This is a genomic window from Streptococcus sp. HMSC065C01 (assembly GCF_001813525.1).
GTDB lineage: Bacteria > Bacillota > Bacilli > Lactobacillales > Streptococcaceae > Streptococcus > Streptococcus parasanguinis_V.
In genome coordinates, this window is record NZ_KV812837.1 from 51563 (window position 1) to 102933 (window position 51371).

The following is a 51371-nucleotide window of genomic DNA, read 5'->3' on the forward strand; positions in this document are numbered from 1 at the left end:
AATTGAGAGGCTAAGACTTTTGTCCCAGCCTCGGATCAAACAACGGCTCTCTTCTTATAGGGATATGGTATAATATAGCTAGTTTAATAAAGGAAAGAGGCAGTATATGTCAAAATTTAAACGCATGCACTTAGTTGTGCTGGATTCAGTTGGGATCGGTGCTGCACCAGATGCCAATAACTTTGTCAATGCAGGTGTTCCAGATGGAGCATCTGATACATTGGGCCACATCTCTAAAACCGTCGGTTTGAATGTACCAAACATGGCTAAAATCGGTCTTGGAAATATTCCTCGTGAAGTACCATTGAAGACTGTGCCAGCTGAAAGCAATCCAACTGGCTATGCGACAAAATTGCAAGAAGTCTCTCTTGGAAAAGACACCATGACTGGTCACTGGGAAATCATGGGGCTCAACATTACAGAACCGTTTGATACCTTCTGGAATGGTTTCCCTGAAGAAATTATTACAAAGATTGAAGAATTCTCAGGACGTAAGGTCATCCGTGAAGCTAACAAACCTTATTCTGGTACAGCGGTCATCGATGACTTTGGACCACGTCAAATGGAAACTGGTGAGTTGATCATCTATACGTCAGCAGACCCTGTGCTTCAAATCGCAGCTCACGAAGACATCATTCCTTTGGATGAGTTGTACCGTATCTGTGAATACGCTCGTTCCATCACTTTGGAACGTCCAGCTCTTCTTGGTCGAATCATTGCTCGTCCTTATGTTGGGGAACCAGGCAACTTCACACGTACAGCCAACCGTCGTGACTTAGCTGTTTCACCATTTGCGCCTACTGTTTTGGACAAGTTGAACGAAGCAGGTATTGATACCTATGCAGTTGGTAAGATCAACGATATCTTTAACGGAGCTGGTATCAACCACGATATGGGCCACAACAAATCAAATAGCCACGGTATGGATACCTTGATTAAGACCATGGGACTTCCTGAGTTCCAAGAAGGGTTCTCATTTACCAACTTGGTAGACTTTGATGCTCTTTACGGTCACCGTCGCAATGCTCATGGTTATCGCGATTGCTTGCATGAGTTTGACGAACGCTTGCCAGAAATCATCGCTGCGATGCGTGAAGATGACCTCTTGATGATCACTGCAGACCACGGAAATGACCCAACCTACGCTGGTACAGACCATACGCGTGAATACATCCCATTCTTGGCTTATAGCCCATCCTTCAAGGGCAATGGTGTGATTCCAGTCGGACATTTCTCTGATATCTCTGCAACAATTGCAGAGAACTTTGGTGTTGAAAAAGCCATGATCGGTGAAAGCTTCTTAGACAAATTGAACTAAGATGACACGCTTCGCTCTCCTCGTAAGAGGGATCAATGTTGGCGGGAAAAACAAGGTCATGATGGCAGAGCTTCGAGAGGAGCTTCAAATGATCGGGCTGGATGGGGTAGAGACCTACATCAATAGTGGCAATATCTTCTTTGAATCTGCTGGTTCTAAAGAAGAATTGGTAGATTTGCTGGGACATTTCTTTCGTGAACACTATCCCTTTATCCAGTCTTTTTCTCTCTTTTCAGCTGAGGACTATGCGCAAGATCTCGCTGCTCTACCAGCCTGGTGGCAGGAGGGTCTGGCCCGCAAGGATGTTCTCTTTTACACAGAAGGCCTTGATCAGGATGCTGTCTGGGAGCTGGTCTCCTCTTTTTCGCTCAGTGATGAAATCATCCATCGTGGAAGCCTTGGGATTTACTGGGGTAAATATTCAGAAGAGACCTATACAAAGACAGCTTACCACAGACAAGTCCTCAAGATGCCGGATTACCGTCTGTTGACCATTCGCAATGCCAATACATTTGACAAAATCGGTCAATTTTTCAAACATAAATAAGGAGATATGCAATGACATTATTAGCAAAAATCAATGAAACAGCTGCTTTTTTGAAAGGTAAAGGAATTGAAGCGCCTGAGTTTGGCTTAATCCTTGGATCAGGTCTTGGAGAACTAGCTGAAGAAATCCAGAATCCAGTCGTTGTAGACTACGCTGAAATTCCTAACTGGGGACGTTCAACGGTTGTAGGTCATGCTGGTAAATTGGTTTACGGTGAGCTTGCTGGACGTAAAGTTTTAGCCCTTCAAGGTCGTTTCCATTTCTACGAAGGAAATCCATTAGAAGTGGTGACTTTCCCAGTTCGTGTCATGAAAGTTTTGGGCTGTGAAGGGGTTCTTGTTACCAATGCTGCTGGTGGTATTGGCTTTGGTCCTGGTACTTTGATGGCCATCACAGACCACATCAACATGACTGGTCAAAACCCATTGATCGGTGAAAACTTGGATGACTTTGGTCCACGTTTCCCTGATATGTCGAAAGCCTACACACCAGAATACCGTGAGACTGCTCATCAAGTAGCGGACAAATTGGGTATCAAGTTGGATGATGGGGTTTATATCGGTGTGACAGGTCCTACCTATGAAACTCCAGCTGAAATCCGTGCATATAAGACACTTGGCGCAGATGCTGTTGGGATGTCTACAGTTCCTGAGGTTATCGTTGCAGCTCACTCTGGTTTGAAAGTTCTTGGTATTTCATGTATTACCAACTTTGCGGCTGGTTTCCAAGAAGAGCTCAACCACGAAGAAGTAGTAGAAGTGACAGAGCGTGTCAAAGGCGACTTCAAAGGATTGTTAAAAGCGATTCTTGCTGAACTCTAATCCAATGAAAGTACGACTCCAAAGGCTATCCTACGGACTGAGGTTACTTCTAGCTACTTTATCCTTGGGAATAGGGACGGGTCTGGTCGGAATTGCCTGTCATTATCTACTAGAAGGGGTGCAAGAGCTGGCCTTTGGCCAAGCTAGTTCGGATTTGCTCCAGCAATTTCAAGAAGCTGGAGGTCTCCGTAGATTTCTGGTTTTGTGTGTGACTGGGTGCTTGGCAGCTGGCTTCTGGTATGTTCTGCAAAGACATTATAAGATCCTGTCAATTCGCCAGCAAATTGACTTAGCTGGAGACAGGGAACCAGCGCCCTTAGCCCACCTCCTTCATGCAGGGATGCAGGTTGCGATTGTCGGAGCAGGTGCATCGGTCGGAAAAGAAGGAGCCCCACGTGAGGTCGGGGCTCTTCTAGCTGGTCGTTTGGCGAAGGGGTTCTCACTAGCTCTCAAAGAGCGAAAAGTCTTGATCGCCTGTGGGGCTGGAGCTGGTTTGGCTGCGGTCTATCAGGTCCCCTTTGCCAGTAGCTTGTTCGTCTTTGAGACCTTAGGACTCGCCTACAGTTGGCAGAATCTTCTACTGGTTTTGACCAGTACTTATCTGGCCACCTGGGTCGCTCAGCCCATCGTTGGTCAGGAGGCTGTTTATCACCTGTCCGCAGTCTCATGGTCGGCTAGCAGTTTTTTACAGGCTATTGTGATTGTTTTCTTAGTCACTCCCTTGGCTCTGGTCTTTGCTTTCCTCGCCAAGCGAGCTAGTCACAAACGGCTGAAGGATGGATCGATTCTTTGGGCTCTTCCTCTAGCCTTTCTAGTGCTGGGGAGCCTAGTAGCCTTGTTCCCCATCTTTATGGGAAATGGCCAGGTACTAGCGCAAGCCCTCTTGTCTAGCCAGTCGATTCCTTATCTTCCACTGGCTCTTGCAGTGAAGGGACTTCTGGTTTATCTCCTCTTGCGCAATGGTGCCTATGGGGGAACCTTGACACCATCCTTTGCCCTTGGGATTGGATCTGGCTATCTAGTGACCTTGCTTTTGACAGTTCTTGGGATTCATCTAGATCCAGCTATAGGGATGTTACTTGGAGCGACCGTCTTTTTAGGAACGACCTTAGATGCTCCTCTGACAGCTATTGCCCTGAGTCTTGGATTTACTGGCCAAGCTTGGAGTTTGACAATCCCGCTTGTACTTGTAGCTGGTCTATCTTATGTGATTCGAAAGAGATGGGAGAAGAAATGATGAAGGTACATTTTGTACTGCATGAAACTTTTGAAGTGCCGGGTGCTTATCTAAAATGGGCACAGGAGCGTGGCCATCAGGTGACCACGACCAAAGTCTATGAGAACGAAGCCCTACCAGAGACAGTGGATGAGATTGACTTTTTGATCGTCATGGGAGGACCTCAATCGCCAGATGAAGATCGAGAAGCTTTTCCATACTACGATCCTCAGGCAGAGATTGAACTGATTCAAAAAGCCATGAAGGCTGATCGTTATATTGTTGGGGTCTGTCTGGGGGCCCAGCTCCTGTCTGTTGCCTATGGAGCAAAGTATGAACACAGTCCTGAGCGTGAGATTGGGGTTTATCCTGTGACCTTGACGCCTGAAGGACTCACAGATCCACATGTCGGTGAGTTTGGAGAAACGTTTGAAACCGGCCACTGGCATGGCGATATGCCCGGATTGTCAGAAGATGCTGTTGTTCTTGCTACTAGTCAAGGGTGTCCACGTCAGATGATCCGCTTTAGTCCGAAACACTATGCCTTCCAAGCTCACTTAGAATTTGATCCAGAAGCAGTTGATCTCTTGATTGCTGCTGACGGTGAAACTGTTTTGGAAGAACAAAGCCAAAACCTGACCTTTGTTCAAAAACCTGAAGACATTCGTGCTTACGATTATCGAGAAATGAATGCCAAACTCTACGCATTTTTGGATTCATTAACAAAATAAATTAAAAAGAAAGGTAGAGCATGTGTTCTGATTTGAACACGAGCGGAAAGCTCGGAAAATAGATAATCTGACTGAGAAATCAGGAGTTCTCGTCAGATTCCTAATTTTCAGTCGCTTTCTGGTCGCTCTTTGTATCATAAACTATGTCTATCCATATTGCTGCTAAGCAGGGTGAAATTGCTGATAAAATTCTTCTTCCTGGGGATCCTCTTCGTGCGAGATTTATTGCTGAGAATTTCCTTGAAGACGCTGTTTGCTTCAACGAAGTCCGTAACATGTTTGGTTACACGGGTACTTATAAAGGTCACCGTGTTTCTGTCATGGGTACTGGAATGGGGATGCCATCGATCTCTATTTATGCGCGTGAGTTGATTGTCGACTACGGCGTGAAGAAATTGATCCGTGTGGGAACGGCTGGTTCTTTGAATGAGGATGTGCATGTTCGTGAATTGGTCTTGGCACAAGCTGCTGCAACCAACTCAAACATCATCCGTAACGACTGGCCTCAATACGATTTCCCACAAATCGCTAGCTTTGATCTTTTAGACAAGGCCTACCACATTGCCAAAGACCTTGGCATGACGACTCACGTCGGCAATGTCTTGTCATCAGATGTTTTCTATTCAAACTATGGTGAAAAGAATATCGAGCTTGGTAAATGGGGTGTCAAAGCTGTAGAAATGGAAGCAGCAGCTCTTTATTATCTTGCTGCTCAACACCATGTCGATGCGCTTGCGATCATGACTATTTCAGACAGTTTGGTCAATCCAGATGAGGACACAACTGCTGAAGAACGTCAAAATACTTTCACAGACATGATGAAAGTCGGTCTTGAGACCTTGATTGCAGACTAATGGCAAAATTCCTTCATGATGAATGGCTCTACGATCTCCAAAATTATCACTACAGCCGGGCTCTGCGCTCTATCAAGCAGCAGGAAGAAGTACCGGATTTGTTGGTGAGCTTACTGCAGTTAATGGCGGAGCGTCGAGAGCTCAATATCCAACCCGTCATGAATCAAAAGTTGAGAACCGAGTTGCTAGAAGCGACTGGTTTTCAGCTTTTTTGGCATGAAAATCCAGAAAATGAACAGTTGGCCAACTACCTTTATGATCTCGAAGCGAAGTTGAGAAATGAACAGATTATCGACTTTGTTCGTGCCGTTAGCCCAGCCATCTACCGGATTTTTATGCGATTGATTCAGTTGAAAATTCCTGATATTACAAACTATATTCATAACTCCAAAGAGTCCAGTTATGACCGTTGGAAGTTTGAGAGCCTGCATGCGTCCGACAATCCTATCCTGCAGCAATTCCACAGCGAAAGTGTGGTCAATTCGTCCAGTTTGACGGAGTTGATTGTGCAGTTGGATTTGCCAGATAGCGTCAAAGTTGCGGCCCAACAATTGCGGGAGTTAGAAAAATCAGTTCGCAACCCCCTGGCTCACTTGATCAAGCCCTTTGATGAAGAAGAGCTCCATCGGACGACGGGTTTCTCTTCTCAGGATTTTATGAAGAATTTGATTGACCTTGCAAGCTACACAGGAATTCATTATGATCAAGCTAACTTTTATTTTGATCAGGCCAATGCTGTGATGGAAGAGCTACTAAAGGAGAAGTAGATGGATAAGATTGCTCAATTACAGGAGATGATTGACCAGAGTCAACGGATCGTTTTTTTCGGTGGTGCAGGAGTTTCCACGGAGTCAAATATTCCAGATTTTCGAAGCTCAGACGGTGTCTATAGCGTTCAGGTAGGGCGGCATTTGACAGCTGAGCAATTGGTCTCCCATACCATGTTTGAGCGCTATCCAGAGGACTTTTTCGACTTTTACAAGAAATACCTACTCTACCCAGATGCCAAGCCCAATGCTGCCCATCAGTATCTGGCTCGGCTTGAAGAGACCGGTAAGCTCAAGGCAGTGGTGACACAAAATATCGATAGTCTCCATGAAATGGCTGGTTCTAAAAAAGTTTTGAAGCTTCATGGCAGTGCCGACCGCAATTACTGTACGGGTTGCCAGCGATTTTATGATTTGGAGGCCTTTCTAGCTTTGGAAGGCCCGGTTCCACACTGTCTGGACTGCGGCAAGGTTGTCAAACCTGATGTGACCCTCTACGAGGAGCCTCTCGATATGGAGGTCTTTAGCCAAGCAGCCCAAGCCATCCAAGAGGCTGATCTCCTGATTATCGGCGGAACCTCTCTCGTGGTCTACCCAGCAGCTAGCTTGATCCAGTATTTCCAAGGGAAGAAGCTGGTTGTCATCAATAAGACCAGTATCCCTCAAGACAAGCAAGCAGACCTAGTTATCGAAGGAAAGATTGGAGAAGTATTTTCACAATTAAGACAATAAAAAGAGAGTGGGACAGAAATCGGTAATTCGTTAGAATTCGATTTCGTCGTCCCACCTCCGCACAGTTGAGTAGGGCTGTAAAAGCTGATGAAATCAGCGTAGTAGAGCCCACTCAACCACTGCGTCTTGCTCGACAATCCAAAAATAATTGAGAGGCTAGGACTTTTGTCCCAGCCTCCTTTTTTATTTATCAAACTTCACTTCCTCAAGCAAGTACTCGATGAATTTTTCTCCCATTTTTGAGAGTGCTGTTTTTTCATGTTTGATGTAGACCAGCTCGATCGGGTCTTCGATATCAAGGGGAATGGAGACGATGTTATTTCCGTTGAGATTGCTGTTGAGAATCCCGGTCGCAATGGTGTAGCCATCCAGACCGATCAAGAGATTAAAGAGAGTCGCTCGGTCACTGACGACGATGGATTTCTTATGATGCTCTTGCGAGAGGATCTCTTCTGAGAAGTAGAAGGAGTTGTGGGTTCCTTGGTCATAGCTAAGGTATGGGAAATCTTCCAGATCAGATAAGTGAACGATCTCTTTCTTGGCAAGAGGATTGCTCTTGCTGACAAAGATATGAGGTTGCGCTGTAAAGAGGTGGGTAGCAATCAGGTGATTATCATCCAGCATCTTAGAGAGGACATCCCGGTTGTAGCTATTCAAAAAGAGTACGCCAACCTCGCTTCGGAAGTTCTTGACGTCATCGATGATCTCCCAAGTCCGCGTCTCCCGTAGGAAGAGCTCGTATTTTTCCATGTCGCTTTTCTTGAGGAGAGAAACGAAGGCCTCAACCACGAAGGCGTAGTGCTGTGAAGAGACACTGAAAAGCTCACGAGAACCCACGGGATTTTTATAGCGCTCGGACAAGAGGTCAATCTGCTCCACCACCTGGCGGGCATAAGAGAGGAACTCCATCCCATCGCGGGTCAAAGTGATCCCTTTAGGATTCCGGATAAAGATTTCAATCCCCATCTCATTTTCCAAGTCCTTGACAGCATTGGAAAGGCTAGGTTGAGTGATGAAGAGTTGTTTTGCGGCCTCATTCATAGAGCCGGTTTCGACGATTTTGATAATGTATTGTAATTGTTGTATTCTCATGCTTTTATTTTAACATAAAAAAGCGCGTTTTTCCCGTAAAATGTGATCTTTCAAGGACTGTATGAGAGAATAAGACAGGCTGAGGGAGGTAATAGGAAGTAGGCTAGATCGAATAATTAAAAATAGAAAATTGGAAACAAAATCTCCATCTGGGGACTGATTTTGATGGAAAAATACAGTTTTGTCTTGCTTAAGATAAGATCTGATTGATAGAATGGTAAAAAATTGATTGAGGAGATCTTATGAAAAAACTAGTTTCCTGGTATAAGAAAAAGGATAAGGAATTGGAAACCCATTTCACAGCAGGTCTGTTGCAGATCAATTTTGTGACCAATGCACTGATTCTATTGGTCTTTTACATCTATTTGGTCATTAGTCAGTCGATCTATGCTCTATCGGATCCATTCATCCAATTTAGTGTTTGGGAGATTGTTTCCTTTACGATGAAGCTCTTGCCCTACGGTCTAACCGTAGCCCTCTTTGTCCCCAATATTTTTGTCATTATCTATGGGATTGGGCGGTGGTCCAGCATCCAGTTCAAAGAAGCAGAGGAAGAAGCTCCCAAAGATCCGGATCTGTTTGAAGAGAGAGGGCCAAAGGAAGGAGAAGAGGCAAGAGAAGATGACGCATTCACAATTGAATCACCGAGTCCTAAGCCTATCAAAAAGAAAAAACAACAGCCTACAATTGTTCTTTGGTTTGGACTCTTTGGCTGCTTTCTAGAAGCGATTTTTATTTTCATTGTCAAGGATATGACCTTTTACGAATGGAATGAGCCCTTGATCAATTCTCAGAAACATGCGCTGATATGGTCTGGAGCCTATCCGACCTTCTTCACACTGGCAGCTCTTACTTTACTTGCCTTGATTATCTATTCCTACCGGGATGCGAATTCACTCTCACCACTAGCAAATGTCTTCTGCATCAGTGGCATTCTAGGAGGAGTGGTTCTCCTCTTAGTTTTTGATAATCAACTGCAGGTAGCAAGTTTTCACACCTTTTTCTTACTGATCTATTCCATCCATCTCTTATGGGTTCGCATCAAGGAGTGGCAGGAAGATCGAACAGAGATAAGCTATGAGAATCGTCTGCTTCAATGGCTCCATCAGCTCTTAAATAAATCACGTAACTGGCCATGGCTAGCGGTCCTCATCGCTCTTCCGACTCTTGCCCTTGTTGTCCTCGTTCTCATGCTCTTTGGGCAGCAGCCGGATTCCATGATCAAGGCCTGGACAAATACAGCTGACTGGGCCTTCTCACAAAAGATTCCTCCTCAGAATCTCATCATTGATGAGCATTATCTCTGTACGGTTGCGGCTGGTGGCCATGAAAATGTTGTCAAGCCCCAGCGGATGGGCATCCGCCACGGTCATCCAGTCGTTGTCAATCGCCAGCTTTGTATTGCCAATGCCTTTGAGCAGGTGTTAGAAGAAAAGACGCCACGATTCCATCGCTTCTTGCGTCGCAATTACGACCGCTATGGCTATCCCTTTGCCAAACATATCAAGAAGAAATGGGCTATGGACCTGATCTATTACCTGATGAAACCTTTGGAATGGCTCTTTTTACTGGTTCTTTATCTAGTCGATCGCAAGCCTGAAAACCGAATCGCCATGCAATACATTAAACCGATCCCAGAAGATTTTGAACCCCGTAAAGTTTCTTGAGTTACTGATTTTACTTGACAAGCGAGAAGGAGCGCGATATAATGAGACAAATTTAACCTTTAAGAGGTCCAGAGAGGCCTGCAAGGAAAGACAGAAAAAAGATCAGCAGACGGAGTCTAGCTGATCATTTGTAGGCCTTGCTTTTGCGAGGTCTTTTTTGCTGAAAGAAAGAAGAGGATATCAATGGTCAGTGACAGTTGTAAAAAACGCTTTGGCAAAATCATGATGGAGGAGATGGAGCTCGTCGCCCAAGAAGAAATCGCTCCCCGCATCTATTCTATGGTCTTGAAGGGGGAAATGGTGGCGCAGATGCTGCCAGGTCAATTCCTTCATATCCGCGTCCCTGATGGGTCTAAGCTCCTTCGCCGTCCGATTTCAATTTCTGAGATTGATCCTGAGACACAGACGTGTCGCTTGATCTACCGCATCGAAGGTGGGGGGACAGCTATCTTTTCCCAATTGCCAATCGGTAGCAAACTTAGTGTCATGGGTCCTCAGGGAAATGGTTTTGATCTCACTAATCTCGGTCAAGGTCAGAAAGCCTTGATCATCGGTGGCGGTATCGGTGTTCCTCCTTTGGTCCAAGTGGCCAAACAACTCCATGAGCAAGGGGTGGAAGTTGAAGTGGTTGTCGGCTTTGCGACCAAAGAAGCCGTTATTTTGGAAGAAGAGCTTTCTAAGGTTGCTCATGTCACTGTAACGACAGATGATGGGACTTATGGCACTAAGGGCTATGTCTCTACGGTCATTGATCAGATGGACCAGGAGTTTGACGCTATCTATTCTTGTGGAGCCCCTGGTATGCTCAAATATGTCAATACCAAATTCCATGACCATCCTCGCGCCTATATTTCCATGGAATCGCGTATGGCCTGTGGGATGGGTGCTTGCTATGCCTGTGTGGTGCATTTAGAAAATGAAAGCCAAGCAGCTAATAAGCGCGTGTGTGAAGACGGACCGGTCTTTGAAACCGGTACGATTGTGATGTAGGAGGACCTTATGACAGCAAATCGACTAGCCGTATCCTTACCTGGTTTAGACTTGAAAAACCCGATTATTCCGGCATCTGGCTGTTTTGGTTTTGGTCAGGAATATGCTAAATACTATGACTTAGACCTGCTTGGATCCATCATGATCAAGGCGACAACTGCTGAGGCACGCTTCGGAAATTCGACTCCACGAGTTGCTGAGACACCGGCAGGCATGCTCAATGCCATTGGGCTCCAAAATCCAGGCGTAGACGTGGTCCTAGCAGAGAAACTCCCTTGGTTGGCCCAACATTATCCAGACCTACCGATTATTGCCAACGTAGCCGGCTTCTCCAATGAAGAGTATGCAACGGTATCTAGGAAGATCTCGCAAGCACCAAATGTCAAGGCCATTGAGCTCAATATCTCTTGTCCAAACGTAGACCATGGGAACAACGGCCTCTTAATCGGGCAGGTTCCTGAGTTGGCCTATGCGGCTGTGAAAGCAGCGGTAGAAGCGTCCTCCGTCCCTGTCTATGTCAAGTTAACGCCTAGTGTGGCAGACATCACGCAGGTCGCAAAAGCAGCAGAAGATGCAGGGGCGACTGGCTTAACCATGATCAATACCTTGGTTGGGATGCGCTTTGACCTCAAGACTGGTAAGCCCATCATTGCCAATGGCACAGGAGGTATGTCGGGACCAGCTGTTTTTCCAGTTGCATTAAAACTCATCCGTCAGGTTGCCCAATCCACTAAACTTCCGATTATCGGAATGGGAGGTGTGGATTCAGCAGAAGCAGCCATAGAAATGATGATTGCAGGTGCCTCTGCGATTGGAGTTGGAACTGCTAATTTCACCGATCCTTATGCATGTCCAACCATCATCGAAGATCTGCCACAGGTCATGGATCGCTATGGTATTGACACCCTTGAGAACTTCCGAAAACATGTACGGGAAAATCTACTGTAAATCCTTGACTTTTCCCAAATATCGTACTACAATAAATAAAAACCTTTAAAGCAGTCCAGAGAGGCTCCTAAGGTCTAGACGGTGAATCATGGTAGTTGTTCCTACCTAATTTTCGTGTAACCTTGCCTCGGGCAAGGTTTTTTTGTAGACAAAATGATCAATCAAAAAAGGAGTAATCCATGCGTGAAGAACGTCCTATTATCGCCCTTGACTTCCCAGCTTTCGAGGATGTCAAACACTTTTTAGAGCATTTTCCAGAAGACGAAAAATTATTTGTAAAAATCGGAATGGAATTTTTCTATGCAGTTGGTCCTGAAATTGTACATTACCTCAAAGGGCTTGGACACAGTATTTTCCTTGATTTAAAATTGCATGATATCCCAAATACAGTCAAATCAGCCATGTCCGTACTGGGGACCTTCGGAGTAGATATGGTGACGGTCCACGCAGCCGGTGGTGTAGAGATGATGCGCGAAGCCAAGGCAGCTCTTGGTGAAGGAGCTAAATTGGTAGCCGTGACCCAGTTGACTTCTACCAGTGAAGAAGACATGCGTGATTGCCAAAACATCCAAACAACGGTCCAAGAATCTGTAGTCAATTATGCTCGCAAGGCCCAAGAAGCAGGCTTGGATGGCGTTGTCTGCTCAGCTCATGAAGTAGCCTTGATCAAGGATGCCACTTCATCAGACTTTGTCTGTGTAACACCAGGGATTCGTCCTGCTGGAGCTGAAATCGGCGACCAAAAACGGGTCATGACGCCACAAGAAGCTCATAAAATTGGATCTGACTATATTGTCGTTGGACGCCCAATCATCCAAGCAGAAAACCCATGGGACGCTTACCATGAAATTAAGAGACAGTGGAATAGTTAAGAACGTCTAAGAAGCTGTGCTTCAAGACGTTCTACGGGAAGCCCGATAGGGCCTTCTCTAAACTATTCACTAACTTAGTTGAAAGAAAATGATCGTTTCTTTCAACTAAGTGTCGGAACTTAAAAAGTCCATGGGACCTTCCCTAACGCGTTCACTAACCTGTAATGTTGTTGTTTAAATCAATAATTGATTTAATTCGTATATGATTAAAATCGTAAAAAGGAGTCGTTATGTCATTAGCTAAAGATATTGCTAGCCATCTTTTAAAAATTGAAGCCGTTTATTTGAAACCAGAAGAACCTTTTACTTGGGCATCTGGGATCAAGTCTCCTATTTATACAGATAACCGTGTAACCCTCGCTTATCCAGAAACTCGTACCTTGATCGAAAATGGATTTGTAGATAAAATCAAGGAAGCTTTCCCTGAAGTAGAAGTGATTGCAGGAACTGCAACTGCAGGGATTCCTCACGGTGCGATTATTGCGGACAAGATGAATTTGCCATTTGCCTACATTCGTAGCAAACCAAAAGACCACGGTGCTGGTAATCAAATCGAAGGCCGTGTACCACAAGGCCAAAAGATGGTCGTAGTGGAAGATTTGATTTCTACTGGTGGTTCTGTTTTGGATGCTGTCGCAGCTGCCAAGCGTGAAGGGGCGGACGTTCTTGGTGTCGTAGCCATCTTCACCTACCAATTGGAGAAAGCCGATAAGAAATTTGCGGAAGCTGGCGTTCAACTTGAAACCTTGTCTAACTATACTGAATTGATTCATTTGGCAGAAGAACAAGGTTACATCACTTCTGAAGGTTTAGAGTTGTTGCACCGTTTCAAGGAAAACCAAGAAACTTGGCAAAATAAATAATACAACTGAAGCGTTTCTAACGCTTCTTTTTTATACTCTTTTCACTAGTTGGTGGTTAACTTGAATCTCAAAGTAAAATCCGGTATGATAGTAGTAATTGTTCTTATGGATGAAAGAAAAACTATTTTTAAGGGAGAAGAAGATGTCAAAAGAACATTATTTGCAAATGAAGAAACAGGCTCGGGTCTGGTTTACCGTTAATATCGTCATCAGTTTGATCGCTATTGTGGGAGGAATTTTAGTGGTCATTAGTAAATCACGTCATATCCCATTTTTATTGATGGCCTTGGGGGCACTGACTTTGATGAACCAAGTCTTGGTTACCCCTGTTTTCAACGCCAAAAAAGAAGCTGAGGAAGAACATCCAGAATGGAAGAGCTTGTCTACTAAAGATACTAAACTTCCTGCGGAGAATCTGCAGAAAGGGGTTTTGGTATCAGCTACGGCTCTTCTGATTGTCATTATTGGTTTCTTCATGTTCTATCGTCCTCTTCCGACAACAGACGCAGGAACTGAAGTGATCAAAACCTATCGGGAGATTCAGACTGTTCCGGATAGTTCAACAGACAAAGAATCTAGGACGGTCTCCGATTTAACTCCTCAGGATGTTCAAACCTTACAAGAATTGAAGGAAGAAATCGAATCCAATGCTCCATCAGATTCAAATTCACTAGATATAAACAAAGCAAAAGATCTTGCAGAAAAAGCGCAGCAACAGAATTGGTTGAAAAGAGGAGAATAAGATGACTTTTCAAGTGGTTTGAATTCAACTAGTTTATGTGAAAGGGTAAAAAACAAATGACAGTAACAACATTCTGGCTTAGTTTGGGAATCTTGACCCTTGTTTTCTTGATCATGCTGCTTATCTTTTACACCTTGTATCGCCGTGAAATAAAAGTGAAAACAGAATCAACCGCAAAAGTTCTGGGAGAAGTAGTTGCTTTTGATTCCAAAAATCAACTGCTTATTTCTCTGCCTGTGGTGGAGTATCAAGTCGAGGGTGAAAGATACCAAAAGACCTTTTCCTACGCTTATTTTAGGGAGACTTCTTCCAAATCTAGGCAGGCCAATGTTTTCGATAGAACCTATGTTCTTGGAGCCGGCAAAAATCTGGATTTGCGGATGATATTCCCAATTGGGTCTCCTATGACAGTTTTTTATAATCCAGTCGATCCACAGCTTGGTTTTGTCGAACGATATGCCGGCTTAGTCGGTTTCTATAAAATCGGAATGATTCTAACGGTTGGAATTTATCTTGGGTTAGTATGTATTCTAGCTTTGTTAGGTTGAATTGTTCCGACCTATCTGAAATAAAAAGCACATTCATATATGTTTGGTTGAATGAGAGGATTTTCAATGATCAAAAGAGGTCAATGTTTTAATATCAGTTTGAATGGGAAAAGGCCACTCTGGGGGTACTTTTTGTTGGTGACAGATCAAGGGGAAGAATTCATCGTCAAACGCAATAGTAAAATCCCTTTCGACAAGTACCGAAAAGTGTACCAGACCAACCATTCGTTTAAAGATCAAATTTTTTCAAAGAAAGCACCAGCAAATATTTATTCTTTGATTGGTGTTCCACTAGGCCTATTATTAGCAAGGACATTTAGAAAGATCCTTCCCATGGACCTTTTCTTTGGGAAAGCAAATCTTGATTTGAATGTTAGAGAAGGGGCGATAAATGTCTTTTTGTTTCTATTTGCAGTTATGATCACTTTATGGCTGGTCGCTATTGCTAGATATGTGCAGTTGAAACGGTTTGTTAAGAAAAATGAAGCAGAACTAGTATTTGTTGGTCAGATAAAACCAGTAGAGTATCTTCAAAAAACAGCAAATGGAATCGAGGTGTGGTGAATGCGAAAAATAAGAAAACGTCAATTGTTTGCCCTGGTTTGTTTAAGCATGATAGTCCTGTTTTTAGCATATTTTGTTCAAATGCGCTTGTTTTTGGGATTGATTTTATATTTGTTGGTCGTTCTCTTTTATAGAGGCCTTGAATTCACAGAGCCTCGGGAAATAGAGTTTGATTTTAAGGAAGATCCTAAAGATTAAAGATTATTCCCCAACCTTAATGATTTCCTACCACCCCATAACAGCAGAAATGCTGTTTTTTTGATATAATGGACCTATGTTATCGAAAAGTAAACGTATTCTATTTGGGATGCTTCATGTTGTCATGTTGCTAGTGATGGTCCACTGGTTCTTGATCAGTGTGACCTATCTGAGAGAGATTTCATGGCTAGCCATTTTAGGTGCTGGATTGCTATTTCTGCTAGCCTGGTTGAAACGAGATGGGCTAAAGAGTGCCTTTGCTTGGTTGACTCGGCACAAAAAAGGCTTCTTACTTGGTGCCCTTGTCTTTCAGTTGATTGTCATGGTCTGTGCGGAGCTTTTTATCCGTCGGGATGCTGCAGTTGTTTTCAAAGGGGCTTTTGATCTTCTGAAGCAATCTTCCATAACCAACTACCTCAGTCGCAATCCCAATAACATTCCGCTCTTTCTTTACGAGAAGTTTTTCTATGTCTTATTTGGCTCTAGCGGTCTGTGGGTCATGCAGGCTCTCAATATCCTCTATGTCAATCTGGGAGCAGTCCTCTTGTACAAGCTGTCCCAGAAGCATTTCAATCAAAAAACGGCTGATCTAGCCTATCTCTTCTATGTGAGCTTGATCTGTTACTCGCCTTATTTCTATTCCATGTACACGGACATTCCGCCACTTCCTTTGATCGCTCTTCAGTTATGGTGGGTTTTGGATCTCTTAAAGGAAGATCAAGCAGTCTCCTGGAAGAAGATTGTTGGCTTGGGGATCTTATCTGGCGTGACCATGTTGATCCGTCCAACGACGATTATTGTCATGATTGCCTTTTGGGCTGTACTCTTCTTCAGAGGAAATTGGAAGGCCTTTGGAAAGATTGCTACGGTGACCGTGATGATGACGGGTTTTGTCTTTGCAGGATTGAATACAGCGGTCAATCATCAAAGAGTTGTGCCGATCTTGAAACAAGAAGGGCTGGCTAAAGGACCGCTCTTATTTATCAATCTGGGCTTGACGGATATGGGGCATAACCAAGAAGATATGAAAGAAGGCTTGTTGGCCTATATCGATGAGGATAAGCGCTCGGATTACAACAATGGCCTCTTTAAAAAAGAAAATGTGATCAAAGAAATCAAGCGCCGTCTCAAGGAGTACGGACCGTTCGGTTTGATCGGGCATATCTACTACAAGCAATCCTTGACGGTAGCAGAAGGGACCCTGGGCTGGCTCTACCGAGATGTAGAGTATGAGAAGACGCCTTTTATCAATCCTCTCTATGCACCCCTGACTAAAAATAATGGTCTGGCAAAATGGGTGCGGACTTATTTCCTCAGCATTGATCGCCCGCAGTACAAGTATTATGAATTTGTCAAGCAGGTGATCTGGATCGTCCTATCGGCTGGTTTGGTTGGGGCTTATCTCAAACGTCGAGATACAGATGACTTTAACTTCCTTTCCTTAGCAGTCTTTGGTGGTTTGCTCTTCTTAACCATCTTTGAAGGTGGGAAGACCCGCTACCTCATCCAATTCTTACCGCAAATTTTACTAGTCGCTTCGATCGGTCTAGCAGGATTTACCAAGAAAGAAAATATCTAAAAGCTCCTGCTTGTTTGACAAGCAGAAAAAGAGGTTGGACAAAAATGTCCAGCCTCTTTTTTATCCAGTGGATCTGCGCCAAATGTGGTATAATGAAAGGTAAGAATTTATTGGATAGCGGAGAGTTTCCATGCAGCATTCACCCTGGCATGAAGCCATCAAATCCCATCTTCCAGAAGGGTATTTTCACCAGATCAATGACTTTATGAATGAAGTCTATAGCAAAGGAGTGGTTTATCCACCGCGTGACAAGGTCTTTAAGGCCTTGCAGACGACAGACATGGATCAGGTCAAGGTCTTGATCTTAGGCCAAGATCCCTACCATGGACCGGATCAAGCGCAGGGCTTAAGTTTTTCTGTTCCAGATCATGTACCAGCGCCACCTTCTTTGCAAAATATTCTCAAAGAATTGCGCTCAGATATCGGAGAGAAGCGTTCCCATGATCTGACTTCTTGGGCAGAGCAAGGAGTGCTCTTGCTCAATGCCTGTTTGACGGTGCCTGCTGGTCAGGCCAATGGTCATGCAGGACAAATTTGGGAGCCTTTCACAGATGCTGTGATCAAGGTGGTTAATGAGTTGGAGGAGCCTGTTGTCTTTATCCTCTGGGGATCTTATGCCCGTAAGAAAAAGCCTCTGATTACCCACGATCGACATTTGGTCCTTGAATCAGCTCACCCAAGTCCCTTATCGGCCTACCGAGGATTCTTTGGTTCCCAACCCTTTTCAAAAACCAATCAATTTTTGAAAGAGGCGGGACGCGAGCCGATTGATTGGTTAAGATAGGAGAAAAAATGCCACAATTAGCAACGATTTGTTACATTGACAATGGGAAAGAATTTCTCATGTTGCATCGCAATAAAAAGCCCAATGATGTCCATGAAGGTAAATGGATCGGAGTTGGAGGAAAATTAGAACGCGGGGAAACCCCACAGGAGTGTGCGGCGCGTGAGATTTTTGAGGAGACGGGCCTTAGAGCCAAGCCAGTTTTGAAAGGGATTATTACCTTTCCGGAGTTTACTCCAGATTTGGACTGGTACACCTATGTCTTCAAGGTAACGGATTTTGAGGGAGAACTGATCGAGTGTAACGAAGGGACCTTGGAGTGGGTACCTTATGATCAAGTCCTCTCAAAACCAACCTGGGAAGGGGACCACACCTTTGTCGAGTGGTTGTTGGAGGATAAACCCTTCTTTTCAGCAATGTTTCGCTATGACGGCGACCGCTTGTTAGAGTCGCATGTTGATTTTTATGAATAAAGGAGAATGCAATGGTTGTCATTAAAAATGGTCGCGTAATGGATCCCAAGACCGGCTTGGATCAAGTCTGTGACCTTCGTATCGAAGGAAAGAAAATTGTAGAGATCGCTGAAAACCTCCCAACGGATGGACAAGAAGTCCTTGATGCTACTGGTCTGGTGGTTGCTCCTGGTTTGATCGATGTACACGTGCATTTCCGCGAACCCGGTCAAACTCATAAAGAAGACATCCATACGGGTGCCTTAGCTGCAGCTGCTGGTGGTTTTACTCGAGTGGTCATGATGGCCAATACCAATCCGACCATTTCAGATATTGCAACTTTAGAGGAAGTCTTAGCTTCTGCAGCCAAGGAAAATCTTCACATTCATACGGTTGCGACGGTGACTAAGAACTTTGACGGTCAACACCTGACAGATTTTGAAGGACTGCTTAAGGCAGGTGCAGTGGGATTTTCAGATGATGGGATTCCCCTTCAAAGCACTAAGGTTGTCCGTGAAGCTTTGGAAGAAGCTAAGCGTCTAGGAACCTTTATCAGTCTGCATGAAGAAGACCCTGAGTTGAATGGCATTCTTGGTTTGAATGAGAACATTGCCAAGGAACACTTCCATGTCTGTGGTGCGACGGGTGTAGCCGAATATTCAATGACTGCGCGTGATGCTATGATTGCCCATGCGACAGGTGCTCACCTCCATATCCAACACCTTTCCAAGGAAGAAAGTGTCAAGGTGGTGGAATTTGCCCAAGGATTAGGAGCTCATGTGACGGCAGAAGTGGCACCTCAACACTTTTCGAAAACAGAAAGTCTGCTCTTGACTAAAGGAAGCAATGCTAAGATGAATCCACCTCTTCGCTTGGAATCTGACCGTCTAGCAGTGATTGAAGGCTTGAAGTCAGGCGTTATCTCCGTGATTGCGACTGACCACGCGCCTCACCATGCTGATGAGAAGAATGTTCCTGATATTACCAAAGCACCATCTGGAATGACTGGGCTTGAAACTTCGCTTTCTCTTGGTTTGACCTACTTGGTGCATGCTGGCCATTTAAGCCTGATGCATTTGCTTGAAAAGATGTCCTATAATCCAGCACGTCTCTATGATTTTGATGCTGGCTATATCGCAGTGGATGGACCGGCAGATTTGACCATCTTTGATCCAGAAGCAGATCGTCTGGTATCGGATCATTTCGCTTCAAAAGCGGGCAATTCACCATTTGTGGGTGAAACATTAAAAGGAAAAGTTGCTTATACGATCTGTGATGGACAAGTGATTTTTCAAGGATAGGCGATCGTATTCATATGAATCTTAAAAAAATGATGCAAGGCTTGGTTTTCTTTATAACCAGCCTTCTTGTCTTTGTCTTTCTATTTCGAGCTTTGCTACCAACTGCATCGCCTCGCATGACCAAGCCTAAAACGGCTGCGAAAGAAATCACCTATATTTATGTAGCTCTAGGGGATTCACTGACCGAAGGTGTAGGAGATAGCACTAAGCAAGGGGGCTTTGTACCCATCCTTGCCCAAAGTCTGTCCAATGAAAATGACGGCCAGTACCAACCTGTCAACTATGGAGTAGCTGGAAATACAAGCGCTCAGATCTTAGATCGACTCAAGAAGCAAACAGATCTTCAGAAGGATCTCAAAAAGGCGCGTGTCATGACCTTAACGGTTGGGGGAAATGATCTGCGCAAAGTCGTTGTTGATCATTTGAGTGATTTTTCTCTATCAGATATCCAAAAACCGCTCAAGAGTTATACAGCGAACCTCAAAGAAATTATTACAAAGGCCAGAAAGGACAATCCCCATCTTCCCATTTATGTAGTGGGGATCTACAATCCTCTTTACCTGAATTTTCCTGAATTAACCAGTATCCAGACGGCTGTCGATCGTTGGAATGAGAAGACGGAAGAAACCATCGCGCAATTTGATCAGGTCTATTTCGTTCCGATCAATGATGCCCTGTATAAAGGAATCGACGGGAAAATGGTTGTGTCAGAAGTCAGTGATGGCAAAGCGACGATTACAAACGATGCCCTGTATGAAGAGGATCGTTTTCACCCCAACAACACAGGTTATGAAAAGATGAAACAAGTAATATTGGAGAAAATCAATGCCACGAAGAAAACTTGGAGTCAAAAATAATCCCATCAAAGAGAAGGTCCCCTTCCTTCAAAAAATCAATATTTGGAAATGGTTGTTTTTAGGCTTGGTCAGCCTTCTCTTAGCCTTTGCTATAGTCGTGCAAGGACGCTTAGCGACGCCAAGAGAAGATGTTAGTCAGCTTCATCAAACAGTTGGCACCAAAGATGTCAAAGTTGGAACTATGACGACAACTCGTGATCAACTCAATGACACCATCAAATCTCTTCTGAAAAAATATAAGCTGTCCGACTACAAGGTCTATGCGGACAATCAGCAAATCCTATTAGAAGGACAGTTGAGTCTCTTAGGGAAGGATTATCCCTTATACATTTACTTTCAACCATCCAAATTGGAAAACGGGAACATCCTCTTGACGGTGAAGGATTTTTCAGTCGGAACTTTTCAAATTCCACAAAAGATGGTTTTGCAGCTCTTGAGCAAGAATAAAACTATTCCAGAATTTATCCAAATTTCACCAAAGCAGTCTACCATCACCATTGTATTACCAGAAATTGACAATGACTTTGGAATCTATGTCAAGGCCAATACCATTGACCTCTATAATGATAAGATCGTTTTTGATTTGTATCAGAAGAAGTAGGGCGGAAAGCTTTATTTTGTTTCTATTCAAAAAATTCAGAATATTACGGAAAATTCTTGACATTGCTTTTTCCCTATGCTAAAATACTAAACAAGACATTGAACAAAGGAGAAAGTCAAACATGAAAACAGCTAAGTTTATTCAATTTGCTTTGTTGTTGAGGTATAAGGGCTAGTGCAGAAGCATTAGTCCTGTTTGGCTTACCAAGCGGGCAAAAACATCTCGCTTGGTTAACCGAGTGAGATGTTTTTCTTTATATCCACTACATAGAAATGAGGAGACCCTATGCGTAAAGTTGAATTTTTAGATACCAGCCTTCGGGATGGCGAACAGACTCCAGGAGTTAATTTCTCTATCAAAGAAAAGATTGCCATTGCTAAACAATTGGAAAAATGGGGCATTTCTGCTATTGAAGCAGGTTTTCCTGCAGCTAGTCCTGATTCCTTCACAGCTGTGCAGGAGATTGCCAAGGTCTTGACCAAGACAGCCGTGACAGGTTTGGCTCGTTCTGTCAAATCAGATATTGATGCTTGTTATGAAGCCTTGAAGGATGCTAAGTATCCACAAATTCACGTCTTTATCGCAACCAGTCCGATTCACCGGGAGTTTAAACTCAACAAGACCAAGGAAGAAATTCTTGAAGCGATCAAAGAGCACGTTTCTTACGCTCGCTCAAAATTTGAAATTGTTGAATTCTCGCCAGAAGATGCGACACGGACCGAATTGGATTTCCTCTTGCAAGTCGTTCAGACTGCAGTCGATGCAGGGGCCAGCTATATCAACATTCCTGATACAGTCGGTTTCACGACACCAGCGGAGTACGGTGCCATTTTCAAATACCTGATTGACCATGTCAAGACAGATCGCGAGATTATCTATTCACCTCATTGCCATGATGACCTAGGTATGGCTGTGGCAAATAGCCTCGCTGCTGTTAAAAATGGTGCCCGTCGTGTTGAAGGAACCATCAATGGCATCGGGGAGCGGGCCGGCAATGCGGCGCTTGAAGAAGTAGCGGTCGCCCTTAATATTCGCGAAGACTATTTCCAAGTTGAAAGTCCGATCGTCCTTAATGAAACCATCAACACTTCTGAGTTGGTCTCTCGTTACTCTGGGATTCCAATTCCTAAAAACAAGGCGGTTGTTGGTGGCAATGCCTTCTCACACGAGTCTGGTATTCACCAAGACGGGGTTCTTAAAAATCCTCTTACTTATGAAATCATCACCCCTGAGCTGGTGGGTGTCAAGAGCAATAGCCTCCCTCTTGGAAAATTGTCTGGTCGCCATGCCTTTGTCGAAAAACTGCATGAGTTGGGACTGGAATTTACAGAAGAGGACATCAAGCCGTTGTTTGCTAAGTTCAAATCTCTGGCAGACAAGAAACACGAGATCACAGATGCCGATATCCGCGCCCTTGTTGCCGGTACAGCAGTGGAAAATCCAGAAGGATTCCAATTTAATGATCTTCGCTTAACCACCAATGCAGACGAAACGATTACAGCAGCGGTTAGCCTCCGCAATGAAGAAGGGGAAGTACTTGAATTCCTTGCCAATGGTCAAGGGTCGGTTGAAGCGATCTTTAATGCGATTGATAAATTCTTCAACCAAACTGTTCGCTTGACCTCATACAATATCGATGCAGTGACAGATGGGATCGATGCTCAAGCCCGTGTCTTGGTATCCGTGGAAAATGTCGATACCGATACGATTTTCAATGCCTCTGGTTTGGACTTCGACGTATTGAAAGCTTCTGCCATCGCTTATATCAATGCCAACACGCTGGTTCAAAAAGAGAATGCGGGTGAGATGGGACGAGCTGTCTCCTACCGTGATCTTCCACAAGCCTAAGAGGAACTGAACATGACAAAGAAAATTGTAACACTTGCAGGAGATGGGATTGGCCCTGAGATCATGGCAGCTGGACTAGAGGTCCTCGCAGCCGTTGCTCCCAAAATTGGCTTTGATTATAGTCTAGAAGACAAACCTTTTGGGGGTGCTGGGATTGATGCCGCTGGCCACCCACTTCCCCAAGATACTCTCAAAGTAGCTAAAGGAGCGGATGCTATTCTTCTCGCAGCCATCGGGAGTCCGGAATATGACAATGCTCCTGTTCGTCCAGAACAAGGCTTGCTTGCTATTCGTAAGGAATTAAATCTCTTTGCCAATATTCGTCCTGTACGGATTTTTGACGCCTTGAAACACTTGTCTCCTTTGAAGCCAGAGCGTATCGAGGGTGTTGACTTTGTGGTCGTGCGTGAATTGACAGGTGGGATTTACTTTGGAGAGCATATCTTGAAAGAAGATACAGCGCGCGATATCAATGATTACAGTGCAGAAGAAATCCGTCGGATTATGCGCCAAGCCTTCAAGATCGCGCAAGGACGTGGTAAGAAAGTGACCAGTATCGATAAGCAAAATGTCCTTGCAACTTCTAAATTGTGGCGCCAAGTGGCAGAAGAAGTGGCTAAAGAATTTCCAGATGTGACCTTAGAGCACCAGCTTGTCGATAGTGCGGCCATGATCATGATTACCAATCCAGCCCGCTTTGATGTTGTAGTGACAGAGAATCTATTCGGAGATATCTTATCTGATGAATCCAGCGTCCTTCCAGGAACACTAGGCGTGATGCCATCTGCTAGTCATTCTGACCAAGGACCAAGTATGTACGAACCGATTCATGGTTCAGCACCTGATATTGCAGGTCAAGGCATTGCCAATCCGATTTCCATGATTCTGTCCGTTGCCATGATGCTCCGAGACAGTTTTGGAGAAACAGCAGGTGCAGAAATGATCGAAGAAGCTGTCAATCAAACCTTGAATCAAGGAATCTTGACGCGAGATCTAGGTGGTCAGGCTTCTACTGCTGAGATGACTGCAGCCATTATTGGGAATCTCTAAGATGACTTGGAGAGATCGCTGTTTAGTTGTTATTGCTATTTGGAATAGTATCGTATTTCTGACCTATGGTTTAGATAAACGAAAAGCTATCCAAAACAGGTGGCGGATTCCTGAAAAGGTCCTGTTACTTGAGAGCTGGCTGCTTGGTGGATTTGGAGCTCTACTAGGTGGATATCTTTTTCACCACAAGGTGCGGAAATGGTATTTTCAAGCCACCTGGTGGGGCAGTAGCCTTCTTTTAGCAGGTGTCCTCTTTCTAATCCTTCAATGGATTTCCTAACAAGAAGATAAATGGAGAAAGACGATGAGTGGAAAATCTATCTTTGATAAACTTTGGGACCGCCACGTGATTACAGGAGTGGAAGGGCAACCCCAACTCATGTATGTGGACCAACACTACATCCACGAAGTGACGAGTCCGCAAGCCTTTCAAGGATTACGGGATGCAGGACGCAAGGTTCGACGACCCGATTTAACCTTTGGAACCTTTGATCACAATGTTCCAACGGTCAATATTTTTGATATTCGAGATGTGATTTCAAAAGCCCAGATTGATAAATTAGCTGAGAATGTGGTGGATTTTGGGATTGATCATGCTGCCCATGGTTCTGCTAAGCAAGGAATCGTTCATATGGTGGGCCCTGAAACCGGTCGGACCCAGCCTGGGAAATTTATTGTCTGTGGAGACAGCCATACCGCCACCCACGGAGCCTTCGGTGCCATCGCCTTTGGGATTGGAACCAGTGAAGTGGAGCATGTCTTTGCTACCCAAACCATTTGGCAAGTCAAACCAAAGAAAATGTTGGTTGAATTCACCGGAACCCCACAAAAAGGGATCTATTCAAAGGATTACATCCTAGCTTTGATCGCGCGCTACGGTGTTGCTTGTGGAGTTGGCTACGTTGTAGAGTATCGGGGAGAAGCAATTGATCGCTTGACCATGGAAGAACGCATGACCATCTGTAACATGTCGATCGAGTTCGGGTCCAAAATGGGGATCATGAATCCAGATGAGACGACCTTTGACTACCTCCGAGGACGTGAATGTGTGCCAGATGATTTTGAGGCCGCAGAAGCTGATTGGAAGACTCTGGTTAGTGATGACGACGCCGTTTATGATAAGGTCATCCGTATGGATGTATCTGATCTTGCTCCGATGGTGACTTGGGGGACCAATCCTTCTATGGGAGTGGACTTCGAGACTCCTTTTCCAGAGATTCGCGACATGAATGATGAACGGGCTTATCATTATATGGATCTAGAACCTGGCCAAAAACCAGCAGACATTGAACTAGGCTATATCTTTATCGGTTCTTGTACCAATGCGCGTCTCAGCGATTTGGAGTTGGCAGCCAAGTTTGTGAAAGGCAAAAAAATTGCGCCAAACTTAACTGCTATTGTGGTACCTGGATCTCGTCCGGTAAAGCAAGCCGCCGAAAAATTAGGCTTAGACAAGATCTTCATGGATGCGGGCTTTGAATGGCGTGATCCAGGATGCTCCATGTGTCTAGGAATGAATCCGGACAAGGTGCCGGATGGAGTCCACTGTGCCTCTACTAGCAACCGGAACTTTGAAGACCGCCAAGGATTTGGGGCTAAAACCCATCTCTGTAGCCCAGCAATGGCCGCTGCAGCAGCAATCGCTGGTCGCTTTGTCGACGTGCGCCAAATGCCAGAAGTCGAGTAATAGGAGGAAGCATGGAGAAATTTACCATTTATACGGGGACCACAGTTCCCTTGATGAACGATAATATCGATACTGACCAGATCCTCCCCAAGCAATTCTTAAAGCTGATTGATAAAAAAGGTTTTGGGAAATACCTCATGTATGCTTGGCGCTATTTGGATGACCAGTATACCGAGGATCCAGATTTTATCTTTAACAAGCCAGAATACCGCAAGGCAACCATTTTGATCACTGGTGACAATTTTGGGGCTGGTTCCTCTCGGGAGCACGCAGCCTGGGCTTTAGCTGATTATGGCTTTAAAGTCGTTATCGCCGGATCTTTCGGAGATATCCATTACAATAATGAGCTTAATAATGGCATGCTGCCGATTGTTCAACCGCTAGAGGTTCGTCAACAATTGGCAAGTTTGAAGCCAACAGATGAGGTAACAGTGGATTTGGAAGAGCAGAAGATCATCTCGCCTGTTGGAGAATTTCGCTTTGAGATCGATCAAGATTGGAAGCACAAATTGCTCAACGGCTTGGATGATATCGGGATTACGCTTCAGTACGAAGACTTGATCGCAGCTTATGAGAAGAATCGGCCAGCTTACTGGCAATGATAAAATTGTATACTTAATTACGAATTTTCTGAAAATATATTGAATTTGAGATTATTTTTTGATACAATACTAAAAAGAATAGAAAAGGAAAGAGACTTATGACAAGACACATTCAATGGGACGGACAACTTTCACAAGAAGGATTTGATATTCTTAAAGGAGAAGGGGGCTGTATCGTCTGCCCTACTAAAGTTGGCTACATCATCATGACCAGTGACAAGGCTGGCTTGGAACGGAAGTTCGAAGCCAAAGAACGCAACCGCAACAAACCAGGTGTGGTTCTTTGCGGAAGCATGGATGAACTTCGTGCCCTTGCACAATTGAATCCTGAAATCGAAGGCTTCTACCAAAAACATTGGGATGAAGATATCTTGCTTGGTTGTATCCTTCCTTGGCGTGAAGATGCTTATGCAAAATTGCAGGCTTTCGGAGATGGACGTGAAGAACTCATGACAGACGTTCGTGGAACTTCATGCTTTGTCATCAAATTTGGTAAAGCTGGTGAGCAAATCGCCAAAGAAATGTGGGAAAAAGAAGGCAAGATGGTTTACGCTTCTTCAGCCAACCCTTCCGGTAAAGGAAACCGCGGGAAGGTCGAAGGAATCGGTGAGCGCATCGAAGGTGCCGTTGACTTGGTCATTGAAGCCGATGATTATGTAGCTTCTATCCAACCAGACAAGACCATTGAAACTCGTTATGAACAAGGTGTGATGGTTTCTATGGTTGATGCGGAAGGAAAATTGATTCCAGAACAAGGAGCAGGTAGCCGTTCTGTCAATACGTGTCCAGTTGTGATCCGTAAAGGATTGGATATCGATAAGATTATGATGCACTTATCTGATCATTTCAACTCTTGGAACTACCGTCAAGGGGAATACTATTAAGAAACAGAAAAAAGCATTCCATTTGGGATGCTTTTTTTGTGAAAGGATAAAAGATGGTATAATAGAGGCAAACGATGTTCTAATAGAAGGGGAAGTGGTATGATCTCCAGAAAAGCGTTTATCGATAAATCCAATCAGGAAGGTTTTTCCTTCAACATCCAAATCCCATGGTGGAGGTACAATAACTTCAAGTCATTGGTTTGGAAAAGAAGGCTCTCTGAGGAACAACTCTATCAGATCTTTCTTTTACTTTGTAGAGAGGTAGAAGACCGGCAAATGCAGGTAGTAGAGGATAAGAGGAAGTATCAGACCGGATTTTATGTAGTGGCATGTAATGGCCACGAGTTTCGCTTTGAGTTTGCTTTTAAAAAGAACCAAGAACTAAGAGTTTATAATTTATTTGAGACCATCAATGGTCGTAAGAAACTCACCTTGATGGATCTGCTTGATTACATAATGGATTGACTATGTATAGAAACAATAAAGATTCACTACAGATTGATAAAAGAAAGAGTGGTTCTATGATTTCAAGAGATGCATTTTTAGAAAGAATCAGCCAAGAGGGATTTTCATTTAGTATTGACATCCCGCGCAGAAATTTTTCGGATTTTACATCATTAGTTCGGAGAAGAAGAATTTCAGAAGAAGACCTCTACCAGCTGTTTTATAACTATTGTCAAGAACTAGAAAACTGTTTGAAAGAAGCAGGGGAGAAACGACGCTTGCTCTTCAATAAGTTTCCAGTTAGCCCCGTTCATGATAAATATAAAACGAAATATGATACAGTGGCACCCAACGGACGCGAATTCCGCTTTGAGTTTGTATTTAGCAATGACAATCGTTTAAAAGTTTATCATCTTATTGAAACGGTTAATGGTCGTAGGAAAAAAACACCTATGGAAATACTGACGGACTTAGTCGATGCCTTATAATGAAGATCTGTTCAAAAGTATAAGGGGGATCCAATCAAAAAAACTAGAGTATGCGCTCTAGTTTTTTGGTTGTTGATGGGTGATGTTCTTTCCCCAAGGGATGAGATTTTCTTTTTTCTCTTTGATCCGTTGGATATTGTCCTTGTGACGAAGAATAATCAAGGTCGCTAAGGCCAAGACAATGATTGTAAAAAGTGGATCATATTTGTGCAAGATCCATCCAGTCAAAGGGAGAAGGAGGACCGATAGAATGGCGAGTAGCGCAACAGTAACACTCGAAAACGAAATCATGCTGGTTAAATACAGGCTGGCTACAAAATAAACAGCTAAAATGAGCAGCAGGATAGGCGAGAAACCAAGTAAGACACCAGCACTCGTCGCCACCGCTTTTCCACCCTTAAATCCAGCAAAAATTGGGAAAGTGTGCCCCAAAACAGCTAAGAGACCAAAGACCATCGGCGAGATCCCCTGAATTCCAAAGAAAGTCGGAAGGAGAACTGCCAAAGTTCCTTTCAAGAAATCAATCACAAAGACGATGATCCCAGCTTTCTTCCCTAAAATTCGAAAGGTATTGGTCGTTCCAGTATTGCCCGAGCCATGTTCCCGTAAATTAATATGGAAAAAGATTTTCCCAATCCATAATCCCGAAGGAATGGAGCCTAACAGATAGGCTAAAATTAAAACACTTATTTCTTTTATCATACTCTCATTATATCAAAAAGCCATCGATAGAAAAAGCAATTTCTGGAGTTCAAGTGTGACATCTGAAGAAAGTGTCCAGCCAGCTTTTTTTACTAAGATGTAGAAATCTCCATATAAAGAGAAAAAATTTTGCAAAATTTCCTAAAAAACTGTAATATAGAAAAGATGAACAAACAGGAGGTTCCTTGTGGCAAAAAAGGAAATCAATATTAATAATTATAATGACGATGCCATTCAGGTACTAGAAGGGTTGGATGCGGTCCGAAAACGTCCAGGGATGTATATCGGATCGACCGATGGAAATGGCTTGCATCACATGGTCTGGGAGATCGTGGATAATGCGGTCGATGAAGCCTTGTCTGGCTTTGGATCACAAATCGATGTAACGATTAATAAAGATGGTTCGCTATCAGTAGAAGACCAGGGACGTGGAATGCCGACCGGGATGCATGCTATGGGTAAACCAACCGTTGAGGTGATCTTTACGGTCCTCCACGCCGGAGGGAAGTTTGGCCAAGGAGGCTATAAGACATCTGGAGGTCTTCACGGAGTGGGATCTTCTGTCGTCAATGCCCTTTCTAGCTGGCTAGAGGTAGAAATTACCCGTGATGAAGCTGTCTACAAGCAACGTTTTGAAGATGGGGGAAAACCAGTTACAACACTCGAGAAGATTGGCTCTGCTCCCAAGTCTAAGACAGGGACCAAGGTCACCTTCATGCCAGATCCAACCATCTTTTCAACGACGGATTTCAAATTCAATACCATTGCTGAGCGAATCAAAGAATCAGCCTTCTTGCTGAAGGACGTGACGTTGACGCTGACCGATCTCCGCAAGGAAGAAGATAACCATGTGGCCTTTCACTATGAAAATGGTGTCCAAGATTTCGTAGAGTACTTGAACGAGGACAAGGAAACTTTGACACCGGTTCTCTACTTTAGTGGCGAATCAGATGGATTTCAGGTAGAGGTGGCCATGCAATACAATGATGGCTACTCAGATAATATCTTGTCCTTCGTTAATAATGTCCGCACCAAAGATGGGGGAACCCACGAGACGGGTCTGAAGACAGCCATCACTAAGGCTATGAACGACTATGCAAGAAAGACAGGACTCCTCAAAGAAAAAGACAAGAATCTGGAAGGATCAGACTACCGTGAAGGTTTGTCTGCTGTTCTCTCGATCCTGGTTCCAGAGGCCCATTTGCAGTTTGAAGGACAAACCAAAGACAAATTAGGAAGCCCCTTGGCTCGTCCAGTCGTCGATAGCATTGTTTCTGATAAATTGACCTTCTTCCTTATGGAAAATGGGGAGTTGGCTTCTAATCTCATTCGTAAGGCTATTAAAGCCCGGGATGCGCGTGAAGCCGCTCGTAAAGCCCGGGATGAAAGCCGAAATGGCAAGAAGAGCAAAAAAGACAAAGGACTTTTATCTGGTAAATTGACACCAGCCCAGTCTAAAAATCCTAAGAAAAACGAACTCTATCTAGTCGAAGGAGATTCAGCCGGTGGTTCGGCTAAGCAAGGTCGAGACCGGAAATTCCAAGCGATTCTTCCCCTTCGTGGGAAGGTTCTTAATACTGAGAAGGCCAATATGAGTGATATCCTCAAAAACGAGGAAATCAACACCATGATCTACACCATCGGTGCTGGAGTTGGTGCTGACTTTACGATCGAAGACGCCAACTATGACAAGATTATCATCATGACCGATGCGGATACGGATGGGGCCCACATTCAGACTCTGCTCCTAACTTTCTTCTACCGCTATATGCGACCCTTGGTCGAAGCAGGGCATGTCTACATTGCACTTCCTCCTCTTTATAAGATGTCGAAAGGAAAAGGCAAGAAAGAAGAAGTAGCCTATGCTTGGACAGATAGCGAATTAGAAGAGTTGCGTCGGACCTTTGGCCGTGGAGCAACCCTTCAACGTTACAAAGGGTTGGGGGAAATGAATGCGGATCAGCTTTGGGAAACCACCATGAATCCAGAAACTCGTACCCTGATACGTGTCACCATTGATGATTTAGCGCGTGCAGAACGCCGTGTCTCTGTCCTTATGGGAGATAAGGCTGCACCACGTCGTCAATGGATTGAAGACAATGTTAAGTTTACCTTAGAAGAAAATACAGTTTTTTAATCACTTTCTACTTATAAATTAAATAAGCTGGGATGTAGAAATGGTAAGGAATCGACATGAGAACTGATACAGAAATGATGAATCTGATTTTGCAGATAGCTGAGTCCTTGCAAGTGGAAGCAGTGGCCTTATCCGGTTCGCGAGCCAATCCTCGGGCACCCAAAGACGAGTTTCAAGATTATGATGTGGTCTATATCGTTGATGATCTAGAAGACCTGATTTCAGATTTATCCTGGTTGGATCAGTACGGAAACCGACTCATCGAACAGCACAACCGACTGGGACACCGTCGTCTGTATCTCATGCTCTTTGAAGATGGCAACCGTATCGATTTGACCCTCTGTCCCAAGGAGTCTATCCAAGAGTGGGTGGACAGCGAAGCAAATTTTGAAGTTATAAAAGACGACAAAGGCTTGTTTGAAGCCTATCAGCCTAATTCCAAGCGCTATTGGACCTGTCCGCCTACCGAAGAGGAATTTGTAGCTGCCTGCAATGAATTTTGGTGGGTATCGGCATATGTCGTCAAGGCCATTCGAAGAAATCAGCTTATCTATGCGACCGATCACCTCTATGGCATTTGCCAGCAAGAACTGCTCAAGGTCTTAGCTTTGCAGGTGACAAGCGATAGGGGAGTAGTTGATATCGGAAAGAACTACAAGTACCTCTTCCAGTATCTACCAGCTGAGCAAGAGAAGGAGTTCTCAGCTTTGCTTGATTTATCCAGTTTCGATAAAATCATTCAGTCTTTATTTGCTACCATGGGGCTATTCGATCGAGAAGCTCAAATTCTGGCCCAAAAGATGGGATTTACTTACGATAAGGAAGTGGCTGAGAAGATGATAGCTTATGCTAAAGAGAAACTTTCAAATCATTAATGAATCTATTTTAAACTAAAAAAAGGATCCTTTGGTTACTTGGTGTAACTGAATTCCTCTATATATAAAAGACTACTCAACATTCTTTGAAAGGAGTTGAACACGCCCTGAGTGCTGTGTGAAAAAGATAAATTTCTTATTTTCACTTTGTATTTTACGGGCTTTGTATCTTATGTCTAATATTCAAAATATGTCCTTGGAGGACATCATGGGGGAGCGCTTTGGTCGCTACTCCAAATACATTATTCAAGAACGGGCTCTTCCTGATATTCGGGATGGCTTGAAACCTGTTCAACGGCGGATTCTTTATTCTATGAATAAGGATGGCAATACCCATGACAAGGGCTACCGCAAGTCTGCCAAGTCTGTCGGAAATATCATGGGGAATTTCCACCCTCACGGGGACAGTTCCATCTACGATGCCATGGTCCGCATGTCTCAGGACTGGAAGAACCGTGAGATTTTAGTTGAAATGCACGGAAACAATGGTTCCATGGACGGTGATCCACCAGCAGCCATGCGTTATACCGAGGCGCGTTTATCTGAAATTGCAGGATATCTCCTGCAAGATATCGAAAAGAACACAGTACCATTTGCCTGGAACTTTGACGATACAGAAAAAGAGCCAACTGTTTTGCCGGCAGCCTTTCCAAACCTCTTGGTCAATGGAGCTACAGGGATTTCAGCTGGTTACGCGACTGATATTCCGCCACACAACCTTGCAGAAGTCATCGATGCTGTGGTCTACATGATCGACCATCCATCTGCCAAAGTAGACAAACTCATGGAGTTTTTACCTGGACCTGATTTCCCAACTGGTGCCATTATCCAGGGACGCGATGAGATCAAGAAAGCCTATGAAACTGGTAAGGGCAGGGTGGTTGTCCGCTCTAAAACAGAGATCGAGCAACTCAAAGGCGGTAAGCAACAAATCGTTGTCACCGAGATTCCTTATGAGATCAACAAGGCAGTCTTGGTCAAGAAGATCGACGATGTTCGTGTTAGCAACAAGGTTGCCGGTATCGCAGAAGTCCGGGATGAGTCTGACCGAGATGGTCTTCGTATTGCCATTGAGCTCAAAAAAGATGCCAATGCAGATTTGATCTTGAACTACTTGTTCAAGTATACAGACTTGCAGGTCAACTATAACTTCAATATGGTGGCAATTGATAACTACACACCACGTCAAGTGGGGATTGTACCGATTCTCTCTAGCTACATTGCTCACCGTCGGGATATCATTGTCGCTCGCTCGCGCTTTGATAAGGAAAAGGCAGAACGACGGCTCCACATCGTAGAGGGCTTAATCCGCGTGATTTCTATCCTCGATGAAGTCATTGCCTTGATCCGCGCTTCTGATAACAAGGCAGATGCCAAGGAAAACCTCAAGGTCAGCTACGATTTCACGGAAGAACAAGCAGAAGCCATTGTCACCTTGCAATTGTACCGTTTGACCAATACAGATATCGTCACCTTGGAAGAAGAGCATGCTAACCTCAAGGAGCAAATCGCTACCTTGGCTGCTATTATAGGGGATGAACGGACCATGTTCAATCTCATGAAGAAGGAATTGCGTGAAGTTAAGAAGCTCTTTGGCAATCCGCGACGCAGTGAGCTACAAGATACTGCTAAAACGATTGAGATTGATACAGCCAGTCTCATTGTCGAAGAAGAAACCTTCGTTAGCGTGACCCGTGCTGGCTATATCAAACGGACCTCTCCTCGTTCGTTCAATGCCTCAACACTGGAAGAAGTTGGAAAACGAGATGATGACGAGTTGATTTTCGTAGAGCCTGCTAAGACTACCCAGCATCTTTTACTCTTTACCAACTTGGGAAATGCCATTTATCGACCAATTCATGAATTGACAGATACCAAGTGGAAGGATATTGGGGAGCACTTGAGTCAAACTTTGACCAATTTCGAGCAGGAAGAAGAAATTCTCTTTGCGGAGATTGTGGATCAGTTTGAAGGTGTGACCTACTTTGCAGCTACCCAACAAGGACAAATCAAGCGCTTTGAACGCAAGGAATTGAGCCCATGGCGGACCTACCGCTCCAAATCAACGAAGTACGCTAAGCTGAAAGACCAAGAGGACCGTATCGTAGCGGTTGCACCAGTTGTCCTCGAGGACATCATGATCATTACCCAAAATGGCTATGGTCTGCGCTTCAATATTGAAGAGGTGCCGGTAGTTGGTGCTAAAGCAGCAGGGGTCAAAGCTATTAACCTGAAAGATGGAGATCAAGTGGTAGCCGTCTTTAAGTCAACGACTCCAAGCATGTACATTCTGACCCAGCGAGGCAGTCTGAAACGGATGTCCCAGGACGATATTCCTGTTACCAGCCGAGCTAAACGCGGACTTCAAGTCTTACGTGAACTGAAGTCTAAACCACACCGAGTCTTCAAGGCAGGTCCAGTTTTCACGGACCAAGGAGATTTTGATCTCTTTACGAGCCAGGAAGAAGTAGGAGAGCAAGATCAAATTCTTGCTATTACCTCTACCACTGGACAGGTGACAGAAGTTGATTTGACACAATTAAGCATTTCTGAAAGAACAAGCAATGGATCCTTTGTCAACGATACCATTTCGGATCAAGAAGTTTTTTCAGCTACTATCAAATAAGAGAAAGCGTCGGTCCATTCTAGGACTGACTTTCTTTGAAAATAAATTTTCTGAAAATTGAAAATTTCGCTTGAAATTCTCATGAAATGGTGTACAATAGTGTACATAGATTGAGAAACTGAATCGACCTGCATCAGATCGACAAGGAATAGAAAAAATTAAAAGGAGCACTATCATGACAGTATCACTTGATTGGGAAAACCTTGGCTTTTCATATATGAAATTACCTTATCGCTATTTGGCACATTATCGCAATGGAGCTTGGGAAAAAGGGGAATTGACAGAAGATGCGACTTTGCATTTGTCCGAATCTTCTCCAAGTTTGCATTACGGTCAGCAAGCCTTTGAAGGGTTGAAAGCCTACCGTACAAAAGATGGAAGCGTCCAATTGTTCCGTCCAGATCAAAATGCTAAACGTTTGCAACGTACAGCAGATCGTTTGTTGATGCCTCAAGTTCCAACGGATATGTTTGTGGATGCTTGTAAGGCAGTTGTAAAAGCAAATGAAGAGTATGTTCCACCGTATGGTACAGGAGCTACCCTTTACCTTCGTCCTCTTTTGATCGGTATTGGAGATATTATTGGCGTAAAACCAGCAGATGAGTATATCTTTACTATCTTTGCCATGCCTGTCGGTAACTACTTTAAAGGTGGTTTGGTTCCAACGAACTTCTTGATTCAAGATGAGTATGACCGTGCTGCACCACATGGTACTGGGGCTGCAAAAGTTGGTGGGAACTACGCAGCTAGTATGTTGCCAGGTAAGATTGCGCATGATCGTAACTTCTCTGACGTGATTTATCTCGATCCAGCGACGCACACCAAGATTGAAGAAGTTGGTTCTGCAAACTTCTTTGGAATCACTGCTAATAACGAATTTGTGACGCCATTGAGTCCTTCTATCTTGCCATCGATTACCAAGTATTCTTTGCTTTACTTGGCAGAACACCGTCTTGGTATGACACCAATTGAAGGGGATGTCTTTATCAATGACTTGGATCGCTTTGTAGAAGCAGGAGCTTGTGGTACCGCAGCTGTCATCTCTCCAATCGGAGGTGTTCAACACGGGGATGACTTCCATGTTTTCTATTCTGAAACAGAAGTAGGACCTGTCACACGGAAACTCTATGACGAGTTGACCGGTATCCAATTTGGCGATGTCGAAGCACCAGAAGGATGGATTGTCAAAGTCGATTAAACCGAAAGCATCTGAGATCAAAGTGTCCAGGCTTCAATGAGAACAAGTCTTAACGAAAAGACGCAGTAGCTAATGTTTCTCTTCATTCGCTTTTAGGAATAGAAGGGTGACGAATGACTCTTGCGGGGGTGGGATAAAGAAGGAATTTCTAACTAAATTCTTTCTGACCCACTCCCTTTTCTCTTGCGTCATCAAGAGAATTTTTGTAAAATAGAAAAAGTGAAAAGAGGGTTGAAATGAGTAAAAAAGATAAGAAAATTGAGATTCAAATCGTTGATAGTAAAGTAACCGTCGGGAAAGACACTTTTGATGGATTCACTTTGTCCATTGGAAAGAAAACGATTGGTGAAATTGCAGACATGTCTGGTCAATTTGCCATTATCAAAAATGGAAATGTGGATTCTATTTACAAAAAACTTGAAAAAGCCGTTGAAATTTTAATAGAAAATTATAATTTGAATAAATAAGGGCTTGCAATCATAGTAAATCAATGGTATAATAGATCCTGTTGATTTATATGGAGAGATAGCGAAGAGGCTAAACGCGGCGGACTGTAAATCCGCTCCTTCGGGTTCGGGGGTTCGAATCCCTCTCTCTCCATTTCATCCATGGGGTATAGCCAAGCGGTAAGGCAAGGGACTTTGACTCCCTCATGCGTTGGTTCGAATCCAGCTACCCCAGTTCTTAGGTAATATCAGATAAGTGATAAAATATCTATCCAGGTATTTTATTTCTTTATAGGATGAGTCGTTAAAGATTGTAGTTGATCTCATTGCGAGTGCTTGCTTAGGAAAAATAATTATAAGTATGTCAAGTTTTAGAAAACTTGATTGTTGGAGGATTTTTTAGATGAATGAATTTGAAGATTTGCTAAACAGTGTTAGCCAAGTTGAACCAGGTGACGTTGTTACTGCTGAAGTATTGACAGTTGACGCGAACCAAGCTAACGTTGCAATCTCTGGAACTGGTGTCGAAGGTGTCTTGACTCTTCGCGAATTGACAAACGATCGTGATGCTGACATCAACGACTTGGTAAAACCAGGTGAAACACTTGAATTGCTTGTTCTTCGTCAAGTAGTTGGTAAAGATACTGATACAGTAACTTACCTTGTATCTAAAAAACGTTTGGAAGCTCGCAAAGCATGGGACAAATTGGTTGGACGTGAAGAAGAAGTTGTTACTGTTAAAGGAACTCGCGCTGTTAAGGGCGGACTTTCAGTAGAATTTGAAGGACTTCGTGGATTTATTCCAGCTTCAATGCTTGATACTCGTTTTGTACGTAACACTGAACGTTTCGTAGGTCAAGAATTTGATGCTAAAATCAAAGAAGTAGATCCAAAAGAAAACCGCTTTATCCTTTCACGTCGTGAAGTTGTTGAAGCTGAATCAGCTGCAGCACGCGCAGAAGTATTTGGTAAATTGAACGTTGGTGATGTTGTAACTGGTAAAGTTGCACGTATCACAAGCTTCGGTGCTTTCATCGACCTTGGTGGTGTTGATGGATTGGTTCACTTGACAGAATTGTCACACGAACGCAACGTATCACCTAAATCAGTAGTAACTGTTGGTGAAGAAATCCAAGTGAAAGTTCTTGACTTGAACGAAGAAGAAGGTCGTGTATCACTTTCATTGAAAGCTACAACACCTGGACCTTGGGATGGCGTTGAACAAAAATTGGCTGCTGGTGATGTTATCGAAGGAACTGTTAAACGTTTGACTGACTTCGGTGCATTCGTTGAAGTATTGCCAGGTATCGACGGACTTGTACACATCTCACAAATTTCACACAAACGTGTTGAAAATCCAAAAGATGTTCTTAAAGTTGGACAAGAAGTAACTGTTAAAGTTCTTGAAGTAAATGCTGCAGATGAACGTGTATCACTTTCTATCAAAGCTCTTGAAGAACGTCCAGCTCAAGAAGAAGGCGAAAAACAAGAAAAACGTCAATCTCGTCCACGTCGTCCAAAACAAGAAAAACGCGACTTTGATCTTCCAGAAACTCAAACTGGATTCTCAATGGCTGACTTGTTTGGCGATATCGAATTGTAATATTCAAAAGAGGCTGGGACAAAAGTCCTAGCCTCTCAATTATTTTTGGTTTGTCGAGCAAGACGCAGTGGTTGAGCGAGCTCTACTACACTGGTTTCATCAGCTTTTACAGCCCTACTCAACTGTGCGGAGGTGTGACGACGAAATCGAATTCTAACGAATGACCAATTTCTGTCCCACTCTCTATTTTACTTGTAAAATTTTTGAAAATTTGATATACTATAACAGTTGCCACCCTTAGTGTAATGGATATCACGTAAGATTCCGGTTCTTGAGATGGGGGTTCGATTCCCTCAGGGTGGAAAGAAGAAAAGGTTGAGTGTTCTCAGCCTTTTATTTTTTTATTCAATTAAAAAAGACTCTCGAAATTTGAGAGTCTTTTCCAATCAGATTAGTTTTTTGATGCTTCTTGGAATTCAGGGTTTTTCCATGCTTCATCAATAATTGCTTTCAATTCTTTAGCAGAAGCGTGCATTTTTTGAAGTTCTGCATCATTCAATGGAATGTTTACTGGACGTACAATACCGTGTGCTCCAACAACAGCTGGTTGACCGATAAAGACATCATTGATTCCATATTGACCTTCTTGGAATACTGAAAGTGGAAGAACCGCATTTTCATCATCAAGAATAGCCTTAGTGATACGAGCAAGGGCAACAGCGATACCGTAGTATGTAGCACCTTTTTTGTTGATGATGGTGTAAGCCGCGTCACGAACACCTTCGAACAATTCAATCAATTCAGATTCTTGAACGTTTTGAGTGTCTTTAAGGAATTCTTCAAGGTTTACACCAGCGATGTTAGCGTGTGACCATACAGCGAATTCTGAGTCACCGTGTTCACCCATGATGTAGGCGTGTACTGAACGAGCATCCACATCCAATTTTTCAGCCAAAGCTTGACGGAAACGAGCAGAGTCAAGTGAAGTACCTGAACCGATAACGCGTTCTTTAGGGAATCCAGAGAATTTCCATGTAGAGTATGTCAATACGTCAACTGGGTTAGCAGCTACGAGGAAGATTCCGTTAAATCCTGATTCAACAACTTGTGTTACGATTGATTTGTTGATCGCAAGGTTTTTACCAACAAGATCAAGACGAGTTTCACCTGGTTTTTGAGGAGCACCTGCAGTAATTACAACAAGATCAGCGTCTGCACAGTCAGCGTACTCAGCCGCATAGATCTTCTTAGGTGAAGTGAAGGCAAGGGCGTGGCTAAGGTCAAGCGCATCTCCGACAGCTTTTTCGTGCAATTGAGGAATTTCGATAATTCCAAGCTCTTGTGCAATTCCTTGGTTAACAAGTGCAAAAGCGTAAGATGAACCTACAGCACCGTCACCGACAAGGATAACTTTTTTGTGTTGTTTAGTCAAAGTCATGAGTCTAAACGTCTCCTTCATTTTTTTTTGAGATAGATTCTCATACGTCTTCATTCTACCACTTTTGAAAGTCTTTGTCATCTGATACAGTATGAATCCTTGATGTAAACGTTTTTACGTTTGTGTTCCTAAGAAGAAAAATAGGCTAAAATGTGTTATAATAGTATGGTGAATTAAGTAAAGAGAGGCATTTTTTGAATGCAGGATAAGAATCTAATTGATGTGAATTTAACATCAGAAATGAAGACGAGTTTTATCGATTATGCCATGAGTGTTATCGTTGCTCGTGCCCTACCTGATGTTCGTGATGGTTTGAAACCTGTTCACCGTCGTATTTTGTACGGAATGAATGAATTGGGTGTTACACCAGATAAACCACATAAGAAGTCAGCCCGTATTACAGGGGATGTTATGGGTAAATACCACCCACACGGGGATTCCTCTATTTATGAAGCCATGGTTCGGATGGCGCAATGGTGGAGTTATCGGTACATGTTAGTGGATGGTCATGGAAACTTTGGTTCTATGGACGGTGATGGCGCCGCTGCACAACGGTATACAGAAGCCCGTATGAGTAAGATTGCTCTTGAAATGTTGCGGGATATCAATAAAAATACAGTTGATTTCGTTGATAACTATGATGCCAGTGAGCGCGAACCTTTGGTCTTACCTGCACGTTTCCCTAACCTTCTCGTCAATGGTGCTACTGGGATTGCTGTTGGGATGGCTACAAATATTCCTCCTCACAATCTGGGAGAAACCATTGACGCAGTGAAGCTGATGATGGATAATCCTGAGGTGACGACCCGTGAACTTATGGAAGTTCTTCCTGGTCCAGATTTCCCGACAGGTGCTTTGGTCATGGGGAAATCAGGTATCCACAAAGCCTATGAAACAGGGAAAGGCTCGATCGTTCTTCGTTCTCGTACAGAGATTGAAGTGACCAAGAGTGGCCGTGAACGGATTGTTGTCACTGAGTTCCCTTATATGGTCAATAAAACCAAGGTTCACGAGCACATCGTTCGCTTGGTGCAAGAAAAACGGATCGAAGGGATTACAGCTGTACGTGATGAATCAAACCGTGAAGGGGTTCGTTTTGTGATTGAGGTCCGCCGAGATGCTTCGGCTAACGTTATTTTGAACAACCTCTTTAAGATGACGCAAATGCAAACCAATTTTGGATTCAATATGTTGGCGATCCAAAGTGGTGTTCCAAAGATTCTTTCTCTTCGCCAAATTTTAGGGGCTTATATTGAGCACCAGAAAGAAGTGGTGACTCGCCGGACCATCTTTGATAAAGAAAAAGCGGAAGCACGTGCCCATATTTTAGAAGGTTTGCTCATTGCTTTGGATCACATCGATGAAGTGATCCGGATCATCCGCAATAGCCAGACAGATGCTGAAGCACAGGCTGAATTGATGGCGAAGTTCAAGCTTTCTGAACGTCAAAGTCAAGCCATTTTGGACATGCGTCTTCGTCGTTTGACCGGTTTGGAACGAGACAAGATCCAAAGTGAATACGATGATTTGGTTGCCTTGATTGCTGATTTAGCTGATATTTTAGCGAAACCAGAGCGTGTAGCTACTATTATCAAGGAAGAATTGGAAGAAGTCAAGCGCAAGTTTGGAGATGCTCGTCGGACTGAGTTGATGGTTGGTGAAGTCCTTTCTCTTGAAGATGAGGACTTGATTGAAGAAACAGATGTCTTGATCACCCTTTCTAACAAAGGCTACATCAAACGTTTGGACCAAGCAGAATTTACTGTGCAAAAACGTGGTGGACGTGGGGTTCAAGGAACTGGTGTGAAAGATGATGATTTTGTCCGTGAACTGGTATCTACGAGCACTCATGACCATCTGCTCTTCTTTACCAATAAGGGGCGTGTTTACCGTCTAAAAGGCTATGAGATTCCAGAATATGGTCGGACAGCCAAAGGATTGCCAATCGTCAATCTCTTAAAATTAGACGAAGGTGAATCGATTCAGACCATCATCAATGTGGAGCAAGACCGCAGTGACGAAGCTTATCTCTTCTTTACGACGCGACAAGGATTGGTCAAGAGGACCAATGTAGCTGAATTTTCAAATATTCGACAGAACGGTCTCAAAGCTCTGAATCTGCGTGATGAGGATGAATTGATCAATGTTTTCCTTACAGATGGTAATGCTGATGTTATTATCGGTACCAAGTATGGTTATTCTGTCCGCTTTAATGAGGCTGTAGTCCGCAATATGGGACGTTCTGCCACTGGTGTACGTGGTGTGAATCTCCGTGAAGGAGACAAGGTTGTTGGAGCTAGTGTCGTTACCGATCAAGATGAAGTATTGATTATTACTGAAAAAGGCTATGGTAAGCGCACAATGGCTAGCGAGTACCCAACTAAGGGCCGTGGCGGTAAAGGGATTAAAACTGCCAATATTACAGAGAAAAATGGTCCATTGGCTGGTCTTTTAACCATTAAAGGTGATGAAGATCTGATGATCATTACCGATACCGGTGTCATGATCCGCACAAGTGTTGGGAATATCTCTCAAACGGGTCGTTCAACTCAGGGTGTGAAAGTCATGAGACTGGATCAGGATGCGAAAATTGTGACCTTTACAACAGTCCAACCCGAAGAAAAAGATGAAGAAGTAGTGGAAGAAAACGAATAGATAAGGGGACAGCATGTCACGCAAAAGAAAAAAGAAAAAGAGTTTACGCAATACTCTTATCAACATCGTTGCAACACTTTTGATTATTCTCTCGCTTCTCTTGATTTTCAATGCTCCGATCCGAAACATGATTATGGTTTGGCATACCAACCAATACCAGGTTAGCAAGGTCGATAAAAAAACCATTGATAAGAATAAAGAAGTGAAGACGAGCTTTGATTTCCAACATGTCCAGTCACTTTCGACGGAAGCCGTCATCAATGCCCAATGGCAAGCTCAAAAGCTACCAGTAATTGGGGGGATTTCGATTCCTGAATTAAACATGAACCTTCCGATCTTTAAGGGGCTTGAAAATGTAGCCCTCTACTACGGAGCAGGGACCATGAAGGAAAACCAAGTCATGGGGCAAGGCAATTATTCTCTTGCTAGTCACCACGTGTTTGGTCTAACTGGAGCAAATGCCATGTTATTCTCACCATTAGAGAAAGCCAAGGCGGGTATGAAGATCTACATCACGGATAAAGAAAAAATCTATACTTATGTCATCTCGTCTGTTGAGACAGTGACTCCAGACCGTGTAGATGTCATTCAAGATCGTGAAGGTGTCAATGAGATCACCTTGGTGACTTGTGAGGATGCTGCAGCGACTTACCGTACGATTGTAAAAGGAAATTTGGAAACCTCTGTTGACTATGACAAGGCTCCAAAAGACATCCTGGATTCATTCAGCAAGTCTTATAATCAAATGCAACTTTAAGAAAATAAAGCCCAAGGCAGAGATGCCAGGGCTTTTTCTATGTAGGAAGCTAGGAGAAATTCTTGTAAAATTGTAAGAGATTGGTAATATTATGTAAGGAATTTGTCATAATATTAAGGGAAAATCAGTATATAATAGAGGAGAAAGAGTATGATAAGGAGGTAGAATAGTGACAAAAGAGCGAATTTATCATCTCTTACATCATTTCTACAATCTCTTAGTAAATGATTTTCCACGAAATGGTTTAATTACGAAAGGAATCTACGAAGTAGAGCAAGTCTACCAAGCTTTAGAAGCCATTCCTCAGAGTCAGGAGTACTTGATCCGCTGTGAAATTCAACAGTTTTTAAAGGAGCTTGAACAAGTTCAAACAGGTTATCAGATTCGCTTTAATAAAGATGAAGTCTTAGTGTTAGATGACTTGAAACAAGAAATTGCCTGTAAATAATGAAAGGTTGTCGTTTTCTCCATTTATTGCGAATTAATAAGTGAGGAGGAAATTATGTACGACATATCATTTATTGAACCATCTTTGCTTCCTAGAGAACGTTTGGTTTCTGAAGGAGTGGATAAGCTGAGTCATCAAGAATTGTTATCCATTCTCTTACGGACAGGCAATAAGAAAAAAAGTGTTTATGAGATTGCACAAGGTCTTTTGAGCTCAGTTAATAGTTTAAAGGAGTTAAGTCAATTAACCCTAGAGGAGCTACAGGAAATCTCTGGCATTGGCCGGGTGAAGGCCATCGAACTTCAGGCTGTGATTGAGTTTGGACGAAGGATTCATAAAGACGAATTGATGAGTTCCGAACAGATCATGAGCAGTCAGAAATTGGCACATAAAATTCAACAGGAAATCGGCCATAAGAAACAGGAACACCTGGTTGCCCTCTATTTGAATACGCAGAATGAAATTATTCATCAACAGACCATTTTTATTGGAACCGTGAATCGAAGTATTGCGGAGCCACGTGAAATCCTGCATTATGCACTAAAGCACATGGCAACCTCTATCATCTTGGCTCACAATCATCCATCTGGTGCCGTATTTCCAAGTAAAAATGATGATGAAGTAACACATCGAGTCTTAGAGGCCTGTGAAGTGATGGGTTTAACCCTATTAGATCACTTGATTGTATCTGAAGAAAACTATTATAGTTACCGTGAAGAGACAGATTATTTGGTATAAAAAAGAGAGTGGGACAGAAATCAGTAATTCGTTAGAATTCGATTTCGTCGTCCCACCTCCGCACAGTTGAGTAGGGCTGTAAAAGCTGATGAAATCAGCGTAGTAGAGCCCACTCAACCACTGCGTCTTGCTCGACAATCCAAAAATAATTGAGAGGCTAGGACTTTTGTCCCAGCCTCTTTTCTTGTTAATGTATAAATCTTTATTCTTCGTTTTTTCGCATGAAATAAAGGAGTGTTTGCAATTCACTGGTGAGATCGACATATTGGACGACGACGTCTTTAGGAACTGTCAGATGGACCGGAGAAAAGCTTAGAATTCCTTTGACACCGGCATCTACTAAAAGACTAGCCACTTCCTGCGCTTTAATACTTGGGACAGTTAAAATTGCTGTTTGAATGCCTTCTTTTTTGAGATTCTCTTTGATCGTAGAAATCCCATAAATGGGGATCCCATCCTTACTTTTGGTATTAATCAGTTCATGATCATCTAGATCAAATGCCATGACAATTTTCATCTTATTGCGTTCATGGAAGCGATAGTTGAGAAGCGCACTTCCCATATTTCCGATCCCCACAATAGCGACATTGGTAATGGCATTATCATTTAAGAGATCGGCAAAGAAGTTCATCAGTTTTTTTACGTCATAACCAAATCCCCGTCTTCCTAATTCACCAAAATAAGAAAAATCTCGGCGAACGGTAGCAGAGTCAATCCCAATTGCATCAGCAATTTGCTTTGAATTGGCGCGCTCTATTTTTTCAGAGTTAAAGCGTTTAAAAATGCGGTAGTAGAGCGATAAGCGTTTTGCTGTTGCGCGTGGAATTGGAGTATTTTTATCATGTTTCACAATATCACAACCTTTCCCTCTTATTGTATAGGAAGATTGTGAAAAAATCAACTATCTAGAATCGTTTTTCAAAAATATTTTCGTCTAAAGAAAAAGCTGATGGCGATGGGAGAGTTCCATCAGCATCAGCTTAGTTTTCAGCTTGTTCTACCTTTTTCAGATAAGCATAGAGCCCATCGACCCGTCCTGTATAGGGGAGCTTTTCCCCCTTGTATTCAATGGATACGATTGAGTAAGAGTCAGGCAGGGTTACACAGCCTGAAAAAGCTAGGATACAGGCTGCAAGGTCAGGATAAGTAGTCGTTCGTTCTACTTGGTAAGCATCGATATAAGTTAAGGTTACCATATTAGACCTCTGTTTTGTTGAAAATTTCTCTTTCGACAAGACTATCCATTAGGAAATAGAATTTTTGTTGGATGATATCATTCTCTGGATTTTTAAAGATATTAACCAGGCGAAGTCCAGACTTGTCAGTAATATTGATCTTAAAACCTGTCAAATCTTTATTGAAAATGATTTTAAGTAGGAAGCCTTCGCCGCTATTTGGAACGACTTCGAGCAAACGATTTAACTCGTAATTTCCAACTTTTGTAACAGCGAATGTATTGTCACGTAAGGTATATTTTTTAACATTTGGGTGTAGACTATAGGTATATTTGCAGTCTTTCAATGAAACACTTGTTTCAAAAGCCATATTGTTCTCCTATGATAAAATTTCTTTAAGTTTTGAGAGGAAGTCTTGAACCTCCTCTACGGTATTGAGTTCTGAAAAACTAATTCGAAGGGATTCTTTTAGGCGTGAGCTATCTTTTCCATAGAGTGCCTCAAGGACATGGCTGGGTTGAACTGTACCGGCGGTACAAGCAGAACCTGTAGAGACAGAAATTCCAGCAAGATCGAGTCGCATCAATAATACATCATTTTGGACACCCGGAAAGCCAAGGTTCCAAACAAATGGAAGATGATCGTCATTCGCATTTACGTAGTAGTCGTAGTCTGTTAAACCATTAACTAGTTCTTGGCCAAGTTTTTGAACCTGGTTGAAATTTTCTTCTTGATGAAGTGTAGCTTGCTGAAGCGCGGTTGCCATCCCGACAATAGAAATGAGATTTTCCGTACTGGCTCTCATCTTACTTTCCTGATCCCCACCATGTAAAAGATTATCAAAATCTGGGGAGGTTGCATAAAGGAAACCGACGCCCTTTGGTCCATGGAATTTGTGGGCAGAAGCACTGAGAAAATCAATTCCCAACTCTTCAGGATAGACAGGGACCTTTCCGATTGCTTGGACAGCATCAACGTGAAAGGCAGCTGGATGATCTTTTAAGAGTTCTCCGATTTCTTTAATCGGAAGAAGATCGCCTGTCTCGTTATTGGCAAACATGGTAGAGACAAGAATGGTATCCGGTCTAAGAGCCGCCTTGATATCACTAGCCTTAATGCGTCCATCTCTTGGTTGGACGATCGTAACTTCAAATCCGAAACGTTCTACAAGATATTCGATGGGTTCAAGAACCGCATGGTGTTCCAAAGCGGTCGTAATGATGTGTTTGCCATCTGCTTGGTGTTTCAAGCAGTAGCCTTTTATAACGGTATTATTACTTTCTGATCCACCTGAAGTGAAGAAAATACGATTTGGAAGAGTATGGAGAGACTGAGCAATTTGCTCGCGAGATTCTCGGAGAAGTTTACTAGCCATCCGTCCATGAGCATGAAGGCTCGATGGATTTCCAAAAGTGGTCTTCATAGTTTCAGACATTTTATCAATGACTTCAGGTAGAAGGGGAGTTGTTGCGGCATTATCAAAATATATCACATTAAGACCTTATTTCTTATGGTAGGCAAATAGAGGACTAACAGGTTTTCTTTCTTGAATGCGAACAATAGCTTCAGCGATCAGTTCGCTAGCTGTCAGATAGTTAATATTTTTTGGTGTTGGTCCATTTGGAGCAACAGAATCGGTTACTAAGATTTCTTTGATCGGAGCTTGGTCTAATAATTCAACAGCTCCTTTTACAAATAAACCATGGCTTGATACAGCATAAATTTCAGTAGCACCTTCGCGTTCGACGATTTTCGCAGCTTCTGAGAATGTCTTACCAGTATTGAGGATATCGTCAATCAAGATCGCTTTCTTATCTTTGACATCCCCGATAATATAGCCATAATCACGGTTTGCATCATCTTGCTCGTAATCAATGATCGCAATCGGTGCATCAAGATATTCCGCTAAACTACGAGCCCGTTTGACACCTGAATTTTTAGGACTGACGACGACGACATCAGGACCAGTTAGACCTTTGTTGATGTAGTGCTCTGCAAAAAGTGGAATGGTAAAGAGGTTATCCACGGCAATATCGAAGAAACCTTGAACCTGCACTGCATGGAGATCCAGTGTGACGACACGATCCACCCCAGCTTTGACCAACATGTTTGCGACGAGTTTAGCAGTGATTGGTTCACGAGGAGCAGCAGTCCGGTCTTGGCGAGCATAACCGAAGTAAGGCATGACCACATTGACAGTATTTGCGCTGGCCCGTTGGCAAGCATCTACCATAATTAACAGTTCCATCAAGTGATTGTTGACAGGGAAACTGGTTGATTGAATGATATAAATATCATATCCACGAACACTTTCCTCAATATTGACTTGGATTTCACCATCTGAGAATTGACGGGATGAAATTTTCCCAAGTGGAACCCCAGCATGATCCGCGATTTTTTGCGCAATCTCTGGATTTGAATTGAGAGAGAAGAGCTTCATATTTTTTTTATCTGACATGTGATTCCAACCTCATTTAGATTTTTGATCTTAGCACTATTTTAGCAAAAATTTGCGATAATTTCAGCTATTTTACAATCTTTCCGCCAATCTTGCGATTTTATTTTTTGCAGCTTTGTAGACGATTCCATGCTCTTTGATGAACTGATGGAAATTTTCTTCCTGCTCAGCGGTTTCGACCTCGATTTCTAATTCATAATCTTCAGTGTCTAGATAGAGACTGTGGTCTAGTGCCACCAATCCTGCAGCTGTTTCTTTTTCGAATCGTTCTGTTGTAAGGCTTCCCCAGACAGCGAGTTGCTCAACAGAGATTTCTTTAGAGATTAAGAGGTTTTTGATTTCTCCGTCAGGAAACTGTTGGTGTTGAAGGATCGCCTCGGTTTCTTCTGGGCTGAGGTTTTGATTGTACTCGAAATGGCCAACTGCCTCAGGGACTTTGAGAGTCAACTCAGCTTGATCTGTGAAAGTACGCACCCGCAAGGCCATTTTTTCCTTACGGATGAGCTGGTCGGGGGTATCGATATAGTGATTGGTTTGGACAACCAATTCTGTATCATCAAAAAGTGGAAGGAGGGATTGGTATTCCTCCTTGTCTAGCAAGGTTTTGTATTCAATTTCTAAATGGTTCATTTTGTAGTCCTTTGCTTTTTTTCGAAAGCGATTCATGATATAATAAGAGATGTGTTTATTGTATACAAAAATGGTTCAGATTACAAGGTGGTAGGATGGCAATTGATTGGGAAAACTTCTTAGATCCGTATATCCAAGCAGTTGGGGAATTAAAAATCAAACTGCGTGGGATTCGTAAGCAATATCGTAAGCAACAAAAGCATTCTCCAATCGAGTTTGTCACAGGTCGTGTTAAGCCGATTGAGAGTATCCGCGAAAAGATGATCCGAAGAAATATTTCTGAAGAAAATTTGGCTCAGGATATGCAAGATATTGCTGGTCTTCGTATCATGGTCCAGTTCGTAGATGACGTCGAAGAAATCCTAGAGGTTCTGAGACAACGGCAGGATATGCGCGTGGTCCAAGAGCGAGACTACATCCGCCACAAGAAATCAAGTGGCTACCGGAGTTACCACGTCGTGGTCGAGTATCCGGTCGATACTATTGATGGAAATGAAACGATCTTAGCAGAGATTCAAATTCGGACCTTGTCCATGAATTTTTGGGCAACCATTGAACACTCGCTCAATTATAAATATAAAGGAGACTTTCCAGACGAGATCAAAAAACGCTTAGAGACGACAGCAAACCTGGCCTATCTCTTGGATGAAGAGATGGGGGCAATTCGGGATGCGATTCAGGAGGCTCAAGCCCTGTTTGATCCACTTCATCGTAAGTTAAATGATGGCGTTGGAAATAGTGATGACACAGATGAAGACTACAGGTAAAAAAGTATCCATTATTCGCAATCGCAAGCGTCAAAGTGAAGAGGTTTTTCAGCAGTTGCGCTACAAGCTTCGGAAAAATAATTTTATTTTGACGGAGAAGCACCCGGATATTGTGATTTCAATTGGTGGCGATGGGATGTTGCTATCAGCCTTTCACAAGTATGAACACCAGTTGGATCGGGTGCGATTTGTTGGCGTCCATACCGGACACTTAGGATTCTATACGGATTACTTAGACAGTGAAATCGATAAGCTGGTTGAGAACTTAAAATATGATACAGGCGCTAAGGTTTCCTACCCTATTTTGAATGTCAAGATTACTTTCGAAAATGGGGAAACCCGTACCATGAGAGCGTTGAACGAAGCAACGATTAAGAGAAGCGACCGGACCATGGTTGCTGATCTCACGATTAATGGAGTGGATTTTGAGCGCTTCAGAGGAGACGGGATTACCGTTTCGACTCCTACAGGAAGTACGGCTTACAACAAATCCTTGGGAGGAGCAGTCCTTCACCCAACTATTGAGGCGCTGCAGATTGCTGAGATCGCCAGTCTAAACAATCGTGTCTATCGTACCTTGGGTTCTTCTGTCATTGTCCCTAAAAAGGATAAGATCGAGATTACACCGACAAGACCTGGCTTCCACATTATCTCTGTCGACAATTCAACCTATTCTTACCGTAATATTGCAAAGGTAGAATATCAGATTGACAACCATAAGATTAATTTTGTGGCAAGTTCCAGTCACACCAGCTTCTGGAATCGGGTCAAGGATGCCTTTATCGGAGATGATAGAGAATGAGATTTGAATTCATTGTCGATGAGCATGTCAAGATCAAGACCTTCCTGAAAAAGCACGAGGTTTCTAAGGGTCTCTTAGCAAAGATTAAGTTTCGTGGTGGCCAGATCCTTGTCAATGGACGTCCGGAGAATGCGATTTATTTGTTGGATATTGGGGATCGCTTGGTCATTGATATTCCAGCAGAAGAAGGGTTCGAAACCCTAAAACCCATGGATCGGCCTTTGGATATTTTGTTTGAAGATGATCATTTTTTGGTCTTAAACAAACCCTTTGGGATTGCTTCTATTCCAAGTGCGATTCATTCTAATACCTTAGCCAATTTTGTAAAAGGCTATTATGTGAAACAGGGCTACGAGAACCAGCAGGTTCACATTGTCACTCGCCTGGACAAGGATACTAGTGGCGTCATGCTTTTTGCCAAACATGGCTATGCCCATGCCCGCTTGGATAAGCAATTGCAGTCTAAAACGATTCAGAAACGCTATTATGCCTTGGTCAAGGGATCTGGGAAGCTTGATCCTGTCGGAGAGATTATTGCTCCGATTGCGCGTGATGAAGAGTCGATCATAACCCGCAAAGTAGCTAAAGGTGGCAAGTATGCTCATACAAGCTACCAGGTTGTTCAATCTTTTGGTGATATTCACCTAGTGGATATTCAGTTACACACAGGTCGAACCCACCAGATCCGCGTTCATTTTTCCCATATTGGTTTTCCGCTCTTGGGAGATGATCTCTATGGCGGAAGTTTAGAAGACGGCATTGAGCGCCAAGCCCTTCATTGTCATCGTCTATCCTATTATCATCCATTTCTAGAGGAAGAATTGGTCATAGAAAGTCCACTGCCTCCAGATTTCCAAGCTGTATTAACACAGCTTCAAACTAGTTATTAATTATTAAAAGGAGTAAAACTCATGGAAGTTTTCGAAAATCTCAAAGCCAACCTCGTTGGTAAGAATGCACGTATTGTATTACCAGAAGGTGAAGAACCTCGTATCCTCCAAGCGACAAAACGCATTGTGAACGAGACAGAAGTAACCCCTGTCTTGCTTGGTAATCCAGATAAAATTCGGATTTATCTTGAAATCGAAGGGGTTTTGGATGGATATGAAGTCATCGATCCTCATTCTTATCCAGGTTTTGAAGAAATGGTAGCTTCCTTAGTAGAACGTCGTAAGGGCAAAATGACAGAAGAAGAAGCGCGTCAAGTTTTGAAAGACGACGTTAACTATTTTGGTGTCATGTTGGTGCACATGGGAATTGTTGATGGGATGGTATCTGGTGCGATTCACTCAACAGCCGCAACTGTTCGTCCGGCTCTTCAAATTATCAAAACTCGTCCAAATGTAAAACGGACTTCAGGGGCTTTCCTTATGGTTCGTGGATCTGAACGCTACTTGTTTGGGGACTGTGCCATCAATATCAATCCAGATGCTGAAGGATTAGCCGAAATTGCCATCAACTCAGCTATTACCGCCAAGATGTTTGGCATTGATCCAAAAATTGCTATGTTGAGCTATTCAACAAAAGGATCTGGTTTCGGTGAAAGTGTTGATAAGGTTGTCGAAGCGACTAAGCTTGCTCATGAACTTCGTCCAGACCTTGAAATTGACGGGGAATTGCAATTTGACGCAGCCTTTGTCCCTGCGACTGCAGCCTTGAAGGCTCCAGGAAGCAAGGTAGCAGGTCAAGCCAATGTCTTTATCTTCCCTGGTATTGAAGCAGGTAACATTGGATACAAGATGGCAGAACGTCTTGGTGGCTTTGCAGCGGTAGGTCCAGTATTGCAAGGGTTGAACAAACCAGTCAATGACCTCTCTCGTGGATGTAATGCAGATGACGTCTATAAATTAACCTTGATTACGGCTGCTCAAGCTGTGGAGCAATAAGAAATAAATTTAGAGCGTGGGACAGAAATTGGTAATTCGTTAG

53 protein-coding genes and 3 tRNA genes are annotated in these 51371 nt (G+C 43.3%); 47 read left to right on the top strand and 9 right to left on the bottom strand.

The window, feature by feature from the left end:
- Window positions 1-106: 106 nt before the first annotated feature.
- From HMPREF2918_RS02825 to HMPREF2918_RS02860, 8 genes are all read left to right on the top strand, one after another.
- On the top strand, window positions 107-1318 hold the full coding sequence (locus HMPREF2918_RS02825) for a phosphopentomutase (RefSeq protein ID WP_003011617.1): 1212 nt from the start codon (window positions 107-109) through the stop codon (window positions 1316-1318).
- Between the two features lies 1 nt (window position 1319).
- Window positions 1320-1865 carry a DUF1697 domain-containing protein gene (locus HMPREF2918_RS02830; protein ID WP_070594530.1) on the top strand — a complete coding sequence of 182 codons (546 nt, stop codon included), beginning with the start codon at window positions 1320-1322 and terminating at the stop codon, window positions 1863-1865.
- Window positions 1866-1876: 11 nt separating this feature from the next.
- Window positions 1877-2686, top strand: a complete 810-nt coding sequence (locus HMPREF2918_RS02835; RefSeq protein WP_070594531.1) for a purine-nucleoside phosphorylase — start codon at window positions 1877-1879, stop codon at window positions 2684-2686.
- A gap of 4 nt (window positions 2687-2690) precedes the next feature.
- Entirely contained in the window at window positions 2691-3923 is a 1233-nt protein-coding gene (locus HMPREF2918_RS02840) for a chloride channel protein (protein ID WP_305366772.1), read from the top strand.
- Window positions 3920-4633, top strand: coding sequence for a type 1 glutamine amidotransferase (locus HMPREF2918_RS02845; RefSeq protein WP_070594532.1), 714 nt, complete (start codon window positions 3920-3922; stop codon window positions 4631-4633). Before HMPREF2918_RS02840 ends, HMPREF2918_RS02845 begins: the two co-directional genes overlap by 4 nt.
- Before the next feature lie 143 nt (window positions 4634-4776).
- A complete protein-coding gene (gene deoD / locus HMPREF2918_RS02850) occupies window positions 4777-5487 on the top strand; it encodes a purine-nucleoside phosphorylase (protein ID WP_070594533.1) in 711 nt (236 codons plus the stop codon).
- The gene (locus tag HMPREF2918_RS02855) at window positions 5487-6254 is read left to right on the top strand and encodes a hypothetical protein (RefSeq protein ID WP_031575783.1); all 768 of its coding nucleotides are present in this window, start codon (window positions 5487-5489) and stop codon (window positions 6252-6254) included. The genes deoD and HMPREF2918_RS02855 overlap by 1 nt, the downstream gene beginning before the upstream one ends.
- Window positions 6255-6986, top strand: a complete 732-nt coding sequence (locus HMPREF2918_RS02860) for an NAD-dependent protein deacylase (RefSeq protein WP_031575784.1) — start codon at window positions 6255-6257, stop codon at window positions 6984-6986.
- Between the two features lie 183 nt (window positions 6987-7169).
- Here the strand turns inward: HMPREF2918_RS02860 and HMPREF2918_RS02865 are convergent, their stop codons facing one another.
- Window positions 7170-8078, bottom strand: a complete 909-nt coding sequence (locus HMPREF2918_RS02865) for a LysR family transcriptional regulator (RefSeq protein ID WP_031575788.1) — start codon at window positions 8076-8078, stop codon at window positions 7170-7172.
- 242 nt (window positions 8079-8320) lie between these two features.
- Between HMPREF2918_RS02865 and HMPREF2918_RS02870 the strand changes: the two genes are divergently transcribed.
- From HMPREF2918_RS02870 to HMPREF2918_RS02980, 22 genes are all read left to right on the top strand, one after another.
- Window positions 8321-9745, top strand: a complete 1425-nt coding sequence (locus HMPREF2918_RS02870) for a DUF6688 domain-containing protein (RefSeq protein WP_049497357.1) — start codon at window positions 8321-8323, stop codon at window positions 9743-9745.
- Between the two features lie 183 nt (window positions 9746-9928).
- On the top strand, window positions 9929-10735 hold the full coding sequence (locus tag HMPREF2918_RS02875) for a dihydroorotate dehydrogenase electron transfer subunit (protein ID WP_070594534.1): 807 nt from the start codon (window positions 9929-9931) through the stop codon (window positions 10733-10735).
- A 9-nt stretch (window positions 10736-10744) separates the two neighbouring features.
- Window positions 10745-11683 carry a dihydroorotate dehydrogenase gene (locus tag HMPREF2918_RS02880; protein WP_070594535.1) on the top strand — a complete coding sequence of 313 codons (939 nt, stop codon included), beginning with the start codon at window positions 10745-10747 and terminating at the stop codon, window positions 11681-11683.
- A gap of 179 nt (window positions 11684-11862) precedes the next feature.
- Window positions 11863-12555 (top strand): orotidine-5'-phosphate decarboxylase, encoded by a 693-nt coding sequence (gene pyrF, locus HMPREF2918_RS02885; RefSeq protein ID WP_003011715.1) that lies wholly within the window; start codon window positions 11863-11865, stop codon window positions 12553-12555.
- A 230-nt stretch (window positions 12556-12785) separates the two neighbouring features.
- The gene (pyrE, locus tag HMPREF2918_RS02890; RefSeq protein WP_003003338.1) at window positions 12786-13418 is read left to right on the top strand and encodes an orotate phosphoribosyltransferase; all 633 of its coding nucleotides are present in this window, start codon (window positions 12786-12788) and stop codon (window positions 13416-13418) included.
- A gap of 142 nt (window positions 13419-13560) precedes the next feature.
- Complete coding sequence (locus HMPREF2918_RS02895) at window positions 13561-14160, top strand: hypothetical protein (RefSeq protein WP_070594536.1); 600 nt, start codon at window positions 13561-13563, stop codon at window positions 14158-14160.
- Window positions 14161-14216: 56 nt separating this feature from the next.
- On the top strand, window positions 14217-14708 hold the full coding sequence (locus HMPREF2918_RS02900; protein ID WP_070594537.1) for a DUF3592 domain-containing protein: 492 nt from the start codon (window positions 14217-14219) through the stop codon (window positions 14706-14708).
- 66 nt (window positions 14709-14774) lie between these two features.
- Window positions 14775-15272, top strand: a complete 498-nt coding sequence (locus HMPREF2918_RS02905; RefSeq protein WP_225305932.1) for a hypothetical protein — start codon at window positions 14775-14777, stop codon at window positions 15270-15272.
- Between the two features lie 274 nt (window positions 15273-15546).
- Window positions 15547-17049: a glycosyltransferase family 39 protein gene (locus HMPREF2918_RS02915; RefSeq protein WP_070594539.1), complete on the top strand. Its 1503-nt coding sequence runs from the start codon at window positions 15547-15549 to the stop codon at window positions 17047-17049.
- Window positions 17050-17179: 130 nt separating this feature from the next.
- On the top strand, window positions 17180-17833 hold the full coding sequence (locus HMPREF2918_RS02920; RefSeq protein ID WP_070594540.1) for a uracil-DNA glycosylase: 654 nt from the start codon (window positions 17180-17182) through the stop codon (window positions 17831-17833).
- 8 nt (window positions 17834-17841) lie between these two features.
- Window positions 17842-18306, top strand: coding sequence for an NUDIX hydrolase (locus tag HMPREF2918_RS02925; RefSeq protein WP_003003493.1), 465 nt, complete (start codon window positions 17842-17844; stop codon window positions 18304-18306).
- An 11-nt stretch (window positions 18307-18317) separates the two neighbouring features.
- Window positions 18318-19586, top strand: a complete 1269-nt coding sequence (locus HMPREF2918_RS02930; protein ID WP_070594541.1) for a dihydroorotase — start codon at window positions 18318-18320, stop codon at window positions 19584-19586.
- Window positions 19587-19600: 14 nt separating this feature from the next.
- Window positions 19601-20443, top strand: a complete 843-nt coding sequence (locus tag HMPREF2918_RS02935; RefSeq protein WP_070594542.1) for an SGNH/GDSL hydrolase family protein — start codon at window positions 19601-19603, stop codon at window positions 20441-20443.
- On the top strand, window positions 20412-21044 hold the full coding sequence (locus HMPREF2918_RS02940; RefSeq protein ID WP_070594543.1) for a YpmS family protein: 633 nt from the start codon (window positions 20412-20414) through the stop codon (window positions 21042-21044). The genes HMPREF2918_RS02935 and HMPREF2918_RS02940 overlap by 32 nt, the downstream gene beginning before the upstream one ends.
- 285 nt (window positions 21045-21329) lie before the next feature.
- The gene (locus HMPREF2918_RS02945) at window positions 21330-22892 is read left to right on the top strand and encodes a 2-isopropylmalate synthase (protein WP_049488631.1); all 1563 of its coding nucleotides are present in this window, start codon (window positions 21330-21332) and stop codon (window positions 22890-22892) included.
- Window positions 22893-22904: 12 nt separating this feature from the next.
- Window positions 22905-23942 carry a 3-isopropylmalate dehydrogenase gene (gene leuB / locus HMPREF2918_RS02950; RefSeq protein ID WP_031576974.1) on the top strand — a complete coding sequence of 346 codons (1038 nt, stop codon included), beginning with the start codon at window positions 22905-22907 and terminating at the stop codon, window positions 23940-23942.
- 1 nt (window position 23943) lies between these two features.
- Entirely contained in the window at window positions 23944-24222 is a 279-nt protein-coding gene (locus HMPREF2918_RS02955) for a DUF1294 domain-containing protein (RefSeq protein WP_031576975.1), read from the top strand.
- A gap of 24 nt (window positions 24223-24246) precedes the next feature.
- On the top strand, window positions 24247-25629 hold the full coding sequence (gene leuC / locus HMPREF2918_RS02960; RefSeq protein WP_031576978.1) for a 3-isopropylmalate dehydratase large subunit: 1383 nt from the start codon (window positions 24247-24249) through the stop codon (window positions 25627-25629).
- An 11-nt stretch (window positions 25630-25640) separates the two neighbouring features.
- Window positions 25641-26231 carry a 3-isopropylmalate dehydratase small subunit gene (leuD, locus tag HMPREF2918_RS02965; protein WP_031576981.1) on the top strand — a complete coding sequence of 197 codons (591 nt, stop codon included), beginning with the start codon at window positions 25641-25643 and terminating at the stop codon, window positions 26229-26231.
- Between the two features lie 98 nt (window positions 26232-26329).
- Window positions 26330-27115: an L-threonylcarbamoyladenylate synthase gene (locus tag HMPREF2918_RS02970; protein ID WP_031576983.1), complete on the top strand. Its 786-nt coding sequence runs from the start codon at window positions 26330-26332 to the stop codon at window positions 27113-27115.
- A 99-nt stretch (window positions 27116-27214) separates the two neighbouring features.
- A complete protein-coding gene (locus tag HMPREF2918_RS02975; RefSeq protein WP_070594544.1) occupies window positions 27215-27580 on the top strand; it encodes a hypothetical protein in 366 nt (121 codons plus the stop codon).
- 56 nt (window positions 27581-27636) lie between these two features.
- Window positions 27637-28047 carry a hypothetical protein gene (locus tag HMPREF2918_RS02980; RefSeq protein ID WP_070594545.1) on the top strand — a complete coding sequence of 137 codons (411 nt, stop codon included), beginning with the start codon at window positions 27637-27639 and terminating at the stop codon, window positions 28045-28047.
- Between the two features lie 57 nt (window positions 28048-28104).
- Here HMPREF2918_RS02980 and plsY read toward each other — a convergent pair whose 3' ends face one another.
- Window positions 28105-28749: a glycerol-3-phosphate 1-O-acyltransferase PlsY gene (gene plsY / locus HMPREF2918_RS02985; RefSeq protein WP_070594546.1), complete on the bottom strand. Its 645-nt coding sequence runs from the start codon at window positions 28747-28749 to the stop codon at window positions 28105-28107.
- A 187-nt stretch (window positions 28750-28936) separates the two neighbouring features.
- On the opposite strand from plsY, the gene parE reads away from it, so the two are divergent.
- From parE to HMPREF2918_RS03030, 9 genes are all read left to right on the top strand, one after another.
- Window positions 28937-30886 carry a DNA topoisomerase IV subunit B gene (gene parE, locus HMPREF2918_RS02990; RefSeq protein ID WP_070594547.1) on the top strand — a complete coding sequence of 650 codons (1950 nt, stop codon included), beginning with the start codon at window positions 28937-28939 and terminating at the stop codon, window positions 30884-30886.
- A gap of 56 nt (window positions 30887-30942) precedes the next feature.
- Window positions 30943-31761 carry an aminoglycoside 6-adenylyltransferase gene (locus tag HMPREF2918_RS02995; RefSeq protein ID WP_070594548.1) on the top strand — a complete coding sequence of 273 codons (819 nt, stop codon included), beginning with the start codon at window positions 30943-30945 and terminating at the stop codon, window positions 31759-31761.
- Window positions 31762-31933: 172 nt separating this feature from the next.
- A complete protein-coding gene (gene parC / locus HMPREF2918_RS03000; RefSeq protein WP_070594549.1) occupies window positions 31934-34387 on the top strand; it encodes a DNA topoisomerase IV subunit A in 2454 nt (817 codons plus the stop codon).
- A 175-nt stretch (window positions 34388-34562) separates the two neighbouring features.
- Window positions 34563-35585, top strand: coding sequence for a branched-chain amino acid aminotransferase (locus tag HMPREF2918_RS03005; RefSeq protein WP_070594550.1), 1023 nt, complete (start codon window positions 34563-34565; stop codon window positions 35583-35585).
- A gap of 236 nt (window positions 35586-35821) precedes the next feature.
- On the top strand, window positions 35822-36052 hold the full coding sequence (locus tag HMPREF2918_RS03010) for a DUF2969 domain-containing protein (protein ID WP_070594551.1): 231 nt from the start codon (window positions 35822-35824) through the stop codon (window positions 36050-36052).
- A gap of 52 nt (window positions 36053-36104) precedes the next feature.
- Window positions 36105-36185, top strand: a tRNA-Tyr gene (locus HMPREF2918_RS03015).
- A gap of 9 nt (window positions 36186-36194) precedes the next feature.
- Window positions 36195-36266, top strand: a tRNA-Gln gene (locus tag HMPREF2918_RS03020).
- Between the two features lie 168 nt (window positions 36267-36434).
- Entirely contained in the window at window positions 36435-37634 is a 1200-nt protein-coding gene (gene rpsA, locus HMPREF2918_RS03025) for a 30S ribosomal protein S1 (protein WP_003011990.1), read from the top strand.
- 231 nt (window positions 37635-37865) lie between these two features.
- A tRNA-Arg gene (locus tag HMPREF2918_RS03030) sits at window positions 37866-37937 on the top strand.
- A gap of 88 nt (window positions 37938-38025) precedes the next feature.
- On the opposite strand, the gene HMPREF2918_RS03035 is transcribed toward HMPREF2918_RS03030, so the two are convergent.
- The gene (locus tag HMPREF2918_RS03035; RefSeq protein WP_037607876.1) at window positions 38026-39012 is read right to left on the bottom strand and encodes an L-lactate dehydrogenase; all 987 of its coding nucleotides are present in this window, start codon (window positions 39010-39012) and stop codon (window positions 38026-38028) included.
- 198 nt (window positions 39013-39210) lie between these two features.
- Here HMPREF2918_RS03035 and gyrA point away from each other — a divergent pair, with 198 nt between their 5' ends.
- From gyrA to radC, 4 genes are all read left to right on the top strand, one after another.
- Window positions 39211-41667 (top strand): DNA gyrase subunit A, encoded by a 2457-nt coding sequence (gene gyrA, locus HMPREF2918_RS03040; protein WP_070594552.1) that lies wholly within the window; start codon window positions 39211-39213, stop codon window positions 41665-41667.
- Window positions 41668-41680: 13 nt separating this feature from the next.
- Window positions 41681-42424, top strand: a complete 744-nt coding sequence (locus HMPREF2918_RS03045) for a class A sortase (RefSeq protein ID WP_014713268.1) — start codon at window positions 41681-41683, stop codon at window positions 42422-42424.
- A 169-nt stretch (window positions 42425-42593) separates the two neighbouring features.
- Window positions 42594-42872: a hypothetical protein gene (locus HMPREF2918_RS03050; RefSeq protein ID WP_003003299.1), complete on the top strand. Its 279-nt coding sequence runs from the start codon at window positions 42594-42596 to the stop codon at window positions 42870-42872.
- A gap of 54 nt (window positions 42873-42926) precedes the next feature.
- Entirely contained in the window at window positions 42927-43610 is a 684-nt protein-coding gene (radC, locus tag HMPREF2918_RS03055) for a RadC family protein (protein WP_024056079.1), read from the top strand.
- Between the two features lie 202 nt (window positions 43611-43812).
- Here the strand turns inward: radC and HMPREF2918_RS03060 are convergent, their stop codons facing one another.
- The 6 genes from HMPREF2918_RS03060 to HMPREF2918_RS03085 form a co-directional block, all read right to left on the bottom strand.
- Window positions 43813-44460, bottom strand: a complete 648-nt coding sequence (locus HMPREF2918_RS03060; protein ID WP_070594553.1) for a redox-sensing transcriptional repressor Rex — start codon at window positions 44458-44460, stop codon at window positions 43813-43815.
- Between the two features lie 130 nt (window positions 44461-44590).
- Window positions 44591-44806 (bottom strand): DUF4649 family protein, encoded by a 216-nt coding sequence (locus tag HMPREF2918_RS03065; RefSeq protein ID WP_049472497.1) that lies wholly within the window; start codon window positions 44804-44806, stop codon window positions 44591-44593.
- Between the two features lies 1 nt (window position 44807).
- On the bottom strand, window positions 44808-45155 hold the full coding sequence (locus HMPREF2918_RS03070; protein WP_070594554.1) for a DUF1831 domain-containing protein: 348 nt from the start codon (window positions 45153-45155) through the stop codon (window positions 44808-44810).
- A gap of 9 nt (window positions 45156-45164) precedes the next feature.
- Window positions 45165-46277: a cysteine desulfurase family protein gene (locus tag HMPREF2918_RS03075; protein WP_070594555.1), complete on the bottom strand. Its 1113-nt coding sequence runs from the start codon at window positions 46275-46277 to the stop codon at window positions 45165-45167.
- A 9-nt stretch (window positions 46278-46286) separates the two neighbouring features.
- Complete coding sequence (locus HMPREF2918_RS03080) at window positions 46287-47243, bottom strand: ribose-phosphate diphosphokinase (protein WP_003007186.1); 957 nt, start codon at window positions 47241-47243, stop codon at window positions 46287-46289.
- Between the two features lie 72 nt (window positions 47244-47315).
- A complete protein-coding gene (locus HMPREF2918_RS03085) occupies window positions 47316-47873 on the bottom strand; it encodes a CYTH domain-containing protein (RefSeq protein WP_070505600.1) in 558 nt (185 codons plus the stop codon).
- A gap of 95 nt (window positions 47874-47968) precedes the next feature.
- Here HMPREF2918_RS03085 and HMPREF2918_RS03090 point away from each other — a divergent pair, with 95 nt between their 5' ends.
- From HMPREF2918_RS03090 to pta, 4 genes are read left to right on the top strand one after another with little or no spacing between them, the layout of a single operon-like run.
- Window positions 47969-48640, top strand: a complete 672-nt coding sequence (locus HMPREF2918_RS03090) for a GTP diphosphokinase (RefSeq protein ID WP_023918039.1) — start codon at window positions 47969-47971, stop codon at window positions 48638-48640.
- Window positions 48624-49442: an NAD kinase gene (locus HMPREF2918_RS03095; RefSeq protein WP_282188909.1), complete on the top strand. Its 819-nt coding sequence runs from the start codon at window positions 48624-48626 to the stop codon at window positions 49440-49442. The genes HMPREF2918_RS03090 and HMPREF2918_RS03095 overlap by 17 nt, the downstream gene beginning before the upstream one ends.
- The gene (locus HMPREF2918_RS03100) at window positions 49439-50332 is read left to right on the top strand and encodes an RluA family pseudouridine synthase (RefSeq protein WP_070594556.1); all 894 of its coding nucleotides are present in this window, start codon (window positions 49439-49441) and stop codon (window positions 50330-50332) included. Before HMPREF2918_RS03095 ends, HMPREF2918_RS03100 begins: the two co-directional genes overlap by 4 nt.
- A gap of 21 nt (window positions 50333-50353) precedes the next feature.
- Complete coding sequence (pta, locus tag HMPREF2918_RS03105; RefSeq protein WP_021153149.1) at window positions 50354-51328, top strand: phosphate acetyltransferase; 975 nt, start codon at window positions 50354-50356, stop codon at window positions 51326-51328.
- The last annotated feature ends 43 nt before the right edge of the window (window positions 51329-51371 follow it).

What these genes read in the sequence shown, in the direction of transcription:
- pta (WP_021153149.1), top strand. Translation starts at nt 50,354, where the DNA reads ATGGAAGTTTTCGAAAATCTCAAAGCCAACCTCGTTGGTAAGAATGCA.
- radC (WP_024056079.1), top strand. Translation starts at nt 42,927, where the DNA reads ATGTACGACATATCATTTATTGAACCATCTTTGCTTCCTAGAGAACGT.
- HMPREF2918_RS02870 (WP_049497357.1), top strand. Translation starts at nt 8,321, where the DNA reads ATGAAAAAACTAGTTTCCTGGTATAAGAAAAAGGATAAGGAATTGGAA.
- HMPREF2918_RS02970 (WP_031576983.1), top strand. Translation starts at nt 26,330, where the DNA reads ATGACAAGACACATTCAATGGGACGGACAACTTTCACAAGAAGGATTT.
- HMPREF2918_RS02930 (WP_070594541.1), top strand. Translation starts at nt 18,318, where the DNA reads ATGGTTGTCATTAAAAATGGTCGCGTAATGGATCCCAAGACCGGCTTG.
- HMPREF2918_RS02860 (WP_031575784.1), top strand. Translation starts at nt 6,255, where the DNA reads ATGGATAAGATTGCTCAATTACAGGAGATGATTGACCAGAGTCAACGG.
- HMPREF2918_RS03045 (WP_014713268.1), top strand. Translation starts at nt 41,681, where the DNA reads ATGTCACGCAAAAGAAAAAAGAAAAAGAGTTTACGCAATACTCTTATC.
- HMPREF2918_RS02935 (WP_070594542.1), top strand. Translation starts at nt 19,601, where the DNA reads ATGAATCTTAAAAAAATGATGCAAGGCTTGGTTTTCTTTATAACCAGC.
- HMPREF2918_RS02945 (WP_049488631.1), top strand. Translation starts at nt 21,330, where the DNA reads ATGCGTAAAGTTGAATTTTTAGATACCAGCCTTCGGGATGGCGAACAG.
- leuB (WP_031576974.1), top strand. Translation starts at nt 22,905, where the DNA reads ATGACAAAGAAAATTGTAACACTTGCAGGAGATGGGATTGGCCCTGAG.
- HMPREF2918_RS02875 (WP_070594534.1), top strand. Translation starts at nt 9,929, where the DNA reads ATGGTCAGTGACAGTTGTAAAAAACGCTTTGGCAAAATCATGATGGAG.
- pyrF (WP_003011715.1), top strand. Translation starts at nt 11,863, where the DNA reads ATGCGTGAAGAACGTCCTATTATCGCCCTTGACTTCCCAGCTTTCGAG.
- HMPREF2918_RS02980 (WP_070594545.1), top strand. Translation starts at nt 27,637, where the DNA reads ATGATTTCAAGAGATGCATTTTTAGAAAGAATCAGCCAAGAGGGATTT.
- HMPREF2918_RS02835 (WP_070594531.1), top strand. Translation starts at nt 1,877, where the DNA reads ATGACATTATTAGCAAAAATCAATGAAACAGCTGCTTTTTTGAAAGGT.
- leuC (WP_031576978.1), top strand. Translation starts at nt 24,247, where the DNA reads ATGAGTGGAAAATCTATCTTTGATAAACTTTGGGACCGCCACGTGATT.
- HMPREF2918_RS03035 (WP_037607876.1), bottom strand. Translation starts at nt 39,012, where the DNA reads ATGACTTTGACTAAACAACACAAAAAAGTTATCCTTGTCGGTGACGGT.
- HMPREF2918_RS02855 (WP_031575783.1), top strand. Translation starts at nt 5,487, where the DNA reads ATGGCAAAATTCCTTCATGATGAATGGCTCTACGATCTCCAAAATTAT.
- HMPREF2918_RS02995 (WP_070594548.1), top strand. Translation starts at nt 30,943, where the DNA reads ATGAGAACTGATACAGAAATGATGAATCTGATTTTGCAGATAGCTGAG.
- HMPREF2918_RS02920 (WP_070594540.1), top strand. Translation starts at nt 17,180, where the DNA reads ATGCAGCATTCACCCTGGCATGAAGCCATCAAATCCCATCTTCCAGAA.
- HMPREF2918_RS02925 (WP_003003493.1), top strand. Translation starts at nt 17,842, where the DNA reads ATGCCACAATTAGCAACGATTTGTTACATTGACAATGGGAAAGAATTT.
- HMPREF2918_RS02915 (WP_070594539.1), top strand. Translation starts at nt 15,547, where the DNA reads ATGTTATCGAAAAGTAAACGTATTCTATTTGGGATGCTTCATGTTGTC.
- HMPREF2918_RS02900 (WP_070594537.1), top strand. Translation starts at nt 14,217, where the DNA reads ATGACAGTAACAACATTCTGGCTTAGTTTGGGAATCTTGACCCTTGTT.
- HMPREF2918_RS03070 (WP_070594554.1), bottom strand. Translation starts at nt 45,155, where the DNA reads ATGGCTTTTGAAACAAGTGTTTCATTGAAAGACTGCAAATATACCTAT.
- leuD (WP_031576981.1), top strand. Translation starts at nt 25,641, where the DNA reads ATGGAGAAATTTACCATTTATACGGGGACCACAGTTCCCTTGATGAAC.
- parC (WP_070594549.1), top strand. Translation starts at nt 31,934, where the DNA reads ATGTCTAATATTCAAAATATGTCCTTGGAGGACATCATGGGGGAGCGC.
- HMPREF2918_RS02830 (WP_070594530.1), top strand. Translation starts at nt 1,320, where the DNA reads ATGACACGCTTCGCTCTCCTCGTAAGAGGGATCAATGTTGGCGGGAAA.
- HMPREF2918_RS02905 (WP_225305932.1), top strand. Translation starts at nt 14,775, where the DNA reads ATGATCAAAAGAGGTCAATGTTTTAATATCAGTTTGAATGGGAAAAGG.
- HMPREF2918_RS02865 (WP_031575788.1), bottom strand. Translation starts at nt 8,078, where the DNA reads ATGAGAATACAACAATTACAATACATTATCAAAATCGTCGAAACCGGC.
- gyrA (WP_070594552.1), top strand. Translation starts at nt 39,211, where the DNA reads ATGCAGGATAAGAATCTAATTGATGTGAATTTAACATCAGAAATGAAG.
- HMPREF2918_RS03010 (WP_070594551.1), top strand. Translation starts at nt 35,822, where the DNA reads ATGAGTAAAAAAGATAAGAAAATTGAGATTCAAATCGTTGATAGTAAA.
- HMPREF2918_RS03005 (WP_070594550.1), top strand. Translation starts at nt 34,563, where the DNA reads ATGACAGTATCACTTGATTGGGAAAACCTTGGCTTTTCATATATGAAA.
- HMPREF2918_RS03065 (WP_049472497.1), bottom strand. Translation starts at nt 44,806, where the DNA reads ATGGTAACCTTAACTTATATCGATGCTTACCAAGTAGAACGAACGACT.
- HMPREF2918_RS02880 (WP_070594535.1), top strand. Translation starts at nt 10,745, where the DNA reads ATGACAGCAAATCGACTAGCCGTATCCTTACCTGGTTTAGACTTGAAA.
- HMPREF2918_RS02940 (WP_070594543.1), top strand. Translation starts at nt 20,412, where the DNA reads ATGCCACGAAGAAAACTTGGAGTCAAAAATAATCCCATCAAAGAGAAG.
- HMPREF2918_RS03085 (WP_070505600.1), bottom strand. Translation starts at nt 47,873, where the DNA reads ATGAACCATTTAGAAATTGAATACAAAACCTTGCTAGACAAGGAGGAA.
- HMPREF2918_RS02955 (WP_031576975.1), top strand. Translation starts at nt 23,944, where the DNA reads ATGACTTGGAGAGATCGCTGTTTAGTTGTTATTGCTATTTGGAATAGT.
- HMPREF2918_RS02840 (WP_305366772.1), top strand. Translation starts at nt 2,691, where the DNA reads ATGAAAGTACGACTCCAAAGGCTATCCTACGGACTGAGGTTACTTCTA.
- HMPREF2918_RS02825 (WP_003011617.1), top strand. Translation starts at nt 107, where the DNA reads ATGTCAAAATTTAAACGCATGCACTTAGTTGTGCTGGATTCAGTTGGG.
- pyrE (WP_003003338.1), top strand. Translation starts at nt 12,786, where the DNA reads ATGTCATTAGCTAAAGATATTGCTAGCCATCTTTTAAAAATTGAAGCC.
- HMPREF2918_RS03095 (WP_282188909.1), top strand. Translation starts at nt 48,624, where the DNA reads ATGAAGACTACAGGTAAAAAAGTATCCATTATTCGCAATCGCAAGCGT.
- HMPREF2918_RS02895 (WP_070594536.1), top strand. Translation starts at nt 13,561, where the DNA reads ATGTCAAAAGAACATTATTTGCAAATGAAGAAACAGGCTCGGGTCTGG.
- HMPREF2918_RS02975 (WP_070594544.1), top strand. Translation starts at nt 27,215, where the DNA reads ATGATCTCCAGAAAAGCGTTTATCGATAAATCCAATCAGGAAGGTTTT.
- HMPREF2918_RS03100 (WP_070594556.1), top strand. Translation starts at nt 49,439, where the DNA reads ATGAGATTTGAATTCATTGTCGATGAGCATGTCAAGATCAAGACCTTC.
- HMPREF2918_RS03080 (WP_003007186.1), bottom strand. Translation starts at nt 47,243, where the DNA reads ATGTCAGATAAAAAAAATATGAAGCTCTTCTCTCTCAATTCAAATCCA.
- HMPREF2918_RS03090 (WP_023918039.1), top strand. Translation starts at nt 47,969, where the DNA reads ATGGCAATTGATTGGGAAAACTTCTTAGATCCGTATATCCAAGCAGTT.
- rpsA (WP_003011990.1), top strand. Translation starts at nt 36,435, where the DNA reads ATGAATGAATTTGAAGATTTGCTAAACAGTGTTAGCCAAGTTGAACCA.
- deoD (WP_070594533.1), top strand. Translation starts at nt 4,777, where the DNA reads ATGTCTATCCATATTGCTGCTAAGCAGGGTGAAATTGCTGATAAAATT.
- HMPREF2918_RS02845 (WP_070594532.1), top strand. Translation starts at nt 3,920, where the DNA reads ATGATGAAGGTACATTTTGTACTGCATGAAACTTTTGAAGTGCCGGGT.
- plsY (WP_070594546.1), bottom strand. Translation starts at nt 28,749, where the DNA reads ATGATAAAAGAAATAAGTGTTTTAATTTTAGCCTATCTGTTAGGCTCC.